Below are 56,709 nucleotides of genomic sequence, written 5' to 3' on the forward strand. Positions count from 1 at the left end.
TTACCTTGCTCTTATTTGTGCAGGCATTTCCATTTGTCCGTTGTTTGCTGTCCGTTGCCCGCTTTTGGGCAAATAAAAATCGCCCCGCATTTCTGCGGGGCGAAAATATTATCAGCTGTTTTTCGGTATTAGTACATACCGCCCATGCCGCCCATTCCTGCGCCTGCGGGAGCAGCGGGGGTCTCTTCCTTGATATCAGCAACGAGAGACTCGGTTGTGAGTACCATTGCTGCTACGGAAGCTGCATTCTGGAGTGCGGAACGTGTTACCTTGGTAGGATCAACGATACCGGCGGGGATCATATCAACATAAGTCTCATTGTAAGCATCAAAGCCGTAGCCGACCTTTCTGGAACGAATGATCTTGTCGATGATAACGGAGCCTTCAAGACCTGCGTTCTTAGCGATCTGACGAACAGGCTCTTCAAGTGCCTTGAGTACGATCTGAGCACCTGTCTTTTCATCACCCTGGAGAGAAGAAGTGAGCTTGGAAACTGCGGGCATTGCGTTGATAAGTGCTGTTCCGCCGCCTGCTACGATACCCTCTTCAACTGCTGCCTTGGTAGCTGCAAGAGCGTCCTCGATACGGAGCTTCTTTTCCTTCATCTCGACCTCGGTAGCTGCGCCGACCTTGATAACTGCTACGCCGCCGGAGAGCTTTGCAAGTCTTTCCTGGAGCTTTTCCTTATCAAATTCGGAAGTAGTGCCCTCGATCTGAGCCTTGATCTGGTTGATTCTGTCCTTGATATCGTCCTTGTTGCCCTGACCGTCAACGATGATGGTGTTTTCCTTGGTGATCTTTACCTGCTTAGCACGGCCGAGCTGTGCTACCTGAGTATCCTTAAGCTCAAGACCGATCTCCTCGGAGATTACCTGACCGCCGGTAAGGATTGCGATATCCTGGAGCATTTCCTTTCTTCTGTCGCCGAAGCCGGGAGCCTTTACTGCAACGCAGGTGAATGTGCCTCTGAGCTTATTGACGATAAGTGTGGAGAGAGCCTCGCCCTCGATATCCTCAGCGATGATAACGAGCTTCTTGCCGCTCTGAACGATCTGCTCGAGGAGGGGAAGAATTTCCTGGATAGAAGAGATCTTCTTATCTGTGATAAGAAGGTATGCGTCGTCGATAACTGCTTCCATCTTATCGGTATCTGTTACCATGTAAGGAGTGATATAGCCTCTGTCGAACTGCATACCTTCAACAACGTCGGAGTATGTCTCGGCAGTCTTGGATTCTTCAATGGTGATAACGCCGTCGGAAGTAACCTTCTCCATAGCCTCAGCAATGAGCTTGCCAACTTCCTCATCAGCGGAAGAAACGGTAGCAACTCTTGCGATATCAGCGGAGCCTTCAACCTCCTTGGAGTTTGCCTTGATAGCATCAACAGCAGCTGCAACAGCCTTGCTCATGCCCTTCTTTACTACCATGGGGTTAGCGCCTGCTGCGATGTTCTTCATACCCTCTCTGATAAGAGCCTGAGCAAGAAGAGTAGCGGTTGTGGTACCGTCGCCTGCTGCATCATTGGTCTTGGTAGCAACTTCCTTAACGAGCTGTGCGCCCATGTTCTCGAAAGCGTTGTCAAGCTCGATCTCCTTGGCGATTGTAACACCGTCGTTTGTGATAAGGGGAGCGCCGAACTTTCTGTCCAGAACTACGTTTCTGCCCTTAGGGCCGAGTGTGATCTTAACTGTATCGGCAAGCTTATCAATACCTGCCTGTAAAGACTTGCGGGCTTCTTCGCCGTAAATAATATCCTTAGCCATTATAATTACCTCCAAAAATTGAAATGGGATTTGTTCAGATCATGCCGATTACTCAACAACTGCGAGAATATCGGACTGACGGAGAATAGTGTACTCCTGACCATCGAGCTTGACCTCGGTGCCTGCGTACTTGGAAGCGAGAACCTTCTGACCAACCTTAAGAGTCATCTTGACCTCATTGCCGTCAACCATTCCGCCGGGGCCAACCTCGACGATTTCAGCGATCTGGGGCTTTTCCTTGGCATTGCCTGTAAGGATGATACCGCTCTTTGTGGTTTCCTCAGCCTCAACCATCTTAATAACAACTCTGTCTGCAAGTGGCTTGATTTTCATTATAAAAAACTCCTTCCTATAATAGCCGCCTACCTTTTTATCGGTTAGCAGTCAATCAATTCATGTGTTAGCACTCTTATTTCTTGAGTGCTAAATATATTTTACCATGTTCTGCGAAAAAATCAAGTGTTTTTATGCAATTACCTGCATTTTCGTCACTATGCACAATCAATGTAGAATAATTCAAAAACTGATTATGCAATTTACATCTGCCCGCAGCTCATGGGGATCTTTTCAGAAAACATGAGGCTGCGCAGAACTGACTGTGCAGCCTCATGCAAAACAAGGTTATCCAACTGTAAGACGCCGTGTCTCAGGCTTGGTTGTCTGAGTCTTGGGGAGGATCATTTCGAGAACGCCGTTCTTATATTCGGCGGAGATATGGTCAGCGTCCACGTCCGAGATGTCAAAGGAACGGCTGAATGAACCGTAGGAGCGTTCACGGCGGATATAATTGCCCTTGTCGTCCTTCTCCTCGTTCTCGGTGCTGTGCTCGGCGCTGACGGTCATATAGCCGTCGGAGATATCAACGGAGATATCCTCTTTATTGAATCCGGGAAGCTCAGACTCAATAATATATCTGTCACCCTCGTCCCTTATATCGGTGCGGCAGCTGTTTTCGGACATATCATCGGAAAAAAGTCCGCCGAAGAAATCCTTGAAGGGGTTGAAGATACTGTTTTCATTGTTTCTGTAATTTGTTAAGCCATACATATAAATTCCTCCATTCGTAGTATATTGCTGTGTGACCTGCTTTAACGGGTCACTGTCATTATATCTACAGCTTAAACATGGAAGTGTCCTCCGTGATGATATATATGATATCAGTTAATGGTAAGCTTCTTGGAAGCGGGAGCCTCAGGCTGCTTCTTGGGGAGCACCATTATCAGGATACCGTTCTTGTAGTCGGCAGTGATCTTGTCGCTGTCGATGCCTGTGATATCAAAGGAACGCTCATATGAGCCGTAAGAACGCTCACGGCGGATATACTTGCCCTCCTTTTTCTCCTCGTTCTCAGCCTTGTGCTCGGCTTTGAGGGTAAGAGAATTGCCGCTGATATCAACTGAGATATCCTCTTTGTTGAAACCGGGAAGCTCGGACTCCATTATGAAGCGGTCTCCCTCGTCCCTGATGTCCGTGCGGCAAGGGTCAGCGGACATATTGTCGAAAAATCCCTTGAAGGGGTCAAAGATATCAAAATCGCCTTTTCTGTAATTAGTTAAACCGTACATATAGATTCCTCCGATCGTTATATATTGTAAGCTGATGTTTATGTTATCAGTTTATTGTAAGCTTTCTTGAAGCGGGAGCCTGAGGCTTCTTCTTGGGAAGCACCATGGTAAGGATACCGTTCTTGTAATCTGCTGTGATGTTTTCGGTATCAATGCCCGCAATATCGAATGTTCTTTCGTAAGAGCCATAGGAGCGCTCACGGCGGATATACTTGCCTTTCTTGCTCTCCTCGGTCTCGGCCTTGTGCTCTGCTTTCAGTGTAAGTGAGTTGCCGTTGAGGTCAACGGTGATATCTTCCTTGTCAAAGCCGGGAAGCTCGGACTCCATGATGAACTTGTCATCGTCCTCTCTGATATCTGTGCGGCAGGCACGAACGCCGCTCTTTGCAAATGCCTTGTCAAAGTCATTGACTGAATCAAAGAAATTTCTTTCAAAAGGTGTTAATCCGTACATATAAAACGCTCCTTTAAAATCTAATTATTATCATTGAGATAAGCATTGCATAGGAACCATCTTCTTTCATCTTTCCTTTGCTCTCTTTCTTATCTCCTTTTGATGTCTATATAATACAGCCCTATTATGATAGAAAAATCACGCTTTTGTGATAGAATGATGAAACTTAGCACTCACGCAAAAAGAGTGCTAACAGATGAGACGTCAGAGTGCTAACAGCAGACAAAAAAATTCCTCGGATCACAGACCCGAGGAAAATATCAGTCGTGGAATTTATGTTCAGCGGTAAATTCTTTCAGCTTCTGATAGCTTTCATCGCTGATAATGTGTTCTATCTTGCAGGCATCGTGAGCGGCTATCTCATGATCTACGCCCAGCACCTTTTCAAAGAACTCGGTTATGATAACATGGCGCTCGTAAATGGATTCAGCCTTTGCCTTGCCCTTTTCGGTAAGCATTATCTGACCGCCTGATTCAACGGTGATGAAGCCATCGTCCTTGAGGATATTCATAGCACGGCTGATGCTTGGCTTTGAGTAATTGAGCTCAGCGGCAATATCCACCGAACGGACAAAGCCTGTTTTTCTGTGAAGGAGAAGTATAGTCTCCAGATAATCTTCGCCCGATTCGTAAATTGGCATATGATCGCTCCCTTAAAAATATAAATTATTTATATTGTAGCATATATTTTCGGGCTTGGCAAGGGGTTTGGAAAAGTTTTGCGGAAATTCGGTGCAGGCGCATATGATATGACGGTTTATATCTGTATCTGTCATAAAATTTTCCCGTTCTTTTCCGCACCTGCTTTTCATATTATTATATGTGAATAATACTAATCACCAATAAAACTATAGACAAAAAAATCATCGCATAATCCATATATGCAAGATTATGCTCGATTTTTGTATAGCTTTTAATTGGTGCTTAGTATAACAAGAAAAAATCGGTCAAGAATAAAACCGTGTCAGAAAATTCTGTAATACTAATCTTCAATCGCTCTATAGGCAAAGCCGAGGATTTGTCTGTAGGTTGATTGAAGATTAGTATAAATGTGAAAGGAATGTAACCTATGAAAAAGATGACCGCTGCCGTATTATCCGCCGCACTGCTGGCTGCCGTGGGTTCGAATGCCTGCGCATATGACAAGTCCCTGCCACTGCCCGATGTGAACACCGAGTTCAAAACATATATGGATTACCGCACCATAACCGATACATCGTCCGCTCAGTACGACCTCCAGCAGCACGCATACACCGACAGTCAAGGCATAAGGCGTGTTGACGGAGATGTGTGCGTTGCCCTTGGCACAGCCTATGCCGACAGCTGCGGGGAGCGGTTTGAGATAACCCTTGATTCGGGCAACTCCTTTACCGCCGTTGTGGGAGACATCAAGGCAGACTGCCACACCGACCCCTCAAACCGCTATGTTGAGCTGTGGGAGGGGCACGGAGACATGGTGGAGTTTATCGTCGAGACCGAAGAGCTTGACGATGACATCAGGCTCATGGGCAGCATCGGCGAATATGATGACTACAGCGGCAGCGTTGTGTCTATTGTAAGGCTTGAGGAATGATATGATGCTCTGCACCGTTTTTGCGGTGCAGGGCTTTATTATTTGTTTCTCGGCTTCACATTACAAAAAATCTCCCTGCACCTTTGTGATGCAGGGAGATCATATTACATATTAAACTTTTCGTATTGCATTGAATATTGCAAATATCGCCACAAATATCAGGTTGTACAGCAGAATATTTGTTACCGTAAGCTCTGCCATTGAATGGAGAAGCACCAGCGTCAGCGTCAGCAGAATACCCAGCAGTATTTCTGCCGCCTGCATTGCTATTCCTGCGGAGATCGTTCCTCTCAGTCGGTTTGCTCCGATTATCAGCTGAGCAAAGGAAGCAAATCTTCCCGAGCAGGCAAGTGTTGCGGGACGCTTTGCTGCATACTCGGTGGTCTGCTCGAAATCTGTGTGAAGTCTGAAAGGTATCAGCCTGAACAGTGCGGGTGTTACTTCAAAAAGCTCTGACAGCCTGTGCACCGAAAGCATGGAATCCACTGAGCGGAGCATTACTGCAATTCCGCTGCGCTCCAGCTCTTTAAGTGCGTTCTTTATCTGGTGCGATGGCATAAGCTCGATTATGAACATTGCCGACAGTTGACCCGATATTGAAAGGTAAACGGCGATCTTGTCCTCGCCCGTATATTCCTTTTCCTTTGCCACTGAGGGGAGACCCTCGATGCTGTGGTTCTGCATAAGCTCTCTGTTTCCGAGGAGCACACGCTTGTTGTTTATCCAGCCGCACAGACCCATTGAATCCTCGTAAATGTAGCTTTCAACGGGGTTGAGCATTTCAGTCTTGCCCACGATTATGTCGTAGAACATATTTTTCAGCACGCTGCCTGCCTGGCTTGTAAGGCTTGCCGCCTCGACAATGGCTTCGTCAATGCTTGTGTCGGGGAAGGACTTTATGTTCCTGAGGATAATGCTTCCGGGAGGGAACAGCTGTGAAGCATCTATCATAATGCTGTTGGTATCGGCAAATTCGTCGATGCTGTCAAAGCCGATGATAGCGCCCTGCTTTGCGTTATACTTTACAGATGCCTTTTCCATCGGCATATTTACCACCAGCATCATTGAGAAGCATGAGCAGATAGATGCGCAGGCTGAGAATGTGGAAAGACCCATGCAGACAGCGCCTATCGTTCCGTGCTCGCTTATGCCCAGCAGTGCCGAGATCATGCCCAGCAGCAGACCTGCGCCTGCGATTATGGGGGAAACTATACGGCAGAACCTGTCGGTGCTGTCGTTGGCGTATGATGTTTTAAGGAAATCGGTGATGACCTCTGTTTTCTGCATTCCCGCAAGAATGGGGAAGTCGGTGAGAGCGCCTCTTGTGAAGTTCTGCGCCTTGTCCTCGTCCTCCACGATAAAGAGGGCATAGCGGTCATTGTCTCCCGAAATGTAGGAGAAGCTGCGCTGTGTTCTGCTGATGATTAGCAGCTTGCCTATGGTGTTGAAGATAAGTGCGCCCACCGCAACGGGGATATAGATGTAAACGAAGCTGCCACGAACCATATTGGAATCCGCCAGGGATACCATTGAGGTCAGCAGTCCCGAAATAAGCGCCATTGCCGAAAGGGTGTCGCAGTCGGCTTTCATGGAAAAGAGCTTTGAAATGCCGCTGGATATGGTCTGCGATGCTACAAATCCCGCAACAACGCCGATAACGCTGTTGATGAACAGGAAAACGTCGGGCTGGCTTCGCTTGTTTATCAGTGTGAATGTTTCAAGTACGGGGAGGTTGAAGTCGTTTGCTATCGCCATATAGGTAGAGGCTATGAAGCAGATGAACAGCACAACCAGTCTGCCTGCCAGACGGCCTTTCTGCTCGGCGATATGCTTTTCAATATCGGGAGCATCTTCAAGGCTCTTGAAGTCGTCTATCTCTTCATTTTCCTTTTCCTCGGCTACCTCCGCCTCGGTGTTTTCCTCTTCGTCGCCCACAAGGACGAAATCCTTTATCTTCTTGCTTCTGCGCTCTTTAAGGGCGCTCATTTTTTCCAGCTCGGTGTCAGCCTTGCTGCGGCTTATCTGGGCTGTGTCCTGAATGAGCTTGTCCGAAAGGTCAAGGTCGATATCGGATATCTTCTTTCTTTCAATAGCTGAGGGATTGTTCTGATGCTTTATCTTCTTGCTCTCTTCCAGCAGCTCGGAGCCTTCGCCGTCCGACTCTTCCTTGGCAAGGAGCTTGTTGAAGATGTCGGTAAAGCCCTTGAGATGCGATGTATCGCTTCGTGCCAGCGTCTTGGGACGCTCGGGCTTTTCGTACTGGCTCAGGATACTGTCAAGGCCGTTATCATCGGCATATTTGTCGAATGGGTCACGCTCACGGACAGCCTTCTTGGGAGTTACCTTTTCGGGCTTGACCTTATTGTGTTCACGCTTTGGCTCGGCAGAGGCATATTTTTCCTCGTACTCGTCCTGACGCTCCATCTTTTCCGAAAGGCTCATGCCCTCGGGCTGTTCGATCTCAAAGGGGATCTCACGCTTTTCACGTTTGGGGATAAGGTCGGTGTCCGTCAGCAGAGGAGAAGAACCGTATTTCTTGTCAAAATCATCCTCTTCCTCGTCGTAGATATCCCTCAGGCCCTTTATGCCCTCTGTGATATCAACGTCAAAACGCTTTTTGACGGGCTTTACCTTGGTTTTCTTCGTCTTTTTCTCGGCAGCTTCCTTTTCCTCACGCTCCGCCCGCAGCTCTGCGTCGGTTTTCAGCTCATCGGGCATATACTTGCGGTCATAGTCGCCGCTCATTATCTCATATTTTATCTGCTTGTCCTTTTTGATGCGTTCCTCTTCGGTAAGCTGATCCTCGGGAATGTCATGCACCGACTTGGGACGGCTGTTGCGTATCTCCTCGGGAGAGGGATAATCCTGCTCCAGCGAGATATTTATGCCGCTGAGACTGATATCGTTAGTGGGGTTTCTGCTGTCAAATATCTCCGCAAGACCCGAATCCTCGTAATTCTTTGTGGCGGGATAGCTGCTCAGAATATCGTCCAGAGCGGCTTCATCGGGAGATTCACCGTCTGACGGATATTCGCTCAGTATATCTTCAAGAGAAAATTTATTTTCAGCCAATATCTATTTCCTCCTTGCATACAATTTCAAGACTTATCACTTTACAGCCGCTCTCTGTCTTACAGCCTCATACATGAATATGCCTGCTGCAACGGAAGCGTTGAGGGAGGTGATCTTTCCGTACATGGGGAGCTTTACAAGGAAATCGCATTTGTCACGGATAAGCCTGCCCATGCCGAAGCCCTCGGAGCCTATTACCAGACCGATAGGTCCTGTAAAGGAGGTGTCGGAGTAGTTTTCGCCGCTGGCATCTGTGCCGTATATCCAAATGCCGTTCTTTTTCAGCTCGTCAATGGCAGCGCCAAGATTTGCCACCCTTGCAACGGGGAGCCAGCTTGCCGCACCTGCGGAGGTCTTGAAAACAGTGGCATTCAGCGATGCGCTTCTGCGCTTGGGGATTATGATGCCGTCAGCGCCTGCAGCCTCGGCTGTACGGATTATTGCGCCAAGATTGTGGGGGTCTTCTATCTCATCGCATATGATGATGAAAGGCGCAGTGCCTTTCTTTTTTGAAATAGCCAGAATATCCTCTACGGAAACATATTCCGCACAGGCACCCGAAGCGATTATTCCCTGATGGGAAGCGCCGCCGCACATCTGAGTAAGCTTCTGATCGCTTACGTTCTTGATGACGATGCCACGCTCACGGGCAATTCTGGTAATGGCACCGATGCTGCCTCCTGCATTTTCGTTTACATAAATAGTATCGAGCGCCTTGCCTGATTTAAGTGCTTCCATAACGGGATTTCTGCCGACGATGAGACCTGTTACCTCGTCGCTGTCAGCAAAATCCGCAGGTCTTTCATCACGGTCATAGTCGCTGCGCTCGTTGCGGGGAGAACCGCCGTAGGGACGCTTATGATCGCCCTTGGGCTTTCCGTATCCGCCGAAGCTCTTTTTCCTGTCTTTATCAAAACGCTGCTGCGCCATAATTATCTCCAATCCGTCCTTATCCTGCGTGTGCGGTAAGGACAAGTAATTTCATTTGAGCATAAATAGCTATACTAATATATTATACAACATAATATCCGCTTTTGCAATAGCTATATCTACAAAATTCGATATGTTTTAACAAATGAATATCTATATCAGCGAAAACGTGATATGAAAAAATTTTCGTTTGACCTTGCAAAATCCTTCCGATATGGTATAATAAAGTAAATGTTTATTTTGTGAGGATAATTTTATGGATAATAACTTTAAAGCATCTACCGCATTCGGCACGGCGGATATTTTGCTTCCTGCCGAAAATACGGATATGTCCAAGTGGGCAGTTGTTGCCTGCGACCAGTTCACCTCCCAGCCCGAATACTGGAAGGACGCTGCACGCATTGCAGAGGGCGCTCCCTCCGCCCTTGACCTTATTCTTCCCGAAGCATATCTTGAAAGCCCCGATTCGGAGCAGATGATATCCGATATCAGAAAGAATATGGAAAAATACATCTCCGACGGCATTTTCAAAGAGTATAAGAACGCAATGATATACATTGAGCGCACCGACAGCACAGGCAAGGTTCGCTGCGGTATCGTAGGAGCTGTTGACCTGGAGCAGTACGATTACCGCAAGGGCAGCGGCTCTGCCGTGAGAGCTACCGAAGCTACAGTTGCGGAGAGGATTCCTCCCCGTCTTAAAGTCCGCAGAGGTGCGCCCCTGGAGCTTCCCCACATTATGATACTTATTGACGATCCCCAAAAGACCGTCATTGAAAAGGTGAGCGCAAAGAAAGCTTCCCTCAAAAAGCTTTATGACTTTACGCTTATGAAAAACGGCGGCAGCATAAAGGGCTATCTTATGGACGGTGAAACTGTTGCCGAGACAGATTCTGCTCTTGCGGCTCTGGGGAACAGCGAGGAGTTCGAGAAAAAGTACGGCAAGGGCACTCCCGTTCTGCTGTATGCAATGGGCGACGGAAACCATTCCCTTGCCACTGCCAAGGAATATTACGAGGAGCTGAAGCGAGAAAATCCCGATAAGGACTTTTCAAACCACCCTGCCCGCTATGCACTGGCGGAGATAGTAAATCTCCACAGCGACGCTCTGGAGTTTGAGGCTATCCACCGCATTATCGAGGGTGTTGACACCGATGATATGCTTGCTGAGATGACTGACGAACTGGGTCTTTCCGAAAACGGAACGGCTTCTCAGAGCTTTGTATGGGTATGCGGAAGCACCGAAAAGAAATATTACATCACCAAGCCCACTTCTAACCTTACCGTTGGCAGCGTGCAGAATTTCATAGACAAGTACCTTTCCGCAAAGGGCGGCAAGGTAGATTATATCCACGGCGCCGATATTGTAAGGCAGCTTGCCTTCAAAAAGGGCTGCGCAGGCGTGCTGCTCCCCGATATGGGCAAGGACGAGCTTTTCCCCACAGTCATCAAGGACGGCGCACTGCGCAGAAAGACCTTCTCCATGGGTCATGCGGAGGATAAGCGCTATTATGTGGAAGCAAGAAAGATAAAATAAGAGGGTAATGAAATGATTAACTACAGAAAAGCAAAGCCCGCAGATATCCCTACTCTTATTCAGATGAGACTGGGATATATGCACGAGACCCACACCGACCTTGAAGAGCCTGTTTTTGAAACCATTGCCGATAAGACCAAGGGCTATTTTCAGGAGCATCTTAACCGTGACTGTGTGGTATATCTTGCGGAGGAGGACGGCAAAGCCGCAGGCTGCGTGTTCTTCCTGCTGATAAACAAGCCTGCCAGTCCGCTGTTCATCACAGGCAAGACAGGTACGCTGATGAACGTTTACACTCTCCCCGAATACAGGAGACGTGGCATAGGCAAGAAGCTTGTGAGCATGGCAATAGAGGACGGCAAGGCGTGGGATCTTTCCTACATCGAGCTGAGAGCCACAAAGTGCGGATATCCCTTGTACAAGCAGCTTGACTTTATTGAGGACAAGTCAATTTATATGTCCATGAAGCTGAGCTTTACGGAAGAATAACAAAACGGGAACCTTTTCAGCAAAAGGTTCCCGTTTTGTTTGTTAAGGAGAAGATTGAAGATATATAAAGATGTATGGGATAAGCGGTATTTTAAACGGCTGCACGCTCCATTTTGTAGCCCACGCCGAAAACTACCTTGATGTAGCTGGGATTGTGGGGGTCAGGCTCTATCTTGCTGCGTATGCGCCTGATGTGCTCCACTACGGTCTTGCGGACTGAGTAGGGATTTTCACGCCATACACGGCGGTAGATATCGTCAACTGTGCATACATCGCCGCAGTTTTCCATAAGGTACTCGACGATGCCGTACTCAATGGCTGTGAGCTTGACGGGATTTCCGCCCGAGAACACCTCACGTCTCCTGCGGTCAACGGATATTGCGCCGTTTACGAGGGTGTCTGTGCCGCCTGCCGCAAGAAAGCTCCTGCTCTCGGCGGATTCGCCCAGATATCTTCTGAGCATGGATATAACACGGGCTTTGAACTCGTACTTGCCGAAATCATCTGCGTCCATGCAGGCATCTGCGCCCTTGGCGAGAGCCATTGTCCTGTATATCTCGTCGCAGCTGTCGGAAACGGTGAGCAGCGGGATATCGGAAATTTTTCTCACATTGCCTATAATATCAAAAGAGGGGGCGGCAAGTCCGCCGTCACGCACTATCATCATGTGCCAGCTGCCGTTGGGGCAAAGCTCTCTGAGCTTTTTGTCGCCGCAGTCTGTGGTGTAAACGTTGATCTCCTCTCTCATAAGGAGCTTTGCGATATCATCAGTTTCGGAAGCGTTTGCTCCCGTGTATGTAAGGATAACATTTGGGCGGCTTTCGATATTCGTAATGCCGCTTTTTGCTGCCAGTATGTTGTTAAGTGACATAAGCTTTCCTCCTGTTCGTTTTATCAGAAATTTTGAGAATGATCTTCCTGCGCTTTTCATGCGCTTCTGATATATAAACGATTCAGAGGGGCAAAAAATTTCACTGATTTCTTTAGATTTACAAAAAGTTCATATATGCTGTATGAATCAACATATATGAACCTGATATAATGTGTGTGATTTGTGCATATTTACAATAAAAGCCTTTGCGCTGCATGAGCACAAAGGCTTGGTTTATTCGTCCTTATCCTGCACGGCGTTTATCTCGTCCTCGCACTGCTTTACCTGATTGAAAAGCGATGAGGCGTGTTCGGGATATGTTCCTGTGAGGGTGTTTGTGGTGATAGGCGTGCTTTGCATCTCGCCGCTTACGGCAATAGCTTCGGCACGGGCTTTTTTCAGTTCCATTGCGGAGAGGGTGAAACCGTCTGCGGCAGGTGAGCTGAGGGTAAAGAACCTGCGGTCGTTCTTGGGATTGGCGGAGAATATCACACGGAATATCCTATATACCGCAAGGCTCAGATAGCTGCGGACAGCCTTTTCCAGTTTTCCTCCGTCCTTTTCGGACACCATGGAGAATATGAGCTTCTGGGAATCCAGCAGCATTTTCTGCTCCTCGGTGAGCTTGTCCTTATCCTCTCCCGAAGCAGCGGGAGCTTCCTTTGCGGCCTTGCCCATAGGCTCGGCACATCTTCCGAGAAGATAATCGCAGGATACATTATAATAATCGGCAGTCTTGACCAGAAAATCAAGTCCGCACTCTCTTATACCCTTTTCATAATGGGAAAGCAGAGCCTGAGAAACGCCCAGATCGGTAGCGGCCTGCTTTTGACTTATGTTGCGCTCTTTGCGCAAAAGGGTAATTATACGGGGAAAATCCGTATTCACAAAAGCACCTCCGACCGTTATAGTTTACACAGATGTGTCTATAGGCATACTCTACATACTGTAAATTATATAACATAACGTACAATTTGTAAAGAGCTATTTCGGCAAAATGCCATAGAAAAATGTAACTTTTTTATGAATTGCTGTAATTGCTGAAAATCTGCGCAAAAAAATGAAAAATTTCCCTGTTATGAGTTGTTTTATTATCAGAGAATGATTTCTGATCAGTTGCCTTTGGCAGAAAGGAATGTACTATATGAAAAGACATACTGTTATTGGAGCAATAGCTCTTATAATTGTTTTGACCGCTTGCGGAGCATTTACCGCCTGCGGTACAAATGACATGGCAGTTTCCGGGCAGGGCGTTACGGAGCAGACAGCCGAGGCTTCCGATATCACTCAGGCGGAGACTGTCGCAAGCGACGCTGCCGAAACATCAGCCGCTGTTTCAGCGCCTGATGAGGAAGAAAATGCCGGCGAAATCGCTGACAGCGCCGGTACCACTGACATCGCTGAAACCGAATTGGCGGAGGAGGCTGAAAATGAAGAAGCCTCTCCCGAAGCTGCGGAAGAGGCTGACGGTGAAGTTCAGAAGGCTGACGGCGGCTATATCGGTATCCCCGCAGACAGCACCGCAGATGGGGATATCATTTCCATATCCGTGGGCAGCGATTACCTTGACTGCTCAGTAAAGTACGGAAATGTTAAATTCCTTGAAGATGAATCCACCTCCGACACCCTTTATTTTCAGGGCGTAAGCGCAGGCAAGGACAACATCGTCATTTCCGAAAACGGCAGCGACGGAGTTATCTTCCGTGAGTATGCGGTCATCGTCAATGACGACCTTACCGTAGATCTGTACCCCGAAAGCAACGGTATCGCACTGCTTGACGGCGGATACGGCATCAACTACTAATCGCCGTCGTAGAATACCCTGTATTTCTTTTCCGAGTGGGAATAGGTGCTCATTACCAGCCCTATGCCGATGTACATGGTGAGGACTGAGGTCCCGCCCTGGCTCAGCAGGGGCAGGGGAACGCCTATAACTGGTGTAAGTCCGAAAACCATTCCCAGATTTAGAATGCAGTGGGTGGAGAACATGGCGTATATTCCCACGCAGATGTATTTGCCCAGATCGTCCTTGGCAATTTTCGAGTCTGCCATTATTTTAAGGCACACATAGGTCAGCACGGCGATAACGGCGATACAGCCTATAAACCCGAAGCACTGACCCACGTAGGTGAAGATAAAGTCGTTGGCGGCCTCGGGCACTTTAAGATAGTCGCCGCCGAAAAGCCCCTTGCCGAATATCTGACCCGAGCCGAGAGCGGTCTTGCTCACACGCTGGTGATAGCCAATGCCCTGAGGGTCAAGCTCGTCATCGAAAAGAACAAGAAAGCGCATTTTCTGATAGGGCTGCATCACCTTTACCCACACGAACCACAGTGCAAAGGGCAGAGCCACAATGCAGGGCAGGATATATTTCCATGAGATGCCTGCGGAAAACATCATTATCACGAATATCATGGCAAAAACGCAGGCTGTTCCGTCGTCTCCCTGCAAAATTACCAGCAGAATGGGTATGGAGACGTGTGCGCACAGCAGGAGAACATTGGAGAACCTGTTTATTTTGTCTCCCACCTTGGAAAGGTGCAGGGCAAAAGTGGTTATAAAGGCGACTTTGAGCAGCTCCGAGGGCTGCAGGGTCATAAAGCCGAGGTCGAGCCACGCCCTGTTCCCCGAGACCTCGATGCCCATGCCCGTGAATACCAGCATGGTCAGTATTATTGCCAGCGGGGCATATATCACCCACAGCTTGATTATCTTGTTGTAGTCCACGGCGGAAAGTATAAGGGCTGCGATCCAGCCGGCTATGACTGCGGCTGCCTGAGTCTTGTAGAGCGATGAGCTTACGCTGATGGTGGCAGCTCCGTTCACTACTATTGAATAAAGAAGCACAAGGCTGAAAACGGACAGCGCCGCAACAGTGATGAACAGCAGCTTATCCAGCTTCCTGAAATACTGCCAGATGTATTTGAAAACGGTTTTCATATTCTGATTTCCTTATGTTGATATGATTTTTACGATATTACTATTATAACACGCCGCAGGTGCATATTTCAACAAAAATTTCCGTGTCAATTTGACTACAGATTTATTACACTGCTGCGGCCGCTTATATATGACGTGCGTTCACAAAAAATTTATTTTTATAATCAGCTCCGACCCCTTGACAAAAGAGTGCGGGGCTGATATAATGTAAAGGTCGTGAACTTTACAAAGGCTTGCGCCTTTACAGCTTATAGTGAGGTGTGTGCTTTGAACAGCGGAAAAAATCTTAAAGTGGCATTGCTGCTGGATTATTATTCTGCCATGCTTACCGATAAGCAGAGAGATCTCATTGATCTTTATTATAATGAGGACCTTTCTCTGGCGGAGATAGCCGAGCACGAAAGCATCACAAGGCAGGGCGTAAGGGACGGCATAAAGCGTGGAGAGCAGACCTTGTTCGAGCTGGAAGAGGCTCTGGGCCTTGCTGAAAAATCGGAAAAGCTTATGAAAATTGCGGAGGAGCTTGAAAGTAAAGCCGATGAATACGGCGTTCCCGAGCTGAAAAACACCGCAGATAAGATAAAAAACATTCTATAACTTGCAACAGGAGGGTTTGCCGTGGCGTTCGAGGGACTTTCTGAAAAATTAAACGCAGTATTCAAACGCCTGAAGGGCAGGGGCGTTCTCACCGAGGCTGACGTTAAGGAAGCTATGCGTGAGGTCAAAATGGCTCTGCTTGAGGCTGACGTAAGCTACAAGGTCGTTAAGGACTTTATCGGTAAGGTTACCGAAAGAGCTGTGGGAACTGATGTTCTTGCAAGTCTCACACCTGCACAGCAGGTAATAAAAATAGTTAACGAAGAGCTTATCGCTCTCATGGGCAACGAAAATGCCCGCATAAATTACCCCAGCAAGCCTCCCTGCATCATTATGATGGTAGGTCTCCAGGGCTCGGGTAAAACAACTCATGCCGCAAAGCTTGCCAAGTATTTCAAGGATCAGGGCAAGCGTCCATTGCTTGCAGCCTGCGACGTTTACCGTCCCGCAGCTATCAATCAGCTGCAGGTTGTGGGAGAAAAGGCTGGAGTAAAGGTCTTTGAGATGGGTCAGATAAATCCTGTGACCATCGCAAAGGAAGCTGTAAAGCACGCAGCTGACCACGGCAACGAGGTGGTTATCCTCGATACCGCAGGTCGTCTCCATATAGACGAGCAGCTCATGGATGAGCTGAAAAGCATCAAGGAGGAGACGAATCCTCACGAGATAATGCTGGTAGTCGATGCGATGACAGGTCAGGACGCTGTAAATGTTGCAAAGGCGTTTGATGATGCTTTGGGCATCACAGGCGTGCTTATGTCCAAGCTTGATTCGGATACCAGAGGCGGTGCGGCGCTTTCCGTACTGGCTGTAACAGGTAAGCCTATCAAGTTCGTAGGTACAGGCGAAAAGCTTGACGATTTCGAGCAGTTCCACCCTCAGAGAATGGCTTCACGTATCCTGGGAATGGGCGATATGCTCACACTTATAGAAAGAGCTCAGAGCACCATTGATGAGGACGAGGCTCAGAGACTTGCCAACAAGCTGAAAGAGGAAAAGGGCTTCGATATGAACGACCTCCTCGAGCAGATGAAGCAGATCAAGAAGATGGGCCCCATCAAGCAGATCGTGGGAATGCTCCCCGGTGTGGGCGATAAGCTCAAAGATGTGGATATCGACGACAGGCAGCTCCTCAGAATAGAGGCTATGATAACCTCCATGACCCCTGCGGAGAGGGCAAAGCCCTCCATCATCAACCCCAACCGCAAGAAGCGTATCGCAGCAGGAAGCGGAAATACCGTTGCCGATGTGAACAGGCTTCTCAGGCAGTTTGAGGAAATGCAGAAGATGATGAAGCAGCTGGGCGTTATGGGCAAAAACGGCAAGGGCAAGAAGAACAGACTGAGAATGCCCGGAATGTTCCGCTAAGCTTTCAATGTGTTTTTAACACTTTGATATAAAAACTTTTTAAATTTTTCGAGAGGTGAAAGAAATGGCAGTTAAAATCAGACTCAGAAGAATGGGCGCTACCAAGAACCCTTTCTACAGAATCGTTGTTGCTGACTCCAGATATCCCAGAGACGGCAGATTCATCGAAGAGATCGGTTACTATGATTCCACAACCGAGCCCAGCACCGTAAAGGTTGATGCTGAAAAGGCTAAGCAGTGGATGGCAAACGGCGCACAGCCTACCGAGACCGTTAAGAAGCTTTTTGAGAAGAACGGTATCACCAAGTAATTGCGCTCTTAAAGTCAGATAATCGTGACACCTCGGCGAGAGGTGTCCGAATATACTGATGCTAAAATGAAAATTATTCTATTTGATATATAATGTTTTGTTTATACGAGCAAATATTGTCTGATAAGTCAGACATGAGAAAGGATGAGCTTGCTGATGGAAAAGCTTCTTATTGCTATTGCGTCAGGTCTGGTCGAGGATAAGTCTGCCGTTAAGGTTGACCGTGACGAGCCCAATGACGAAGGCGTAGTTGTTTATCATCTCCATGTTGCTCCCGATGATATGGGCAGAGTGATCGGTAAGCAGGGAAAGATCGCCAAGGCGATCAGAACTGTAATGCGTGCAGGCGCAGGCAGGATCAACGAAAAGATCATGGTTGAGATAGACTGACATTTGCTTTATGGAAATGTGTTCATTATCGGCATAACTAATATAGTTCTGCCGATTTTTTTATGAAAGGATGTAAAGGTTGAAAAGATATCTTGAAATAGGCAAGATAGTTGCCGTTCAGGGACTTAAGGGCGAAGTGAGAGTGGAGCCGTGGTGCGATAGTCCCGAATTTCTCTGCGAGTTTGATACCTTGTATTTCGGCAAGGAGAAAACTCCCGTTGAAATTGTCCGTTCACGTCCGCATAAAAATATCGTGCTTATGAAGATCGAGGGTATAGATACTCCCGAACAGGCGCAAACTCTCAGAGGAAGAGTGCTTTACATGGACAGGAACGATGTGGAGCTTGAAGAGGGCACATATTTCGTTCAGGACCTTATCGGACTGGAAGTGTCCGACGCTGACAGCGGAGAGGTCTATGGCACTCTTACAAACGTCACCGCCACAGGCGCAAACGACGTTTACCAGATAAAGAACGGGGACAAGGAATATCTTATCCCTGCAATTCCCGATGTAGTCGTAAAGACCGATATCGAGGGCGGAAAAATGCTTATCCGTCCCATTGAGGGACTTTTCGACTGATCGGATATCCCTTTGAGGGAGAAGGACAGGTCATATGATTGATTTTCCCGCTTGTGCCGTGGGCACATGGGCTTGGGGCAGAGGAATGCTTGGCTCAAAAATGATTTTCGGACAGAAAAATGACAGCGAGACCTTGAGACAGACTTTCAGGACTGCGTGTGATCTGGGCTTTACCCTCTGGGATACTGCCGAGGTCTATGGCATGGGAGAATCGGAAAAAATACTGTCCCGATGCGTTGCCGAGGCAAGGGCTGAGGGCAGAGACATAATGATATCCACAAAGCATATGCCCAAAAAGAAATATACCGACGGTTCAGTTAGGAAAGCACTGGAGGGAAGTTTATCCCGTATGGGCATCGACTGCGCAGATATTTACTGGCTCCATCTGCCAAACAATACCGAGCAGAATATGCGTGAATTTGCGCAGCTCATGCGTGAGGGAAAAATAAGGGCGGCAGGCGTTTCAAATCATGAGCCGGAGCAGATAAAGCTTGCCGACAGGGTGCTCCGTGAGGAGGGCTTTGAGCTGGCTGCCGTGCAGAACCATTTCAGTCTGATACGCAACGATGCGGAGCAGCAGCGTATAATAGAATGGTGCCATGAAAATAACAAGACGTACTTTTCCTATATGGTGCTGGAGCAGGGGGCTCTGGGCGGCAAATATGACGATGAGCACAAATTCCCCGTCATGTCATTGCGTGGCATCGAATATAACGGCAAGCTGAAAAAGCTCCGTCCGCTTATTGACCTGCTGAGGGAGCTTGGCAAAAAATACGGCGTTGCTCCTGCGCAGATATCCGTTGCATGGGCGGTGTCCAAGGGTACGGTGCCTATAGTCGGACTTACAAAGCCAAAGTATGCCGAGGAGCTTGCCGGAGGCGCAGTGCTGAAGCTTGCCGATGATGAGATATCACAGCTTGAAAGGCTTGCCGACAGCTTCGGCATCGTAAGCAAGGGCGTATGGGAACCCAAAGTTGAAAGGAAATGATCTTTTGCGAATTGATATTGCCACGCTTTTTCCCGATATGTGCGAGGCTGTGCTGGGGGAGAGCATTATCGGCAGGGCACGCAAGGCGGGTAAGATAGAGCTGCACTGCCACCAGATACGTGACTATACCCTTGATAAGCACAACCGTGTAGATGATTCACCCTACGGCGGCGGAATGGGCATGGTAATGCAGGCGGAGCCTATCTACAGGTGCTTCAATATAGTTACCGAGGGCTTTACCGAGAGACCGCATGTTATATATATGTCCCCAAAGGGAAGCGTTTTTACCCAGCAGAAAGCAGTGGAGCTTTCAAAGCGGGAGAATATTTTCGTTATCTGCGGGCATTATGAGGGTGTGGACCAGCGGCTGCTCGACAAGATAGTCGATGAGGAGATATCCATAGGCGACTATGTGCTTACAGGCGGCGAGCTGCCTGCCATGGTAATGTGCGACGCTATTGCCAGAATGTGCCCCGGAGTGCTTGCTTCCGACGAGTGCTTTACCGAGGAGAGCCACTTTGACGGCCTGCTGGAATATCCCCACTACACCCGTCCCGAGGTGTGGGAGGGAATGGAAGTTCCCCCCGTTCTGCTTACGGGTCACCACAAGAATATTGCGGCGTGGAGGCATGAGCAGGCGCTTAAAATAACTGCCGAAAGGCGTCCCGATATGCTGGAAAAGCTTGGAAAATAATGTGAAGATGTTCTTAAAAAGTTAATATATAAATATACTGTTATAATACGCAGGAAATTCAGTGAACAAATTCCTGTTGATTTGCATATAAAACACTGTTGAAAATTGTACATCACTCATAAAATTAGTGAAAAGTAACAAATTGGAAACCTAAAAAATAGGCTATGTAATTCAAAAAGCAGAATTTACACCTATGAGAACATTTAATCATAAATTTGTGTTGACTAAGCTCCGATTGCATTGTATAATTTAATTATTAGCTAAATCTCAAAACTGTATTGATAAAGCTACTTACGAATAGGAGAGAGTATTATGTTTGTTAAAGATGTAATGGTTCAGAATCAGGTTGGTTTGCATGCACGCCCCGCTACATTTTTTATCCAGAAAGCAAACGAATTCAAGTCCTCTATCTGGATCGAAAAGGAAGAGAGAAGAGTAAATGCAAAGAGCCTTCTCGGTATCCTCTCACTTGGTATTGTCGGCGGTACACAGATCAGAATTATTGCTGACGGCGCTGACGAGCAGGAAGCTGTAACAGCACTTACCGAGCTCGTTGACAGCGGTTTTGCTGAGGAATCCAGATAATCGAAGCTTTTGTAATTTTAGGAGTGTGTTCGCTGAACATGCTCCTTTTGTTTTTCTGCCCGTTTTATTCTTTTGTGCAATATTTTACAGTGAATATGACAAACTACATTTTTTTTGTGATTTTCACCAAAGTTCATAAAAAATTAACACAAAAAGCCGCACAGTATGATAAAATTAAACTATATAAGATTGTTTCAGCGGCAGGAGCTGTCTTCCAAGCCTGCGTAATGTCTGCCGAATAGATCTTCGTATCGGATCCTGCGCATGGCTCATGGCGAAACATGGGTTTGCAGGCGTTTATTCGGCGTATTATAGGATCAGGATTTCATGTGAAAGGATGACCAAACTAATGTCAAACAGACTTTTTCAGGGTTTAATACATCAGATGAGAGATACTATGGACTGTGTTATCGGCGTTGTTGATTCCACAGCTACCATTATCGCCTGCAGCGAGCTTACAAAGATCGGCACAACAAACGAGTTCGTTTCTCTTGACCTCAGCGATTCCCATGATATATTTGTAAGGGACGGTTACACCTACAAGCCTTTCGGCTCACATATAAAGCCCGATTATGCTGTTTTTGTTGAGGGCACCGATGATAATGCGGCAAAGTACGCAAATATCATGGCTATCACCCTTTCAAGCATCAAGCAGTATTACGATGAAAAGTATGACAGGAACAATTTTATAAAGAATGTTGTCCTCGATAACGTGCTTCCCGGAGATATCGTTGTCAAGGCAAGAGAGCTTCACTTCAATTCCGACGTGAGCAGAGTTGTTTTTCTTATCAGGATCATCTCCGCAAACGACGTTTCCGCTTACGATGTTATCCAGAACCTGTTCCCCGACAAGACCAAGGATTTCGTTTTCAACATTACCGAGAGCGATATCGTGCTTGTCAAGGAAATAAAGAACAATGTTGAGTCCAAGGATCTGGAAAAGCTGGCACGTTCCATCTCCGATACACTTTCGGGCGAGTTCTATACAAGAGTAAATGTGGGCATCGGTACTGCTGTTGTTGGCATCAAGGATCTGGCACGTTCCTTTAAGGAAGCTCAGATAGCTCTTGAAGTCGGCAAGGTGTTCGATACCGATAAGGTCATCGTTTCCTATGATAACCTTGGTATCGCAAGACTTATCTATCACCTTCCCACTACCCTCTGCGAGACATTTTTACAGGAAGTGTTCAAGAAGGGCTCTATCGAGTCTCTCGACCACGAAACACTCTTCACCATTCAGAAGTTCTTTGAGAACAACCTGAACGTTTCCGAGACCTCACGTAAGCTGTTCGTTCACAGGAATACTCTGGTTTACCGTCTCGAAAAGATCAAGAAGCTCACAGGTCTGGATCTTCGTGAATTTGACCACGCTATCATCTTCAAGATAGCTCTTATGGTAAAGAAATACCTTTCTGCCAACCCCACAAAGTTCTGATAAGGGTGCGGCGAACAAAGCGGCAAAAAGATAAATATAAGCTGCTGAGGGAAAAAGAGATAAAAGCGGATAATCCGCATAAGGGGCAGTGGGAACACTACTGCCCTTTTGATGTCTGTATTATTTAGGCGGTGAAAAGTACATTGGTTGAACTTAAGAACGTATCGGTGACATATGATAACGGAGTTTCGGCTCTTAAAGACGTGTCCCTTAAAATAAATGACGGCGAGTTTGTTTTCTTCGTGGGAAAAAACGGTGCAGGAAAAAGTACCCTTATCAAGCTGCTTATCAGAGACGTAAAGGCTGACGAGCGTGCAGATCTGGTGCCTGTGGTGCGTGTAAACGGTTTCGACCTGATGAAAATGAAGCAGAGAGAAGTCCCCAAGCTCAGGCAGACCATCGGCTTCGTGTTTCAGGATTACAAGCTTATCGGCAATATGAATGTGTATGACAATATTGCGTTCGTGCTCAGAAGCATTGACGCTCCTACAAGATATATCCGCAAGAGAGTTCCTCAGGTAATAGGTCTGATGGGTCTCCAGAAAAAGGCTAAGTGCTTTCCCAACGAGCTTTCGGGCGGCGAGCAGCAGCGTGTTGCCATTGCAAGAGCGCTGGTGAACAACCCCCAGCTCATTATCGCCGACGAGCCTACAGGAAACCTTGACCCCCGTACCTCCGAGGAGATCGTCAGGATCCTTCACGAGATAAACGAGAGGGGCACCACTGTGCTTATGGTAACTCACCAGCTGGAGCTTGTAAAGGACTTCGGCGGAAGAGTGGTAAAGATCAGTGGCGGCGTTATCGACTACGATGACCATGTGTAATGAAAGGACAGTTCTTCGGGTATGAGAGTAAGCAGCGCAGCCTATCTGTTCAAGCAGGGGCTTAAAAATATGTGGAGCAACAGGATAATGTCCTTTGCCTCCTTTTGTATAATGACGGTGTCGTTGCTGATGGTGGGCTTTGCGGTGATATTTTCCGCAAACATCAACTCCTTTATCAACGATATCGAGGGCAAGAACGAGGTCGTTATCTTCCTTACAGACGATGCTGACGATGACTATATCCAGCAGCTGGGAGATAAGCTCAGAAGTACGCCCAACATTTCAGACGTGACATTTTATTCCAAGGAACAGGCGTTCGAGGATATCAAAAAGGATACTCCGAATGCGGAGGAGATCTTCAGCTACATTGAAACAAGTCCTCTTCCCGATTCCTACAGGATAAAGATAAAAGATATCAGCCAGATGAGCGCAACTCTTATGGCGATAAACAGCTTTGAGCATATCGAAAAGGTAAAGGCTCCATATGACTTTGTAAATGTGCTTACGGGTCTTAAAGCTATAATCACAGTGGTATCTATCATAATAATCGCAGCGCTTATCATAGTAAGCTTCGTTATTATCTCCAATACAACAAGAGCCAGCGTTGACATACGCAAGCGTGAGATATCCATCATGCGCTTCGTTGGTGCAACGAACCTCTTTATCAAGGTACCTTTCTTTGTAGAGGGCCTTACAGTGGGAACACTTGCAGGCATTGTGGCTTCCGTCCTTACATGGGTGGGCTACGACAGCCTTGTAAACCTGCTTTCCTCTGAAACGACACTTTTTGCCGCAATGGGTACAACAGGCTTTATTCCTCTTAACAGATTTATGGTGTATGCAGTGATTGCGTACATTGCCGCAGGCGCACTCATAAGCGCTGTGGGAACAGTCATCAGCACAAGAAAATACGTTAAGGTATAATACTGATCTCAAATCAACAACTACAGAACGATCCGGAATCAGTATAAGATAAAAAGATCACCTTATCGTGGCAGATGTCAGGAAAGGAAATGCAGTAAAAATGAAGAAAAAAACACTCAAGCTGATATTCAATAAGTTCAGCGCATTTGTAACTGCGGGCGTAATGTCGTTTTCCGCAATGGCGGGCTTTACAGCTACAGCCGATTACGAAAGCGATATTGCCGAGCTACAGAGAAAGCAGGAAGCTCTTGCGGAGGAGCGCAAGCAGGTAGAGGCTTCACTCAAGGAGTACGAGGCAAATGCCAATGAGCATGAAAAGTATCTGGAAATATACGACGAGAAAATGAAGATACAGGAGCAGGAGATAGCAAACATCAAGGAGCAGATAAGCATTCTTGATAATGATATCGCCGACCTTGAAGTGAAGATCGCCGACAAGCAGAAGGAAGTAGATGCAGGCATCGAGCAGTTCAAGCAGCGCCTGAGAGTTATGTATATGACAGGCAATGACAGTATTGCTTCCATGCTGGTAGGCTCTACCGATTTCTATGATATCCTTGCACGTACCGAGCTGGTACAGAGGGTATCACGTCACGATAATGACATGATAGATGAGCTTAACAACAAGATATCCGCTCTCAATGCCGATAAGGCAGAGCTGGAGCAGTCAAAGCTTGATGCCGAAAACAAGAAGGCTGAGGCCGAGGGTGTTCTGGCAGACCTCCAGGAGACCTACAAGAACCATGAGGAGACCAAGGCATGGTATGAGGCTCAGGCTGAGGCTGACAGGCAGCGTACCGCAGAGATGGACGCTGAACAGGCTGATTACGAGGAACAGCTCCAGGACTTTATCCGCAAGCAGCAGGAGGAGTTGGAGCGCAAGCGTGAAGAAGAGCGTAAGCGCAAGGAAGAGGAAGAAAGAAAGCGCAGAGAAGAGGAAGAGCGCAAGCGTCAGGAGGAAGAGGAACGCAGACGTCAGGAAGAAGAGCAGAAGCGCCTTGAGGCAGAAGCCAACGGCGAGGAGTATGTCCCCGAAGAGACTGCCGATACTGCCCAGACCGAATCCGTTTCAAGCTCTTATGACGACAGCAGCGAGGACTACGCTCCCGGTACTTCTCAGGGCTTTATCTGGCCCTGCCCCACTGTCCTTAACATGACAGACGGCTATGGCAACAGAACCATTGATGAAGAGGGCGGATCCAGCGATTTCCATAAGGGCATCGACATCACAAAGCCCGGCTGCGCTGGCGAGCCTATCGTTGCAGCTGCATCGGGAACGGTCATCACTGCTTCCAACACAGGCAACGGCTACGGTATCCACGTTGTTATCGACCACGGTGACAAGATCGCCACACTTTACGGACATATGTCCAGCTGCTGCGTTAACGTAGGCGATGAAGTAAAGCAGGGTCAGACCATCGGATACATAGGCTGCACAGGCTACGCATACGGAAACCACTGCCACTTTGAGGTCAGAGTAAACGGACAGCACACAAATCCCCTCAACTATGTAAGCATGAACTGATAGCAGCGTTAAGTGACAAAACTAAAGTTATCCAATAAAACAAACCTGCTCCGGATCTGCTCTTTTCGCAGGTTCGGGGCATTATTATTCTTCGCAGGAAATTATCATAAAGGAATTTTAACAATGAGTATTAAAGTATCCCTGGGAGCAGCGGTAGGTCTTATGGCGATAACTGCTGCTGTGACTTTCATCATCACAAGCAACGTCACTCTGGACAGATTCAACCAGAAGATAAAGAGCGTCAGCGAGAAGCAGGAGTTCTACAGCAAGCTTTCCGAGATAGATACCTACAGCCGTACCCATTACATCAGCGAGATAGACGAAAGCAAGCTGATAGAGGGCATGGTAAGCGGATATATCAGCGGCATAGGCGACAGCTACGCAGAATATCTCACAGCAGAGCAGTATGCTCAGGAGCTGAATGAGGAAAGCGGAGTTTCCGTCGGACTGGGATTCAACTACGAAAAGGAAAACGGTGGATATATCAAGATAACCGAAGTCGTCCCCGCAAGCTCTGCAGATGATGCGGGACTTATGGCAGGGGATATCATCACTGCCGTGAACAATACGGACGTTATCGCCTTTGCAGGGGGATATGACGAGGCAATATCTCTTTTTGCCTGCGAAGAGGGCACCCGTGTGAAGCTGTACATCAAGCGCACCGAGGAGGACGGTTCCACTGACTTCATCACCTATGACGTGACCGCCCAGCGCACCGAAAAGGTCACTGTAACAGGCAGACTTCTGACCCCCACTCAGGGATATATCAGGATAGCTTCCTTTACAGATAAGACCGAGGCTCAGCTGAAAGCAAAGCTTGACGAGCTTATCTCAGCAGGCGCAGAGGGACTTATATTCGATCTGAGAAACAACGAGGGCGGAACCATGTCCATGCTTCAAAGCTGCCTTGACCATATAATCGGGGCAGGGGATATCGTTACCGCTCAGTATATAAGCGGCAGCACCGAGCCTGTGGTGGTATGCACCGAGGCTGAGAAGCTTAATATGCCCATGTCCGTTATCGTAAACAGGAACACCGCAGGCACGGCGGAGCTTTTCGCATTCGCCCTTGCGGACAACTGCGGCGCTCACACTATCGGCAAGAACACTGCGGGCAAGGGATATTCCCAGTCCGTATATACCTGCTCCGACGGCTCTGTTGTGAAGCTTTCCACAGCCATTGTCACCACTGCAAACAGCGGCGACTTCAACGGCGTGGGACTTAAACCCGAGTTCGATGTGTCGATTCCTGAGGATATGGATATCACTCAGCTTTCGGACGAGGCGGCAGTCCTCACCGATACTCAGCTCATAAAGGCAATGGAGGTAACTATTCCCCAGCCTGAGGCAGCTGTTCCTGACGAAACGGCTTCTGACGAAAATGCTGCCGAGGAAGCTGCTTCATCGGAAGGCGCTGCGGAGTAAAAAATCGTAAGGGTGGTCATAAAAATGTTCTTTGCGGAAAAAATAGATGTGCTGGGCTTCGGCTGGATGTACGAGGCAATTCTGGTAATGCTTTTCCTTGTGTCCGCAGTTGATGCGGTGAGCATAGTTAAAAGCCTGAAAAGCGGTGGGGAAGAGCTGAAAGAATATGCCCAGCTCTGCATAAAATATCTTAAAATACTTATGTGCATTTTTGCAGGGGGCTTTTTCCTCCTGATAGCAGCCACATACACGGAGTATGACACTGCCACAAGGGCGATACACGGCGTTCTCGGCGTACTTCTCCTGCTGGACGCAGCCGTAAGCCTGTGGCTCAAGCTCAAATACCGCAGAAAGGCTGAAAAGTAATGGGCATAAAGGACACTTTAAAGGGATTTCTTAAAATGTCGGGTCATTACAGCGATTCGGCAGTGTATCTGGCGGAGCATGGCTATAACAATACCTACCTTGAAATGCTGTCCACCGAGCGTGAGACGGCAAAGAAAAAGTCGGAGATAGCCGAGGGTCAGGCGCTTTATGCTCAGGCACTGATGTTTATGGGCAGGCTGAAAGACGCTCAGACCGAGTATGAAAATACCTATATTCCCCATCTGGCAAAGCATCTGAATTCAGTTTTTGTGAATAACTATATCCTGTGCCTGTTCTTGCTCAACAAGGGCAGCAAGGTGCGGGAGATATATGAGCAGTACAATTCCATAGCTCTGGCGGAAAATACTCTTGTAATGCGCCGCTCGGTGGGCATAAACGAGTATGTGTGCAGGCGATATGAGAATGCGGTCACCGTATTCATAAAGCTGCTCAGCGAGCCTGACCCCAGAACTACCCTTATGGCGGATATCTGCCTTGTGCGTGCAATGCTTGCCCTTGATATGAACGACAGGGCAAAGGAGATAGCCGATATGGGCTTTGGCAGATATGTTGGCATGGGCGACATTACGGCAGAGGTCAACCGCCTGAGACTTAAAATGAACAGTGCGGGCAAGCCGCAGAGATCGGGCGGCAAAAAGAAGAAAAAGTAAGGCGGTGCGGTATGGATAAGAAAAAGAAAGCCTCCAAGGCAAACGGTGACGCTGATAAAATATATAAAAAGCGTTGTGCTGTTTATGAGCGTGTAGCCATAACTCTTTTTATCTCGGCGATATTTTTTGTGGGACTTTGTCTTGTTTTCTTAAAGCGTCCCGAATTTTCCGAGATAGAAAAGCGTAAGCTTGCCGAAAAGCCTGAGCTTACGGCTGAAAGCTATTTTGACGGCAGCTTTGCCAGCGGATTTACCAAGTATTTCTCCGACACGGTGCCGTACCGTGAAAAGCTGGTGGAGCTTTCTTCATCGCTGAACGGTCTCAAGGGCATAAGCGCTCCCAAGTTTTATGGCAGCGTAAACGTGGTGGCAGATGATGAGGGCAACACCGTGGAAGTTACCGAAACAACTCCCGTGCAGATAATCCCCGAGGAAGCTGTTACCGAAGCTCCCGCAGATGAGGGCAGCGAGCCTGAAGTTACAACAGCTCCCGCAGTTACCGAGGAGGTAACGACCACCACCGAGGAAGAGGAAGAGCCGATAGAAAATATCGGCGAGTTCTCCAACAACGGCATCATAGTTGACAGCGTAAAGATGTACGGCGAGAATGCGGGCGTTATGCTTTTCGGCGGCAGCACCGCCATGGGCACACGCTATGCGGATATCATCAGCAAGTACAAGGAAGCCATGGGCGAGGACGTTAACGTTTATAACATCGTTGTGCCCACCTCCGTTGAGTTCTATCTGCCAAAGAAGTTCCGCAAGTACAGCTCTTCCGAAAAGGCGGCTATCGAGCACATCTACGACAGCTACACCGCCGATGTTATTCCCGTTGACGCATATTCCGAGCTGGCGGCTCACACAGATGAATATATCTACCTGAGGACTGACCACCACTGGTCACACAGGGGCGCATATTATGCTTATGTGGCTCTCTGCAAGGCAATGGGTCAGACACCTCCCGACATCGACAAGGATTACGAGGTCAAGGAGATAGACGGATACGTTGGCTCCCTTTACGGCTACACCAACGATCCCATTCTTAAAAACAGCCCCGAGCTGTTCACCTATTATAAGCCCAAGTCCGATTACAAGACCTATTACTATGCTTATGACACCCTTGCACCCAAGGGCGAAGGCTCCCTTTTCTATGACGGAGTAGGCTCGGGCTACGCATACGGCGTGTTCTTAGGTTCGGACGCTATCCACACAAAGATCGTTACCGAGCTTGATACGGGAAGAAAGGCCTGCGTTTTCAAGGAATCCTACGGAAATGCTTTTGTGCCTTATCTTGTTGACAGCTTTGACGAGATATATGTCATTGATATCCGATATTTCGGAATGAACGCTGTGGAGTATATGAAGCAGCAGGGCATTACAGATGTTATCTTCATCAACAATGCCTTTGCGGCAAACACAGGCTCGCTTATCGAGGGCATCGAAAATCTTTACAACTATCCCTATGGTACTCTTACTGCGGACGAGATACCCGCAGTGGAGGCATACCGCTCAACATCGGCAACACAGGCTGCTGAGACTGAGGCTGCCGATGACAAGGCGGAGGATTGACAGAAAGGCGGTAATATATGTACGCTGACCAGCACCTGCACACAAGCTTTTCAGGGGACAGCGAAACTCCCCCCGAGGAGCAGGCGGAAAAGGCTATAGCTCTGGGAATGGAGCGGATATGCTTTACCGATCATCACGATCATGACGTTGTGTCCGATATTGATTTTGAGCTGGATATACCACGGTATATGGCTGCGATGTCGGAGCTTAAAAAGAAATATTCGGGCAGGCTGGATATCCGCACAGGCATTGAGCTTGGGCTGCAAAGCCATATTGCGGATTATCTTTACAAGCTGACGGAGGAATATCCCTTTGATTTTGTCATAGGCTCCGTTCATTTCATAGACGGGCTTGACCCATATTATCCGGAGTATTTCGAGAAGCACGGCAAAAATTCCTACAGGCTGTATTTCGAGACCCTGCTCAGGCGGATAAGAAAGGTAAAGTGCTATGATTCACTGGGGCATCTGGATTATATCGTGCGCTACGGCGCTCCCCACGGGCTGACCTACTCTTATTCGGAGTACGGCGACTACATCGACGAAATTCTCAGGCAGATAATCTCGGACGGCAAAGCACTTGAATGCAACACGGGGGGACTTTCACGGGGGCTTACCGAGCCTAACCCCTGCCGTGACGTGTTCGTGCGTTATCGTGAGCTTGGGGGAGAGCTTATAACTCTCGGCTCGGACGCTCACTCGCCCGAAACACTCGGCTGCTGTTTTGACAGATGCGGAGCAATGCTCAGAGACTGCGAATTCAAATATTACGCAGTTTATGAAAAGTGCCGCCCCGAAATGCTTTCTTTGTGACATGGGAGGTATTACATATGGCTGATACAAAATACGGAAAATTTGTGCTTGGTTCAATATTAAAGCTTGCAGTGTTTATTGTGCTGTGCGCAGGAGCATACATAGCATCACGCTTCCTCGGTTCACCTGCGGATAAGCTGCTGCCGTCTGTTATGGCGGTCATATTCACATTCATATTCCTTGCAGCGGTGGAGGGCGGAAAGCGCTCTTTCTTCTCAAAGGGATATGTTCTTGAAAATATCGTCCCCGGAGCGGTTTATGCGATCGTCATATATGGACTGTCCTTCTTTGTGCTTTTCGTGCTGGGGGAGACGCATATCACAGGCATAACATCGGGCTTTGACCTGACCGAGATATTTTTGCAGATAGTCAAGTTCTGGCTCTTTGCGGGTATTGCGGTCTATGGCTATTTTTTCCACATCTTGCAGAAGGATTTCGGCAGCATTACGGCGGTGCTCCTTTCAGCGCTGCTGTTCTTGATCTTTGCAGTGTCGCAGACAGCCGGTCTGTCATCATATTTTGACGGCATATCATCGGAGGAAGCTATCATTGCCATCGACTTTTTCCTTATCGGCATAATCGCAGGACTGCTTATCGTCCGCTGCGGAGATATGCGCTCTGCGGCATCGTTCCTGTTCTTTTACGGTCTGTGCACAGCCACTGCCGAGGGAATAGGCGGAGCGCAGCCAATACTGGAGGTAAGCACTCACGGCATAGGCATCGGAATAGTTTCCACCGTAATAATGGTGGGAGCTGTAATAAGCGTTATAACGGCTATTAAAAAGGACAACAGCTGATCTACATATCAAGGGGTCATAAGGAAAGAAAAAAGAGAAAAGGGTAGAGATTAAAATGTCATTGTCTATCATCTGCGTAAAGCAGATACTTATTATGTTTATCCTTGTTGCGCTGGGCTTTTTATGCGGAAAGATAAATCTCATCGACAAGGAGACCAATTCAAAGCTTTCGGGCTTTGTGCTTGAAGTAGTAAACCCCGTGCTGATATTTATGTCATATCAGCAAAGCTTCAATAATGAGCTGCTTATCGGGCTGGGAATGTCACTGGTGCTGGGATTTATTTCATACGGTGTGATGATATTCCTGCTGAAATTCCTGTACCGCAAGAACAAGACCAACGAGGGTATTGTGGAGCAGTTCGCCGCCATATATTCCAACTGCGCATTTATGGGAATACCGCTTATAAACGGTCTTTTCGGCGAGGAGGGCGTGTTCTTTCTCACAGGCTACGTTACAGTGTTCAACATAATGGTCTGGACACACGGCGTGGTGTTCTTCGGCGGCAAGGAAGCGCAGACTTCCGTTAAAAAGGTGCTTACATCACCTGCCATAATCGCAACATTTCTGGGACTTATCGCATTCCTTACAGGCTTCAGACTTCCCGAGCTGGTGTCATCCGCAGCAAGCTACGTCAGCGGAATGAACACTCCTCTTGCAATGATATGTGCAGGCGTTACCATCAGCGGAACAGTCATCGGCACACATCTGAAAAATATCGGAGTTTACCGTGCAACATTTCTCAGACTTATATTGTGCCCCGTGCTTTTCTGGCTGATGTTCAGGTGGTTTGATTTTATCCCCGATACGGTGTTCATGGTGGTGCTGGTAGCGGCAGGCTGTCCTGCAGCGGCAACGGGAACGATGTTTGCGCTGAGATATAAGAAATGCCCCGAGATATCGGCGGTGATATTTGCAGTGACAACATTGCTTTCGGCGATAACTCTGCCGCTTATGGTAATGCTCGGCGGAGTATGATCAGGAGCAGTAATTGTAATTAAGCTATATAAAAATCCCTTTGATAAAAGCATCAAAGGGATTTTTTGCGTCAGAAGCACATAATAAAAGGTTTGTGCAAATAATACTAATCCTCAATCAACCTATAGACAAATCCTCGGCTGAAATAAGCCAGCTCCCTTGCCGGGCGACAAGCCCGCCTTCGCTCCGTTCTTTATTTGCTGTTCTTTGGTTTGTTTGGGGGCAATTTTATAAGAATGTCATTTACATTGTGTTAGCGGATTTTTCGGGTTATATCAAGTATCTGCTGTTCGTTTTGCTTAACTCTACAGTTGAACAGTTATAGAAAACACCCTTTGATGAAAACATCAAAGGGTGTCGTTGTATCATATCATGCCTCGGGGCTTGTCCTGAAAGGTGCGGCGGGGAGACCGTTCTTTCCGAAGAGGGTAACATCACCATAGTTTACCCATCTGAAACGTGCAAACTTTGGCTCCTTAACGTTGGGGCAGGTAAGACGTATCTTTCCGCCGCTGAGTATCTGAGCCGCTGCGGGGTGGTATTCCTTGTCATCGCCTGCAAGCTCAAAGCCGCTTGGGGTGTCCTCATTTCTAAGGTCAAAGCCGCTCTTTGCGTGCTTGAACTCGATGATGAAGCAGTCCTCCTCGGGGAATGAGCGGTAATATGTGGGGCCGTAAGCCTCGTCCTCGGCGATCTTGCCGTAGGTGTGGTACATTGCCTGCAGCTCCAGACGCTCGCCTACGGGTATCTTGTCAACAGGGTGGATATTGCCGTATTCGCCACAGTCCAGAATTACCGCAATGCCTGTGTTTGAGGTGGTCAGGTGAGTGTTCATCTGAGCTTCTCTGATAAGGCACCAGTTCTTGCGGTCAATGTCGTCACGGTTGAGGAACATGGGGAGCTGGACTATCATAAATGGCATTTCGGGGTCGTTCCAGTCGTATCTCCACTGGGCGATAAGCATTTTCAGAAGCTTTTCATACATCTGGGGCTTGTGGTCGTCCGACTCGCCCTGATAATAGATAAAGCCCTTTGCACCGTAGGGAGCGATGCGCTTGAGCATGGTCTCGTAAAGTCCGCCTGCTCTGAACGGGGACTTGGGGCCAAGAGGCTCGGGCCAGCGGGATTTGCTTCCCGCATATTCCTGTGCTTCGTCCCAGCTGCCCTCGGGATTTTTCTCATAGAACTCGTTTATCTTGGGCTGCCACTCAGCCTCCCACTCACGGTATTCACGGAGATCTTTCAGGTAATCCTCAAAAGTCTTGCCCTCCATTGCCTTGTCGTACTCGTCAACATAGGTCTTGGTGTCGATATCACGGACAAGATTTTTCTTATCAATCCAGTTTGAAGCAGATGTGCCGCCCCAGTTGCAGCCGATGATTCCCACGGTAACGCCCAGATCGGCAGCAAGCTTTTTGCCGAAGTAATAGCCCACAGCTGACCAGCATCTTGCAGATTCGGGGGAGGGGAGAGCCCAGCCGCCGTTTCTCTCGTCGATGTAGAAGAACTCATCTATGTAAGGATTTTTCTTGGTGTAATAGAAGCGGACGTTGGAATCAGCGACCTTTTCCAGCTCCTCGGCGCCGTGCTTTTCGTTCTGAAGCTCCAGCTCCATGTTGGACTGACCGCCTGCTATCCATACCTCGCCCACCATTATGTCGGAAAATACGATAGTCTCATCGCCGTCGGTAAGAGTCATTTCATAAGGTCCCCCGTAGGTGTTCACAGGGGGAAGGGTTATCTTCCAGCAGTTGTCGATACAAAGGGTATCGGCGGTATATCCGCAGAAGGTGGCGGTTATTTTTCTACCGCTGTAGTCATGCCCCCAGAGTATGATGGGCTTGCCCATCTGAACGACCATATGATCTGTAAAAATTGCAGCAGCTTTAAGCGCTCCCATTTTTATACGCTCCCTTTCAATAGCAATACTTTGTATTTATTTTACAATAGCTGACAGTAAAAATCAATAGATTTTATGAAAATTTTCGGGACATTTCATATAATTGTCCATTTGCCTGCGATTTTTTAACAAATTACACGAATGTCAAAATATCAGAGCCATATGAGCATATATGCACATTTTCATATGTAAAAATGCACCGATTTATTTTATCGGGCGGAAAAAGTTATTATTAAAAATGCAGATTTTAGTTAGTCTTTGCTAATTAACGTTGACAAGACAGAAAAGTCAATGATATAATTTAGAAAATCAGTTAGCGAAAGCTAATCAAGACGAAAAGGAGTAAACATGAGAAAGATCGCTATATACGGAAAGGGCGGAATAGGCAAGTCAACAACCACATCGAACATTGCCGCTGCATTTTCCGAAAAGGGACTGAGCGTGCTACAGATAGGCTGTGACCCCAAGTCCGACTCGACAAAGAACCTTACGGGCGGAAAGAAGATCAAATCCGTTCTTGACGCTATCAGAGAAAAGGAAAAAATCACTGCCGATGATGTGCTTTTCAGAGGCTACAACGGCATCTGGTGCGTTGAGGCAGGAGGCCCCACCCCAGGTATCGGCTGCGCAGGCAGAGGAATAATCACCGCTTTCGAGAAGCTTGAAGAGCTGGGCGCTTACGAGATATGCAAGCCCGATATAGTCCTCTACGACGTTCTGGGCGATGTTGTATGCGGCGGCTTTGCAATGCCTATAAGAGGCGGATATGCACGCAACGTTTTTATTGTTACCTCTGGTGAGATGATGTCCCTTTATGCAGCATCAAACATTGCAAGCGCAGTTAAGAATTTCGGCAAAAGAGGATATGCTCAGTATTCGGGAGTTATCCTTAATTCCAGAAATCTTGAAAATGAAGAAGAGATAGTCCGCACCGCTCTCAAGGAGATAGGCGGAGACATCGTTTCGGTAGTTCCCCGATGTCCTGTAGTTCAGGAAGCTGAAAATCAGGGAAAGACGGTCATAGAAGCCTTCCCAGACAGTGAGATGGCAGACTGCTACCGCAGACTGGCGGACAATATGCTGAGCATTACGGAAGGAGATGAAGCCTGATGTCACAGTGCGGCTGCTTTGAGCAGACACTGCATTATGTTTCCCCCTCCCACGGCGGCTGGGGCGTTGTAAGAATTGCGGCGCTTGTTCCCGAGAGCCATCATCTTTTTGTGTGTCCCTTTGCCTGCGGCCGTCATACGGCGCTGGGCGGCGAGATGAACGGCATAAAGGAGCAGGTCTCGTACCTTTTCATCGACGAGGCGGATATCATTTCGGGCGACTATGAGCAGATGATAATAAACGGCGTTGATGACCTTTTTGAGGGCCTTGACAAGATACCCAAGGTGCTTTTCATCTTCACCGCTTGTCTGGACGATCTGCTTGGCACTGACCATGAGCCTATCCTTGCGGAGCTTTCGGAGAAGTACCCCGATGTGCAGTTCAGGCACTGCAAGATGAATCCTATTTCGCTGGACAGCAAGCTCCCTCCGGGAGTTACTCTCCAGATGAATATGTACAGCCTGCTTGAAAAGAGCACGGAGCAGAAAAATACCGTGAACCTTATCGGCATAAACACCGTTGCCAAAAACGGCGACCTGCGTGATATTCTGGCGCAGAAGGGCTATCGGCTGCTCCACATATCCGAGTACGACGGGTTTGAGGATTTCAGGGAAATGTCCTCCTCAAAGCTGGATATACTTGCGGGGCCTGCGGCGAAAATGGCTTCAAAGGATATGGAGAAAAATCTGGGTATCCCGACTGTTGAGGGCTATGTTACCTACAGGGAGCAGGATATCGACGCATTTTACACACGCCTTTCCGAAGCTTTGGGCGAAAATCTTCTTCCTCTTACAGCGCCCTACCGTGACAAGGCAAGGCAGAAGATAGCCGAAGCGAAGGCTGTTATAGGGGATTACCCCATAGCAGTGGATTATCAGGCGGTGCTTAGACCCTTTTCGCTGGCGCTTATGCTGGCTGAAAACGGCTTCAGGGTCGCAATGGTGGCATCGGACGGTATTCCCGCTTTTGAGCAGGAAAACTATGAAAGGCTTATGGAGCTTGTGTCCGACCTGCTGCTTGTGAACCCGCTCCACCACGATTTGGTGAAGTTCGGGCTTACGGACAAGGATTTCCTCTGCATCGGCTTTGACTGCGGCTACATCACAGCCTCCGACAAGGTGGCAAACCTTATGGAGGACGATTATATGTACGGCTATGACGGCGTTTGCCGCCTTATGGATATGCTTATAGCTGCCTTCAATGAAAAGGCTGACGTAAGCGAGATGATAGAGAAAGCGGGGCTGATAATATGAGCAGACTTTCGATCACACTGCCTCCTCTGGCGCCTGATTATTCGGGAGCGGCATCTGCTTTCTTTGACCTTGGCGGCATAGTTGTTATGCACGACGCATCAGGCTGCACGGGAAATTACACTGGCTATGATGAACCACGCTGGCTCAATTCCCGCTCGGCGGTATATTGCTCGGGACTGCGCCGCATGGACGCCGTTCTGGGAAATGACGACAAGTTCATTCAGATGGCGCTCAATGCTGCCGAGAGCCTTGATCCCACGCTTATCGCATTCCTTGGAAGTCCCGTTCCCATGATAATAGGCACCGACCTTGAGGGAATGGCTGCCGAGGCGGAGGCTGCCAGCGGAATACCCTCCTTCGGAATAAACTCCACGGGAGAAAGGTATTATCACAAGGGCGCTTCCGAGGTGTTCATCAAGCTGATAAAGCGTTTCGCAAAGCCCTTTGAGGGGGAAAGAAGCAAGGACGTGAAAAGGGTTAACGTTCTTGGCATGATTCCCCTTGACGTAGGCGGCGAGATGAATTATCACGCTGTAACAAAGTTCATTACCGACAGCGGCTATGAGCTGGTGGCAGATTTTGCAATGGGACTTTCGATAGCTCAGATAGAGCGCTGCCCAAGTGCCGATATGAACATTGTGGTATCTCTTTCAGGGCTGGACACAGCGGAATATATGCAGCAAAAGTACGGTATTCCCTTTGTGTGCGTAATGCCCCTCGGCAGCGGACAGAATCTTAAAGACAATATAAACGGCACAGAAAAGCTCACAGCTGTCCATGACGGCAAAAAGGTGCTTATCATACATGAGCAGGTCTTTTCCAACTCCCTCAGGGAATGTGCGGAGGAGATCGGCAGCTCGCAGATAACAGTGGGCAGTATGCTTGACCTTGACAGCAGACTTTCAAGAGACGGCGACCTTGACCTTCCCGATGAAAAATCGGTGAGAAATGCAGTAAACAGCGGAGAATATTCCCTTGTGTGCGGCGACCCCGAGATAAAGAAGCTGATAAAGCGTGATGATGTTGATTTTCTCCCGCTTCCTCATGCGGCTGTATCCAGCAAGCTTCACTGGAATGAGTATCCCTGTTACATAGGCGGAGAAATGGAGAACATTATCCGCAGGATAGCAAACCCATAACGAAAGGACTTTTGAGATGAAACTGAAAAAAATTATTGCGTGCGCAGCGGCTTTTGCGATGACAGCTACCTGCTTTGCAGGCTGCGGAAGCACATCTGACTCGGCTGCCGATACATTGGCTGAGACCTCTGCTGTTGCAGAAAACGACAGTGCTGCCGATACTTCCGAGGAAACTTCGGGCGAGGAGACCTCCGACAGCACTGACGGCGAAGCTGACCACGAAACAAGAACTATCGTTGACCACACAGGCGCAGAGGTGACACTTCCTGCCAATATCGACAGAGTTGTTATTTCCTCTATCCTCCCTCTTCCCTCCGTTTACTGCCTGTTCAGAGAATCTGCTGATGATATCATCGGTATTCACCCCAGCTCAATGGCTGCGGCTGAAAATTCCTATCTTATAAATGTTTTCCCCGAGATTGCAAATGCCGATACAAGCTTTGTTGAAAACGGTGCGGTAAATATCGAGCAGCTGCTTTCTATGGAGCCTGATGTTGTGTTCTACTCCGCTGCAAATACCGAGGAGCGTGACCTTTACGACAACGCAGGCATTCCCGCAGTAGGCTTCTCCACCACAATGGCAGGCTACGACTGCATCGAGACCTATGCTGACTGGATAGAGCTTCTTGGCGATATCTACGGCGATTCCGAGTCCGCTGACAAGATCATCGAGTTCGGCAGAAACACAGCTTCCGAAATAAAGGCTGTTACCGATAACATTGCCGATGAGGATAAGCCCAAGGTTCTTATTCTCTTCAATTATGCCAACGGCGTTATCACAGCAGGCGGCTCTGACTTCTTCAGCAAGTACTGGATCGAGACCGCAGGCGGAATAAACGTTGCTGCCGATCTTTCAGGCTCTGCCGAGATCAACATGGAGCAGGTGTATGAGTGGGATCCCGATATTATTCTTATCACAAACTTCAGCCCCTATCTCCCAGAGGACCTTTACAACAACACCATCGAGGGTCATGACTGGAGCACCGTATCTGCTGTAAACAACGGCAAGGTATATAAGTTCCCCCTGGGTATGTACCGTTGGTTCCCTCCCTGCTCCGATACTCCTCTGGTACTCAAGTGGCTTGCAAAGACTATTCAGCCCGAGAAGTTCGCAGACATAGATATGGACAGCGAGATAAAGAGCTACTACAAGGAATTCTACGGTGTAGAGCTTACCGATGATGATGTTCAGAACATCTATAATCCCGTAAGCGAAGCTTCAGGAAAGACAAAGTAAATAACTATAAACGGAGCCTGCGTTTCCGCACTTACGGAGGACGCAGGCTCATACAGCAACCCTCAGGAAAGGTATGGTCGCATAAATGGAAAATAAAGCAAAGAACGGCAAAGCGGGAGTTTTATTTTATCTGATAATGATATTGCTTCCCCTGCTTGCTGCGCTGATATGCCTTGGTATCGGACGATATTCCCTTACGCCCTCCGAGACCGTAAAGGTGCTCTTTTCAAAGCTGACAGGAGCAGATGTTGACAAGACAGCGGCAACGGTAATTTATAACGTCCGTCTGCCGAGAATACTTCTTGCCGCTGCGGTGGGCGCAGGACTTTCCTGTGCGGGAGCGGCATTTCAGGGACTTTTCTCAAACCCTCTTGCGACCCCCGATACTCTGGGCGTAGCAAGCGGAGCGTCCTTCGGTGCGGTGCTTGCCATGCTTTTCGGAGGAAATCTTGTGGCAATACAGCTTACAGCACTGGTTTTCGGACTTTTATCCTGCTTTGTGACCTATTCCATAGGAAAGACAAAGGGCAGGAGCAACATCATTATGATAGTCCTTGCAGGTATCGTTATATCTGCCGTGTTCGAGGCGCTGGTATCACTGCTCAAATATCTTGCCGACCCTGAGGATCAGCTGCCACAGATAACCTACTGGCTCATGGGAAGCATGTCAAGGGCGACATACGGCAACCTTGCGCTGGGAATACCTTTTATAGCTATCGGCGTGCTTATCATCTTCTTGCTGAGATGGCGCCTTAATATCCTTTCCCTTAACGAGGACGAAGCACATTCGCTGGGAATGAACACTCAGCTTATGAGAGTGGCATTCATCGCCGCTTCATCAATGATAACCGCCTCCTGCGTTTCAATGTGCGGTCAGGTAGGCTGGGTCGGACTGCTTATCCCTCACATCGCCCGCATGATGAAGGGCAACAATAACTGCACCGTTGTCCCCATAAGCATCTGCCTCGGCGCATTTTTCATGATAGTGATGGACACCTTCGCAAGAAGCGCCACCGCCGCCGAGATACCCATTTCCATACTTACGGCGATAATAGGCGCACCTGTATTCATTATTCTGCTGAAAAAAACAGGAGGTGCATGGTCATGAATTTTGAGGTCAAAAACGGCTGCTTCGGATATAAGAAAAAGCAGATCCTCAATGATATCAGCTTTTCCGTAAATGACGGAGAGGTCATGTCGGTGCTGGGTTCAAACGGCGTGGGCAAGACCACTCTCATCAAGTGCATGATAGGTCTGCTCAAGTGGAAAAGCGGCTGCTCCGAGCTGGACGGAACCAATATCTCACATCTGCGCCACAGGGAGCTGTGGCAGAAGATAGCATATGTGCCACAGGCAAAGGGTTCGGCATTTTCCTACAGCGCAATCGACATGGTAACTCTTGGCAGAAGCGCACATCTGGGCACATTTTCCCAGCCCGGCAAAGAGGACAGGGCTGCCGCCGAAAGGGCAATGGAGGACATGGGCATAACATATCTTCACGACAAGCTCTGCAACGAAATGAGCGGCGGTGAGCTTCAGATGGTGCTTATCGCAAGGGCGCTGACCATTGACCCCTGTATGCTGGTGCTTGACGAGCCCGAGTCCAATCTGGACTTTAAAAACCAGCTCATAATCCTTGATACCATTAAAAATCTTTCGGAAAAGCGTGGCATATCTGCCATAGTGAACACCCATTATCCCGAGCACGCACTGAAAATATCCGACAAGGCGCTGATACTCAACCGTGACGGCACCAGTGAATACGGTGCGGCGGAAGAGGTCATCAATGAGGAAAATATGCGCAGGTCGTTTTCCGTGCAGGTCTATATCGACAACTTTGAATATGAGGGTGTCCGCCATAAAAGCGTAGTGCCTTTGTATCTTGTGTAACAAAATATAGTCTGGTAACATAGTCGGATATTGGTGATCAGCATAACATATCCGACTATATTTTTTTCATATTAAAAGCGCCGTCTTGTATTTTCCCGCCGCATATGATATAATCATATTATCATAATATATGGGGGCGCTTATATGAATACGGACGAGAAAAAGAAAATTGCCGAGCTTGAAAAGGATATAAAAAAGATGCAGAAGGATCACCGCCGCACCTTTGCTGAGTTTGAACATAAAAAAAGCCTGTCCGAGCGTGTAACGGACAGGCTTAAAAAGATATTTACTCGATAATTACTGTGAAAGGACCGTCGTTTAACAGCGAGACCTTCATATCCGCTCCGAAAATGCCACGCTCTGTGTGAGCGTATTTTTCCAGCTCCTTGCAGAAAAATTCGTACAGCGGTTCTGCCAGATCGGGGCGTGCCGCATTTGTAAAGCTTGGGCGGTTGCCGTGGGAGCAGTCCGCATATAATGTGAACTGGGACACACAAAGTATATCGCCCTCAACGTCTTTGAGCGAAAGATTTATCTTGTCGTTTTCATCGGAAAATATTCTCAGTCCCGATATTTTCTTTGCTACCCTTATACAGTCGGCTTCTGTGTCGCCGTGGGTAAAGCCCACCAGCACCAGGAAGCCTTTTTTTATTTCTCCCGTTACTTTTCCGTCAACCTCGACCTTTGCCTGGGTGACTCTCTGAACTACTGCTCTCATACATTACCTTTCCTTTTATGATTCCACCACACGGTTCTTGCCAGAGCGCTTGCCCTTGTACAGCCTTTCGTCCGCCAGGGCGATTATATCATCGGTGGATTTGCCCTCCGACCTTTCGGCAACGCCTATGGTAAGGGTGCATTTTATTGCCTGACCGTCGCTGTCAACGGACATTTTCTCAACCTGTGAGCGTATTCTCTCCGCTGCCATAGCTGCGGGATTAAGGGAAGTTCCGCTTATAAGGATAAGTATTTCCTCGCCGCCCCATCTGCATACAAAATCGTCTTCACGGAGGCTTGAAACGATTATCTTTGATATCGCCTGAAGCACCTTGTCGCCGCTCTTATGTCCATATGTGTCGTTGACCTTTTTAAAATCGTCGATATCGCACATAATAATGGAGAAATCGTTGGGACATGACATTGCAGCGGCAAGAAACTTATCCATGCTGCGGCGGTTGTAAAGCCCTGTGAGGGCGTCAATGCCTGCAATTCGGTCAAGCTGTGCGTTCTGATTTTCAAGCTTTGTGTGGGCTGATTTTATCTCACGCAGGAATATGAGCGAGAACAGCACCAGCATCGCAAAGGTACACAGTGAGTTGAAAATGTATATCCAGAATGAAGGCTCATCGGGGATAGTGTAAAGCGGCTCGGTCTTGTAGGAGATGAACTTGCAGCTAACAAAGGTTGCAAGGGAGCAAAGACCGATAAGCAGCGTTTCATACAAAGTGGAATTTTCGCTCAGCGAGAAGTGCATATAGAATATTATGGGCGTTATTCCGATTATGTACATGGGGAAGCCTGTTTCCCACCCCACAAGTATCGTTGCGATATAAGAGTGAAGGCTTATCTCCACAAAGGTTATGTAGTAAAGGGGGATATAAAGCTCCTTTTTTACCAGTATGCCGCAGCTGAGGTAACATATGGTGCTGAAAATATTGAAAATGACCATTGGGTACACGCCGAACGCCGCAAAGATGAAGATAAGCATCAGATGGACGAATGCGCAGCACATCTGGAGTATGGTGTATTTTACTTTATTTGTGATCTTCATATCCGACTGGAGCAGCTCGGACGAGAAAAATTTATCCTTGGTAATGTTCATGAGCGGGATCCTTTCCTGAATGCCGGCTTTGGGTCAGAGCCAAAGCACCTGAGAGTGACAGTATGTTCAAATATTATATTCGGGAAGATAAAAAAATGTTCCCGACATAAATCAACAAAATCCTCTGCCTATATTATCGGCAGATAATTTAAAAACTTTAGCGCAAAATAAATATTTATTTTAAATTTTTACCGCTGTTTTTGTGAGTTTTGGCATTTATGTTTATTTTCAGGCTCATAATTGTTCAAGGTGAATATTTTTCATACCGATGCAGATAATATCAGTGAGGTATATGCAGTGTGATACGTTTTGTTGAAAACAGTTTTATACTTCATCGGGTTTGCATTTACAGAAGGAGACTTCTGAAAGTAATAGTCTGAAAGGAGACTTACCTATGTTTGACAAGATCGCACTTGTTCTGCTCATTATCGGCGGACTGAACTGGGGACTGGTTGGTATTTTCAGCTTTGACCTTGTTGCGTGGCTTTTCGGCGGTACAGGCGCTATCCTCAGCAGGATAGTGTATATCCTTGTGGCACTGGCTGCGGTGTGGTGTATTACTCTGCTGTTCAGAGAGCCTGCGGGCGCTGAAGCTCACAGCCACTGATAGACCCATAATAAAAAATAACCCCTGACTTTTGCGGTCAGGGGTTATTTTATACTGATCACCAATTAAAAACTATACAAAAAATCGATCATAATCTTGCGTATATGGATTATGCGATGATTTTTTGTCTATAGTTTTATTGGGGATTAGTATTATATTATGCGTTCATTCTGCTTTTACCATCATTTTCAGCCGCTTTGCATCGTTATAATCAAAGCCGAACTTTTCATAAAAAGGTATCTTGTCGGGAACAGCGCAAAGCTCTACAAAAATATCAGTGCCGCTTACACCGTTTTGCCTGATGAATTTAAGCAGCTCATCTATAAGCAGCCGTCCGATGCCATTTTTCTGATATTCGGGCTTTACAGCCACGTCCTTTATGTAGTAATTAAGCCCCATGTCGCCAAGAAGCCTTGCCATGGCAACAGGCTTGTCGCCGTCATAGACCGATACCCTGAAAAGCGTGTGCTCCATTGCAAGGGCTGTCTGCCGACTGTCGGGGGCGTCGCCCCATACCGACTGCCATATCTCGGTAAATTCATCGGCGGTAAGTTCGTTGTATTTTACTGTTAATCCGTCCATATTATCACTCCTGTTCGGTAGCTGTGTCCTTATAAAATCTGTAGGTGTATGCGTGTCCCTTTTTGCCTGTGCGGACTGCAACGCCGCCCCTTTGCAGGGCGCTGAGAGCCAGCTGTGCGGTCTGCCTTGGGATATTTGCCGCTGCCGCCAGATCTGCCGTGGTGTAATCCTCGTCCATAAGGCAGGGGATAAGCTTTTGCCAGTCCTCGGGGCAGGTGATGTTCACTTCATCAATAAGCGCTGTGGGGATACGGTCGCAGACGGAAAGCCTGCCTCTCCTGTTCTTTTTCCGACCGATGCTTTCGGGTGGGATACGAAGCTCGTCCGCTTCAAGCAGCATGATAGTGAAGCTGAGATTTTCATGCAGCAGAAATTCCGATATGGGGAAAAGCTCCGTGAAAATATCATATGCCGAGCCTTTCAGGGGAGATGTGCGGCGGCTCTTTACCTCGCCCGTGTCGCCGTCCAGCGTTACGATGACCTTTTTTACATAAACGGGATAGACCACCGTTACCCGTGATATGGGCAGAAACTCAGCAAGCTTTCCCCTTAGATGGGAAAAGCTTGCTGTCTGTATCTCGATAATTCCGCTTTCGCCCACAATGTCGGCGATATAGCTGCCTACCTTCTGCTCCTGTGAATCGTGGTATGGCTCAAAGTAATTTTTCAGCACCGCATGAACGGAGCGTTCGCTTTTGGTGCCAATGCCCTTTTGCAGCCTTCCACCCGATGTCACCGTGCGGCAGGCAGTCTCGAACCTGAGTCTGTCTATCATTCCGCAGAGCTTTCGGCAGAAGTGTTTGATGTGCTTCCCGATGCGCCGCAGCTTTCCATTATAGCGCTTACGATCTCGGGGAATCTCCACTCAAAGCTTGTTCTGTTGAAGAGGCCGAAGTTCTCGCCGTTTCCGGTGAAAGCGTTGTTGTCCCACCAGATGCAGGGAATGCCTGCCTCAGTTGCCTTGGATACATAGTAGCGTGCGCATTCCGCTCTCGGCTCGGTGTTGAAGCTGCGGTTTCTTGTGCCGTATTCGCCGATAATAACTGCCTGGCCTTTGTCGATGTATCTCTTCTTGAGATTTGCGATAAGGCTGTCGATGTCCTTGGTATCGGCAAAGTTGTCAGCGCTCCATTCAGATGTGCCGGAGGCATTGTCCGCAAGAGCAAAGGTGTAGGGGAGATATGCGTGAACGGAAACAATCACCTTGTCGTCATTGGGGATAACAAAGTCGTTCAGAACGCTGTCCATAGTGGAAGCAGCGTAGGTGGGTATCATAAGGTGACGCTTTTCATTGTTGCCGCCGCTTGCACGTACAGTCTCAACAAAAGCGGCATTGAGCTGGTTGATGACCTCTCTTGCCTCCTGATTTCCGCCGTTCCATTCCATGGGAGTTCCCTTGAGACGGGGTTCGTTCATGCCCTCGAATATGAGCTTTTCATCATAGTCCTTGAAGTAATCGGCGATCTGAGCCCAGAGAGCACGGAGAATTTTCTCGGCGCTTTCCTCATTGTCCGCAGTGGGCATATGCCATTCCTCGTGGTGCATATTGAGGATAACGAACATATCATTGTCAATGCCGTAATCCACAACTTCCTTGACTCTTGCAAGCCAGTCAGCCTTGATAGTGTAATCTGGAGCCTCGCCGAACTTGCCCTCCCAGGTCACAGGTACACGCAGAACGTTGAAGCCCTGAGCCTTTACGCTGTCTATCATTGCCTTTGTGGTAACAGGCTGACCCCATGCAGTTTCCCAGTCAGTGGGAGTTTCGCTGCCTGTGGGGTTGGTGATCGTGGAATCCAGAGTATTTCCCAGATTCCAGCCCGTTTTCATCTCGCCGATAAGCTCCATTGAGGTGATATCACGGATAGTCTTTGCGTCAGCTGCGTCAGCTGCGTCCGATGCGCTTTCGTCGCCCTTGCCGCAGGCGGTGAACATTCCCACTGACATTACAGCTGCCAGCAGTAAAGCGGTAAGCTTTGATTTTTTCATATTTCAGTCCTCCATAATGTTTGGGTGTTTTTAACAACATCTTATTATATCACATTGCACAAAGGATTTCAACAGGTTTGGAATATTTTAGCACGAATAATTATTTGTCCTATTTTTCGCCCGGGTAATGTGATATTATAGTATCAAAGAAGCAGAAACAATGAGACCCAAGGAGGAAATATGTTCGATTTTTTTAATAACAGGCTTTTTGATCTTAACCGTGACGGCAAAGTGGATATTTTTGAAAAGGCTTTTGTTTATCACACTCTCTTTGAAGATGATGATAAAAATGTCAGCCGCAATGATGATTACGACGATGACGATTGCGATGAATGTGATTGCGATGACTGCGATGATGACGATTATGATGACGAATGTGATTGTGATGATTGCGATGATGATTTTTACGACTTCTGATTTTGCATCTCACCCCGAATAAAATGCAGCTTGCCGCAAAAGCCTTGATTTGCAAAGTCCCTTCTGGTATCATAATATCAGAACACGACACAGAAAGGACCGATGATATGAACATCATACGTGCAGATAAGCTTACAAAGCAGTACGGCGATTTCAAGGCTGTAAACGGCATATCCTTTACCGTTGAAAAGGGCGAGCTTCTGGGCTTTCTCGGAGTAAACGGAGCGGGAAAATCCACCACCATAAATATGCTTTCCACCCTTATCCCGCTCACCTCGGGCAGTGCCGAGATATGTGGCTTTGACGTGATGAAAAACGCCCCCGAGATACGAAGGCGCATAGGCATTGTATATCAGCAGAACTGCCTTGACGATATGCTCACCGTAAAAGAAAACCTTATATGCAGGGGAGTGCTCCACGGTGCTTCATCTTCGGAAGCCAAAAAGCGGCTCACGGAGCTGGCGGACATTCTTTCGCTCAGCGAATTTATAGGCAAGCGCTACAAGACCCTTTCGGGCGGTCAGAAGCGCAGATGTGAGATAGCTGCCGCCCTTATGCACACCCCCGATATCCTTTTCCTTGACGAGCCTACCACAGGTCTCGACCCCGCCTCGAGAAAAGATGTGTGGAAGACCGTGGAGCAGCTCCGCTCAGGCACGGGAATGACCGTTTTCCTTACCACTCATTACATGGAGGAAGCTGCAGGCGCAAACCGCATCATCATCATCGACAAGGGCGCAGTCCGTGCGGAGGGCACTCCCTTTGAGCTGAAAGAGCGATATGCCTACGATTCCTGCAGGCTCTACTGCTCTGCCGAGAAGCTCTCTGTGTTGGACGGCGTGCTCAGGGCAATGGACATTTCACCTCGCCCGGAGGATTACGGAGTGTCATTCAGAGTAAGATCCACTGTAGATGCGCTTCCTGCCATTGAAAAGGTAAAGTCCATGATAAGCGGCTTTGAGGTTATACAGGGAAATATGGACGATGTTTTCCTGAACGCAGTGGGCAGCACAGCTGAGGAGGGAAAGTAAATGGGAAAGCTTACCGAATTTGTTAAAAGAAATATGAAAATATATCTGCGGGACCGTTCTGCGGTGTTTTTCTCGCTGATGACCATGATAATAGTTATCGGACTTATGCTGCTGTTTCTGGGGGATATGAACGTGGAAGCGGTCACGAAAATGCTGTCCGCCCTGCCGGGCAGAGACGCACAGGCTGACGAAGCCAATGCAAAGCTCCTTGTGCTTATGTGGACCTGCGCAGGCATTATCCCCATAAATGCCGTTACCGTTGCCATCTCCGCCCTTTCACCTATGATAAAGGACAGAGCTGAGGGCAGGATAAATTCCATCTACACCGCCCCTGTCAGCAGGCTTACGGTTTCAGCGGGATATATCTGCTCCACTTGCTTTTCCGCAATAGTCATCTGTATCCTTACCCTTGTGATCTCCGAGATATACTGCGTGACCCAGGGAGCGGAAGCCTTTTCCTTTGCCGCTCACATGAAGCTGCTGGGAATGATCGCCGCAAACTCCTTTACATATTCGTCACTGGTGTATCTGCTTTCCGCAGCCGCCAAGACCGAGGGCGCATGGAGCAGCTTAGGTACAGTTATCGGCACCCTTGTGGGATTTATCGGCGGCATATATATTCCCATAGGCACTCTTTCCGACGGAATCGCCGCAGTGCTCAAATGCACTCCCGTTATCTACGGCACATCAATGTTCAGGCAGATAATGACCGCTGATATTATGGAAAAGACCTTTGAGGGCGCTCCCGCAGAAATGGCAGCGGAATATTCCAAAGTCATGGGAATTTCCCTTGAAGTCTTTGACAAGGACGTTTCCATTGCCGCAGGCGTGCTTATAGTCCTCGGAGCGGGAGTTCTGTCCCTTGCCCTTGGGGCGCTGGCAACAAAATACGCACGCAGAACAGACAGATAAGAGAGGTTTGCATGAGAGTTATTATAGAAAAGCCTGCTGACGGCGATGAGGACGAGATAATCGTCAGGTGCAGGGAGCCGGACGATGAGATAATGTCGCTCATATATTCCATAGCGGCAGGCAGGAGCAAGCTCACCGCCTATTCCGAGGACGGCATAGTAAAGCTTTCACCCAAGGAGATATTCTACTTTGAAGCGGTGGATAACAAGGTCTTTGCCTACTGCGAAAAGCAGGTCTATGAGATACGCCGAAAGCTTTACGAGCTGGAGGAGACCTTTGAAAACTCCGATTTTCTGCGCATATCAAAATCCACCATAGTAAATGTTTCAAAGATAGTAAAGCTTGTGCCCTATTTTAACAGCAGGCTGGAGGCTGTGCTTGAAAACGGCGAGAGGACTATAATTTCAAGGCAGTATGTGCCTGACCTTAAAAGGAAGCTGCGTGTGGAGGAGGACAGAAGATGAGATTTTTAAAAGAGCTTTGCCGCTTTTTTGTGCAGATAACCACAGGAATACTTATCATCTGCGCCATAAATTATTCCGTATGGGGCAGCGGTGAGCTTCCCGCAAACATTCTCTGGCAGATAGTTCTGTCGGGAGCGGTAACGGCGGTCATTACCGAAATAGTAATGTCCCTGCCCGAGCCTGAGACGAAAAAAAGGTTCGTTTTATACACCGCTCTGCACTATGTTGTGCTCTGCATAGTAATGTCGGTGATAGGAATGCTGTTCGACTGGGTATCAAAAACAGTTCTGGGAGTGCTTCTGATGTGCCTGAGCGTGGCGGCGGTATATGCCTTTACCATGGCGGTGACATATTTTACAAGCAAGCGTGATGCCGATGACCTTACAAAGCTGATAAGGTCAAAATACAGAAAAAAGTAAAAAAGTCCTCCGATATCACATTTAACTGATATCGGAGGACTTTTTATACTAATCTTTAATCGTTCTATAGACAAAGCCGACAGATGAAATAAGACCAGTCTAGGAAAGCGACTGCAGGCGGGCTTGTCGCCCGGCAAGGGAGCTTGACGAAGAATGGGCTTATTTCAGCCGAGGATTTGTCTATAGGTTGATTGAGGATTAGTATTATATGCTTATTACCAATCACTGTCCCAGTCGGAATCGTTATAATCCCAGCTGTCGTTGCTGTCCCAATCCCAGTCGTTATCGTCCCAGCTGTCGTTTTCCCAACTGGAATCGTTGGCATACCGGCTGTTCTCGAAAGGTTCAATGCCGTAGTCTGCGGAATATCCGCTGTCGCTGTAGTCGCTGTAATGGCTTGAAAGCTCATTGTCAACATACGATGCAGGTGCCCATGAGCTGCTGTTATCATCGTAGTAATACCAGTTGTCCGAGTAGTAGTAATGGGTATCATTATATGTATAGTAGCCCTCGCCCGGGGTGGAGCTTACTTTATATGCAGTTATTGCGAAAATGCTGATGATAATTATTATCAGCACCAAATAATCCGAGATTTTCAGGGAGTCTTTCTTGCGGGGCCCGGCACTTCCGCCTGAGGACGGCTGAGATGAGGGCTTGTTGGCTGTCTTTTGCGCTTTGCGCATACTTACTTCCGACTTCATCTTCTGGTAGATCTCGTTTACCGCATATGCCTCGTCAGTGCCCTGATATCTTACGGTGCGGCTGCCGTCCGCCTTGTTTTTATAGACGATGAAGTTGCCCTCATCGTCCTTGTATATGCCGAATGCCTTAGGCTCGGTGAAGTTCTCACCGATGAAAAAGCGCATCTGCTTCAGCGGCAGATTATGCTTTTGGCAGAAGGCTTTAAGCTCCTCAATGGTTTTGGGTATGCCGTCTGCGCTGCGCATCAGATGTTCGTTGACCGCACCGCAGTTGGGGCATTTTTCGTCGGTATCCTTTATAAAGCTGCCGCAGTAGTTGCATTTTAGCTTCATATTCTGCTCCTTTCAAAGTTATATATCGGTTTCTTCCATTCCGTCAAAAATGCTGCCTGTAATGTTGTAAACATCGTCAATGGGGATATGCTTTCCGCTTTCAAACACCAGCTGTCGGTCATATTCGTCTATCACACGGATATTTCCCGCAAAGTCCTCCATGCGTCCCCCTGGCTTTTTGCCGTCGGGGATAAAATAGTTCACGGTTATCTCGGGACGGTCGGAGAGAATTGTTTTAAGGAACGAAAGCTTGGTGTTAAGCTCGTTTATCTTATCCTCGTCAGGCTCGGGGCGGCTGTCCGTAAGTCTGGCGGCTTCCTTTACCGCTTCCTCATAGCCCGTGAGAGCCGCAAAGGGGGAGAACTGCGCCGCACGCTCGTGAAGCGTCATTTTTCTGCGCTGAGACTGAGGGCGGGGCATATTTATGATATCGTCATATTTGTGGCTTTCCATATTATCTCCTGAACCTTTCCCCGGCAAGCTCTATGAACTGCCTGCGTGTTATGCCGCCGAACTTTTCCGCAAAGCTGTCGCATGGGTCTGCGCAGTCGGATAGCCCCAGATGCTCCGCAAGAGCCGCTTTAAGCTCTGTTTCTTTGGGACTGTAGGGTATGATGCCCGCCTTGTATCCGTTGCGGTCAACATTTATCCCCAGCGCAACTCCGCCGTAATGCTTCCCTGTGCCGTACTCTTTTATGATATCCTCAGTCTCATTGTCATAATCCCAGACCGTAAGGTTCCAGATGATCTGCCTGCGGTAAGTGTTTACGGAAAATCCCAGGTCAATGTCATTTTCCGCAAGCTTTTTGGAGCAGACTATGGGATAGGTCTCCCACAAGATCTCATTGTCCTGAGCTATTCTCATTTCCATAAGCGGGATATTTTCCAGCTCGTCTGCTGTCATATTGCCGTTTTCCGTTACAATGGCATACTGGCGGAAGATTATTGGCTGGGTCATAAGGCTGCGGAGAGGGTGAGCCTGGGGAAGCTCTGCCCATTTTTCCAGCCGGCGTACCTTGCATATTATCAGCCCATAGGTGTAAAGCGATGACGTGAGCTGTACACGGAAGATATCTCCCGCAGTGAATTTCACCGTAACACGCTTTTTGCTGCGGAAATTTTCGAGCAGAGCATCATAGCCGCAGGAACTGTCGCACATGGCAATGTACCGCTGGGAAAAGCTGAAAAAGTCCTCTTTTCGGGGCAAAGATTCAAAAGGTATCGGAAGCTGTTGGTCGTTGGAGCTGTTATAGGAGCTGACTCCGTGGGAGTTTTGTCCTATGCCTGTCACCAGATGCCCCAGCATATATGTGGGCGTTTGCAGCAAAGATGGAGTAAGCGGCTGTTCCCGTCCCCGTGAGGTCTTGGGGAGCACTGTCCGCCTGCCGTTGGTGGCGGCGTTCATATCCGACTCCAGATAATATATGCCTCTGTCCGTGCTGCTTTCAACGATAAGCTTTTTTATAACATCGCCCTCGAACCATATTTCGGTGCGCTCTTTTACAGTGTCATTCACCTTGTAAAAAGCAAGCTTATCCCACTTTTGCTCAAAGGGAGCAAGCCCGTAGTAATGGCGGAGCCTGTCATCAAGGACGATCACATTGTCATTGCCGCTGTAATACTGCTCCTCTGAAGCGCCTTTTCTGCGCTTTGGCTCCTTTCGCTGAACGGAGCCTTTTTCGGGAATGAGCCTTTTGGCAATGTCACTGCCGAATTTCTCAGCCGCAGAGAAGCTTATGCCGTACTTTCCACGCCACAGGTGCAGGGGATAATATATGTCGGTCTCATAAACAAACTCACGCTTGCTGCAGGGCACAAAGCCCTCGGCATAGCTTTTATGCTCGGGAGTATCGAAAAATCCGCAGGAGGACAGCACCCCAAGCACGGAATATGCGTCGGGTACGGTAAGAGGAAGGCTATCTTCCGCTGTGATAAGCTTTAAAAGTGCGTTGACCTTGTTGGCGGAGGATATTTCTTCCGCCAGCCCCAAAATGCGGTTCAGTATCCTGATATCCTCATCGCAGAAATTAACATCGGGGAGCTTTGCAAATTCCCGCAGGTCATTATACACATAGCCTGCGCAGCAGATGTCCATAAAATTCTTCTGCGGAGCCAGTCTGTTTCGGCAATGCTCTTTCATATCCTCAAAGCTCAGGTCATTGCCCTCGCTGAACTCCCCGCCGCATATTCCGCAGATATATCTGCCGTTGTAAGCGGAGACTTTTTCACAGCTGTGCTCAGGCAAAGCTTCTGCCCAGATAAGGCTGGAAAGCGCAGTCCTGTAGCGGAAGTCCCCTGTGGAAATGCTGTACAGAAAGCCCTTTACAGCTTTTTCATGGGTAACAGCTCCCGCAGCTTCCTTTATTTTTCTGATAAATGTGTCGTGCTCCATAGGCTCAATAGCCGTAAGCACGCCCTTTTCGGTGCAGTAGGCTTCTTCCTCGGGTGAAAGCTCACCCCTTTTGCACAGCAGCTTCAGCGCCTTTTTGTCCATATTTTTCCCCGTTACATTGCCATTCCTGCGGCATGACCCGTAGAAAAGGCTATCTGCAAATTAAATCCGCCTGTGTATGCGTCAACGTCAATGACCTCTCCCGCAAAATACAGCCCCTTAACAAGCTTCGATTCCATTGTTTTCGGGTTTATTTCGGAGATGCACACTCCGCCGCCCGTCACTATGGCTTCATCAATGGGGCGGAAGTCCTTTACGGTCACTGTCAGGTCTTTGAGCAGCTGCATAAGGGTGATGCGCTCTTTGCGGCTTATCTGATTTACCTTTTTGCCGCCGTCAATGCCCGAAAGCTTTACGATAACAGGGATAAGCTTTGCAGGCAGCAGCTTGCCCAGGCTGTTTATGAAATCACGGTTGGAATTGTCCGCAAAATCACGCTGTAAACGTGCGTCAAGAGTTTTTTCGTCCAGCGCAGGCTTCAGGTCGATGTGAACGGAATATCTGTCCCGCTGCATTTTGGAGATATGCCCCGATGCGGAAAGCACCAGAGGGCCTGATATGCCGAAGTGGGTGAAGAGCATTTCGCCCAGCTCGGAGTAAAGCATCTTTTCGCTCTCGTTGTCTTTCAGGGTGAGGGTCACATTTTTGAGCGACAGCCCCATTGCGTCCCTGCACCAGTCCTCCTCGCTTACCAGAGGAACGAGAGACGGTCTCAGGGGAGTTACCTTGTGACCCAGCTCCTTGGCAAAGCGGAAGCCGTCGCCGTCCGAGCCTGTCTTGGGGTATGACCTGCCGCCGCAGGCTATAAGCACCGACGGAGCGTGATATGCTATGCCGTCTGCCACAACTCCCGTAACGGCATTATCCTCGGTAAGTATCTTTGTGACCTTGGCATTTTTCACGGTTATAAGCTCACTGCGGTATTTTATAGCCCGCTCAAAGGCGATAACAATGTCCTCCGCCCTGTCGCTTACGGGGAATACCCTGTTTCCACGCTCGGTTTTAAGGGGAACGTCCAGACATTCAAAGAAGCTCATAACGTCCTCGCAGTCATAGCCCGAGTAGGCGGAGTACAAAAAGCGGCTGTTGGTGGGGATATTCTCAAAAAATTCCTCACGGGTGCAGTTGTTGGTCACGTTGCAGCGGCCCTTTCCCGTAATAAGGAGCTTTTTGCCCACACGCTGATTTTTTTCAAATATAATGACCGATTTGCCGCAGTCGGCAGCCGTTACGGCAGCCATAAGCCCTGCGGCGCCTCCGCCGATGATGATGCAGTCAGGCATAATATCTATCCTTTATTTATTTTCATAATCCTGGTCGTCGGATTTTTCAAATACCTCGTACTTGTCCCAGATGTATTCCAGACGCTCGAAGTTGTGGGAAACATATTCCTGCTTCCTCATTCCCACAGCGGAGATAAGGGCGTTGATAAGGCTCATGGGAGCTACCAGAGAATCCGCAAAGGAAGCCATGTCGCTGTGAGCCAGCAGCAGATGATCCGCATACTTTGCCAGGGGAGATGCCTTGCTGTCGGTGATTCCGATTACCTTTGCACCGTTCTCGTGAGCGTATCTGAACGCCTTGACCGTGTGCTTGGAATATCTGGGGAAGCTTACGCCTATCATGATATCACCCTCGCCCACGTTAAGTATCTGCTCGAACATTTCGCTTGTACTGGTGGTGTGGATTATCTTAACATTATCGAACATGATGTTGAAGTAGAAAACGATGAAACGTGCCAGAACCGATGCGGAGCGAGCGCCGATAACGTAGATGTTCTTTGCCTGAACGAGAGCGTCAACGGTGGTGTAGAACTCTTCCTTGTCGATCTCGTCAAGGGTCTTGCGTATCTGCTCGATATCGAAGTTAAGGACCCTGCTGAGAACGTCCTCGCCTGCCAGCTGGTCGTTCATAACGTTCATACGCTGAACTGTGGTGAGCTTGTTGCTGGTAAATTCCTTTAGCGCCTTCTGCATTTCGGGATAGCCCTCAAAGCCCAGCTCCGTTGCAAAACGAACAACGGTGGATTCGCTTACCCCTACGATATTGCCGAGCTTTGAAGCCGTCATAAATGCCGCCTTGTCATAGTGGTTGAGTATATACTCGGCAATTTTCTTGTGGCCCTTTGATAATTTCGGGAGTCTTTCGCTGAGAAGCGCAGGCAGACTGTTCTCCATAATGATCCTTCTTTCATTTTTATAGCTATAAATCCGCTGGGGTCATTCCCACAGTGAGTTTTGCAGACTGATTATATCACGCCGCCTTTTGGCGGTGGCAATGCTGTCGGTGATGTAAAAGCCGTCCTTTATGACAAGCACATCTCCCTCCTTGCAGCCTTTCAGCTGCGAAAGGGGAACGGTGAGCCTGTCATCGCCGTCATATATCACCGCACAGTCGGGTGTTATCCTGTCAAGTATCAGCATAGTTTATTTTCCTTTTGATACATATAGTTTTTCACCGTCCGAATAAACGGATACGGTGGAGGAAAGGTCGGTGCGGTAGATGCTGCTTGTATATTGCTCCAGCCGCTTCATGGTGCTGTCGGCAGGGTGACCGTAGGAGTTGCCCTCGCCGCAGGAAATAACGCATAGCTTCGGAGTTATCTCTTTTAAGAAAGCAGCCGATGATGATGTGGCGGAACCGTGATGACCTACCTTGTAGGCGGTGACATCAATGTCCTGACCGCTGTTTATCAGGTCCTTTTCGCCGTCCTTGGACAGGTCGCCCGTAAGGAGCCATGATATTTTCCCCATATCTATCCTTGCGCATACGGAGTAGTCGTTCAGGTCATCATACTCAGCGCCCTTGACGGGAGCAAGAATAGTCATCTTCACGTTCTTTCCGTTGGCAGTGCCCAGATCATACACCGTTCCCTCCTTTGCTGCGGTGAGCTTGCAGCCCTTGTTTTTTACCGCATTAAGGAAGTTTTCGTAGGTCTTTGTGGTGGGCACCATATTGTCGGGGAGCTTCGGCACGATTATTTTGTCCGCACCGAATTCATTTATAACGTCCGCCATTCCGCCGATGTGGTCGGAGTGGGGGTGGGTGGCAATTATATAGTCAAGCCTTATTATCCCTTTTGAGCGGATAAACTCTGTGACTGCCGCTGCGCTTTCCTTTTCCCCTGCGTCTATGAGAACGCTTTTTGTGGGGGTGGTTATCAGAATGGAATCACCCTGACCCACGTCAATGACGAACACTCCGAAATCCTTTGCGCTGTCGGGGATATTCCCCCCGCTGCTTTGGGAGGGCTTGTCAAATACGGTGAAGCCCAGAGCGTTCTGCACGTCGGAAAGCTTGATAACGCCTGTTTCCACCAGCGCTCCGAAGCATATCCCCACGCATATTATGAGGATTATCACGGAGGCGGGAAGCATTTTCAGCAGCCGTTTCAGTGCTTTTTCTTCCGCTGATCTTCTTTTTGCCATCTGTCATTCCTGCCTTTTGAAGCGAGAGGCGAGCCTGAGGCGTAAAGTGTACCTCTTACGCTGTTATTCGCCTGATGACGGTTTGCGGAATTATTATTGTGAGCCTTGCCGTGGGCGGGCTTGTTATGCGCCTGACTGCCCTTTCCTGACTGCTGCTTTGCAGCCTTTTCACGCAGATATGCGCTGTACTGCTCATCGGGCTTTACAAGGCAGTCCTTGCCCATGCCGATAAGATCGGTGCGGTGAGCCTTGATAAGAGCTTCTATGCACCTGCGGCGGTTTTCGGGCTTGAAATACTGGAGCAGCGCTCGCTGCATTCCCTTTTCCTCGGCAGTTTTGGGGACATACACCTTTTTCATGGTGTATGGGTCAAGCTCGGTGTAGAACATACAGGTGGATATGGTTCCCGGGGTAGGATAAAAGTCCTGCACCTGCTCGGGGCGCATTTTCAGGCTTTTTAAGAACTGCGCCAGCTCCACAGCTTCTTTCAATGTGCTTCCGGGGTGAGAGGACATAAGGTAGGGCACAAGATACTGCTCCTTGCCTATCTGACCTGTCATTTTATAGAACTTGTCCTGGAATTTCCTGTAAGCTTCAATATGGGGCTTGCCCATCATATCAAGCACAGCAGCGGAGCAGTGCTCGGGAGCGACTTTCAGCTGACCGCTTACGTGGTATTCGATAAGCTCACGCATAAACTCGTCGTTCTCGTCCTCGATAAGATAATCGTATCTTATGCCGCTGCGGATAAAAACTCTCTTTACACCTTTAATTTTACGTATCTCACGGAGAATGTCAAGATATTCCTCATGATTTACCTCAAGATTTTTGCATGGCTCAGGCGCAAGGCACTTTCTGCCCTTGCACAGACCGTATTTCAGCTGATGTGTGCAGGAGGGGGCACGGAAGTTTGCGGTGGGACCGCCCACGTCGTGGATATAGCCCTTGAAATTGGGGAGCGTGGTGAGGAGCTTTGCTTCTCTCAGAATGCTCT

General features: G+C 48.3%; 61 protein-coding genes (1 of these 61 only partly in view). 36 read left to right on the forward strand and 25 right to left on the reverse strand.

All coding sequences use genetic code 11. The annotated features are described in order from the left end of the window. Positions 1-128: 128 nt before the first annotated feature. The 6 genes from groL to OCV68_RS00270 all read right to left on the reverse strand — a co-directional run bounded on the left by groL (position 129) and on the right by OCV68_RS00270 (position 4,417). Entirely contained in the window at positions 129-1,763 is a 1,635-nt protein-coding gene (gene groL, locus OCV68_RS00245) for a chaperonin GroEL (protein ID WP_262570034.1), read from the reverse strand. 48 nt (positions 1,764-1,811) lie between these two features. Further along, positions 1,812-2,096 carry a co-chaperone GroES gene (locus OCV68_RS00250; protein ID WP_022475574.1) on the reverse strand — a complete coding sequence of 95 codons (285 nt, stop codon included), beginning with the start codon at positions 2,094-2,096 and terminating at the stop codon, positions 1,812-1,814. A gap of 288 nt (positions 2,097-2,384) precedes the next feature. Then, positions 2,385-2,810, reverse strand: coding sequence for an Hsp20/alpha crystallin family protein (locus tag OCV68_RS00255; RefSeq protein ID WP_262570036.1), 426 nt, complete (start codon positions 2,808-2,810; stop codon positions 2,385-2,387). A 110-nt stretch (positions 2,811-2,920) separates the two neighbouring features. Further along, on the reverse strand, positions 2,921-3,328 hold the full coding sequence (locus OCV68_RS00260; protein WP_022475576.1) for an Hsp20/alpha crystallin family protein: 408 nt from the start codon (positions 3,326-3,328) through the stop codon (positions 2,921-2,923). 46 nt (positions 3,329-3,374) lie between these two features. Beyond that, positions 3,375-3,782: an Hsp20/alpha crystallin family protein gene (locus OCV68_RS00265; protein WP_022475577.1), complete on the reverse strand. Its 408-nt coding sequence runs from the start codon at positions 3,780-3,782 to the stop codon at positions 3,375-3,377. A 260-nt stretch (positions 3,783-4,042) separates the two neighbouring features. Further along, positions 4,043-4,417 carry a metal-dependent transcriptional regulator gene (locus OCV68_RS00270; protein WP_147622519.1) on the reverse strand — a complete coding sequence of 125 codons (375 nt, stop codon included), beginning with the start codon at positions 4,415-4,417 and terminating at the stop codon, positions 4,043-4,045. A gap of 434 nt (positions 4,418-4,851) precedes the next feature. Here OCV68_RS00270 and OCV68_RS00275 point away from each other — a divergent pair, with 434 nt between their 5' ends. Further along, complete coding sequence (locus OCV68_RS00275; RefSeq protein ID WP_147622439.1) at positions 4,852-5,355, forward strand: hypothetical protein; 504 nt, start codon at positions 4,852-4,854, stop codon at positions 5,353-5,355. Positions 5,356-5,466: 111 nt separating this feature from the next. On the opposite strand, the gene OCV68_RS00280 is transcribed toward OCV68_RS00275, so the two are convergent. Together OCV68_RS00280 and rlmB are read right to left on the reverse strand one after the other, a co-directional pair. Further along, positions 5,467-8,427, reverse strand: coding sequence for a hypothetical protein (locus tag OCV68_RS00280; RefSeq protein ID WP_262570038.1), 2,961 nt, complete (start codon positions 8,425-8,427; stop codon positions 5,467-5,469). 36 nt (positions 8,428-8,463) lie between these two features. Then, entirely contained in the window at positions 8,464-9,357 is an 894-nt protein-coding gene (gene rlmB / locus OCV68_RS00285) for a 23S rRNA (guanosine(2251)-2'-O)-methyltransferase RlmB (RefSeq protein WP_262570041.1), read from the reverse strand. 256 nt (positions 9,358-9,613) lie between these two features. Here rlmB and OCV68_RS00290 point away from each other — a divergent pair, with 256 nt between their 5' ends. Together OCV68_RS00290 and OCV68_RS00295 are read left to right on the forward strand one after the other, a co-directional pair. Continuing rightward, positions 9,614-10,894, forward strand: coding sequence for a DUF1015 domain-containing protein (locus tag OCV68_RS00290; RefSeq protein WP_262570042.1), 1,281 nt, complete (start codon positions 9,614-9,616; stop codon positions 10,892-10,894). 12 nt (positions 10,895-10,906) lie between these two features. Further along, a complete protein-coding gene (locus tag OCV68_RS00295) occupies positions 10,907-11,383 on the forward strand; it encodes a GNAT family N-acetyltransferase (RefSeq protein ID WP_022475584.1) in 477 nt (158 codons plus the stop codon). Positions 11,384-11,474: 91 nt separating this feature from the next. Here the strand turns inward: OCV68_RS00295 and OCV68_RS00300 are convergent, their stop codons facing one another. Next, positions 11,475-12,254, reverse strand: coding sequence for a winged helix-turn-helix transcriptional regulator (locus OCV68_RS00300; RefSeq protein ID WP_262570046.1), 780 nt, complete (start codon positions 12,252-12,254; stop codon positions 11,475-11,477). Positions 12,255-12,488: 234 nt separating this feature from the next. After that, on the reverse strand, positions 12,489-13,142 hold the full coding sequence (locus tag OCV68_RS00305; protein ID WP_262570047.1) for a helix-turn-helix domain-containing protein: 654 nt from the start codon (positions 13,140-13,142) through the stop codon (positions 12,489-12,491). A 256-nt stretch (positions 13,143-13,398) separates the two neighbouring features. On the opposite strand from OCV68_RS00305, the gene OCV68_RS00310 reads away from it, so the two are divergent. Then, positions 13,399-14,058: a hypothetical protein gene (locus OCV68_RS00310; protein WP_262570048.1), complete on the forward strand. Its 660-nt coding sequence runs from the start codon at positions 13,399-13,401 to the stop codon at positions 14,056-14,058. On the opposite strand, the gene OCV68_RS00315 is transcribed toward OCV68_RS00310, so the two are convergent. Then, positions 14,055-15,194, reverse strand: a complete 1,140-nt coding sequence (locus OCV68_RS00315) for an FtsW/RodA/SpoVE family cell cycle protein (protein ID WP_262570049.1) — start codon at positions 15,192-15,194, stop codon at positions 14,055-14,057. The two genes, OCV68_RS00310 and OCV68_RS00315, sit on opposite strands and share 4 nt — an antisense overlap. A gap of 267 nt (positions 15,195-15,461) precedes the next feature. Between OCV68_RS00315 and ylxM the strand changes: the two genes are divergently transcribed. The 19 genes from ylxM to OCV68_RS00410 all read left to right on the forward strand — a co-directional run bounded on the left by ylxM (position 15,462) and on the right by OCV68_RS00410 (position 32,029). Next, positions 15,462-15,791: a YlxM family DNA-binding protein gene (gene ylxM, locus OCV68_RS00320; RefSeq protein ID WP_022475589.1), complete on the forward strand. Its 330-nt coding sequence runs from the start codon at positions 15,462-15,464 to the stop codon at positions 15,789-15,791. A gap of 21 nt (positions 15,792-15,812) precedes the next feature. Continuing rightward, positions 15,813-17,159 carry a signal recognition particle protein gene (ffh, locus tag OCV68_RS00325; RefSeq protein ID WP_022475590.1) on the forward strand — a complete coding sequence of 449 codons (1,347 nt, stop codon included), beginning with the start codon at positions 15,813-15,815 and terminating at the stop codon, positions 17,157-17,159. A 64-nt stretch (positions 17,160-17,223) separates the two neighbouring features. After that, positions 17,224-17,469, forward strand: a complete 246-nt coding sequence (gene rpsP, locus OCV68_RS00330; protein WP_022475591.1) for a 30S ribosomal protein S16 — start codon at positions 17,224-17,226, stop codon at positions 17,467-17,469. Between the two features lie 156 nt (positions 17,470-17,625). Beyond that, positions 17,626-17,859: a KH domain-containing protein gene (locus OCV68_RS00335; RefSeq protein ID WP_147622431.1), complete on the forward strand. Its 234-nt coding sequence runs from the start codon at positions 17,626-17,628 to the stop codon at positions 17,857-17,859. A gap of 79 nt (positions 17,860-17,938) precedes the next feature. Further along, a complete protein-coding gene (rimM, locus tag OCV68_RS00340; protein ID WP_022475593.1) occupies positions 17,939-18,439 on the forward strand; it encodes a ribosome maturation factor RimM in 501 nt (166 codons plus the stop codon). Between the two features lie 34 nt (positions 18,440-18,473). Then, on the forward strand, positions 18,474-19,427 hold the full coding sequence (locus OCV68_RS00345; protein ID WP_262570053.1) for an aldo/keto reductase: 954 nt from the start codon (positions 18,474-18,476) through the stop codon (positions 19,425-19,427). A gap of 4 nt (positions 19,428-19,431) precedes the next feature. Further along, positions 19,432-20,121, forward strand: coding sequence for a tRNA (guanosine(37)-N1)-methyltransferase TrmD (gene trmD, locus OCV68_RS00350; RefSeq protein WP_022475595.1), 690 nt, complete (start codon positions 19,432-19,434; stop codon positions 20,119-20,121). Between the two features lie 312 nt (positions 20,122-20,433). After that, a complete protein-coding gene (locus tag OCV68_RS00355) occupies positions 20,434-20,706 on the forward strand; it encodes an HPr family phosphocarrier protein (protein WP_022475596.1) in 273 nt (90 codons plus the stop codon). A gap of 349 nt (positions 20,707-21,055) precedes the next feature. Further along, positions 21,056-22,141 (forward strand): PucR family transcriptional regulator, encoded by a 1,086-nt coding sequence (locus tag OCV68_RS00360; protein ID WP_022475597.1) that lies wholly within the window; start codon positions 21,056-21,058, stop codon positions 22,139-22,141. A 143-nt stretch (positions 22,142-22,284) separates the two neighbouring features. Continuing rightward, entirely contained in the window at positions 22,285-22,965 is a 681-nt protein-coding gene (locus OCV68_RS00365; RefSeq protein ID WP_022475598.1) for a cell division ATP-binding protein FtsE, read from the forward strand. Positions 22,966-22,986: 21 nt separating this feature from the next. Then, complete coding sequence (gene ftsX, locus OCV68_RS00370; protein ID WP_022475599.1) at positions 22,987-23,889, forward strand: permease-like cell division protein FtsX; 903 nt, start codon at positions 22,987-22,989, stop codon at positions 23,887-23,889. 100 nt (positions 23,890-23,989) lie between these two features. Continuing rightward, complete coding sequence (locus OCV68_RS00375) at positions 23,990-25,414, forward strand: murein hydrolase activator EnvC family protein (RefSeq protein WP_022475600.1); 1,425 nt, start codon at positions 23,990-23,992, stop codon at positions 25,412-25,414. A 123-nt stretch (positions 25,415-25,537) separates the two neighbouring features. Continuing rightward, positions 25,538-26,839 (forward strand): S41 family peptidase, encoded by a 1,302-nt coding sequence (locus tag OCV68_RS00380; protein ID WP_262570057.1) that lies wholly within the window; start codon positions 25,538-25,540, stop codon positions 26,837-26,839. A 24-nt stretch (positions 26,840-26,863) separates the two neighbouring features. Then, positions 26,864-27,205, forward strand: a complete 342-nt coding sequence (locus OCV68_RS00385) for a hypothetical protein (protein ID WP_022475602.1) — start codon at positions 26,864-26,866, stop codon at positions 27,203-27,205. After that, on the forward strand, positions 27,205-27,876 hold the full coding sequence (locus OCV68_RS00390) for a hypothetical protein (protein WP_262570060.1): 672 nt from the start codon (positions 27,205-27,207) through the stop codon (positions 27,874-27,876). The genes OCV68_RS00385 and OCV68_RS00390 overlap by 1 nt, the downstream gene beginning before the upstream one ends. Positions 27,877-27,887: 11 nt before the next feature. After that, positions 27,888-29,444: a DHHW family protein gene (locus OCV68_RS00395; RefSeq protein WP_262570063.1), complete on the forward strand. Its 1,557-nt coding sequence runs from the start codon at positions 27,888-27,890 to the stop codon at positions 29,442-29,444. Positions 29,445-29,461: 17 nt separating this feature from the next. Continuing rightward, positions 29,462-30,256, forward strand: a complete 795-nt coding sequence (locus OCV68_RS00400; protein WP_262570065.1) for a histidinol-phosphatase HisJ family protein — start codon at positions 29,462-29,464, stop codon at positions 30,254-30,256. Positions 30,257-30,273: 17 nt separating this feature from the next. Beyond that, positions 30,274-31,053 (forward strand): hypothetical protein, encoded by a 780-nt coding sequence (locus OCV68_RS00405; RefSeq protein WP_022475606.1) that lies wholly within the window; start codon positions 30,274-30,276, stop codon positions 31,051-31,053. Positions 31,054-31,108: 55 nt separating this feature from the next. Next, complete coding sequence (locus OCV68_RS00410; RefSeq protein WP_022475607.1) at positions 31,109-32,029, forward strand: AEC family transporter; 921 nt, start codon at positions 31,109-31,111, stop codon at positions 32,027-32,029. Between the two features lie 370 nt (positions 32,030-32,399). Here the strand turns inward: OCV68_RS00410 and OCV68_RS00415 are convergent, their stop codons facing one another. Next, complete coding sequence (locus OCV68_RS00415; RefSeq protein ID WP_262570067.1) at positions 32,400-33,929, reverse strand: sialate O-acetylesterase; 1,530 nt, start codon at positions 33,927-33,929, stop codon at positions 32,400-32,402. A 348-nt stretch (positions 33,930-34,277) separates the two neighbouring features. On the opposite strand from OCV68_RS00415, the gene OCV68_RS00420 reads away from it, so the two are divergent. From OCV68_RS00420 to OCV68_RS00450, 7 genes are all read left to right on the forward strand, one after another. After that, a complete protein-coding gene (locus tag OCV68_RS00420; RefSeq protein ID WP_022475609.1) occupies positions 34,278-35,039 on the forward strand; it encodes a nucleotide-binding protein in 762 nt (253 codons plus the stop codon). Then, positions 35,039-36,292, forward strand: coding sequence for a nitrogenase component 1 (locus OCV68_RS00425; protein WP_262570069.1), 1,254 nt, complete (start codon positions 35,039-35,041; stop codon positions 36,290-36,292). The genes OCV68_RS00420 and OCV68_RS00425 overlap by 1 nt, the downstream gene beginning before the upstream one ends. Then, on the forward strand, positions 36,289-37,431 hold the full coding sequence (locus tag OCV68_RS00430) for a nitrogenase component 1 (RefSeq protein WP_262570070.1): 1,143 nt from the start codon (positions 36,289-36,291) through the stop codon (positions 37,429-37,431). Before OCV68_RS00425 ends, OCV68_RS00430 begins: the two co-directional genes overlap by 4 nt. 16 nt (positions 37,432-37,447) lie before the next feature. After that, positions 37,448-38,668: an ABC transporter substrate-binding protein gene (locus tag OCV68_RS00435; RefSeq protein WP_262570071.1), complete on the forward strand. Its 1,221-nt coding sequence runs from the start codon at positions 37,448-37,450 to the stop codon at positions 38,666-38,668. Between the two features lie 85 nt (positions 38,669-38,753). Continuing rightward, complete coding sequence (locus OCV68_RS00440; protein WP_262570072.1) at positions 38,754-39,776, forward strand: FecCD family ABC transporter permease; 1,023 nt, start codon at positions 38,754-38,756, stop codon at positions 39,774-39,776. Further along, positions 39,773-40,558, forward strand: coding sequence for an ABC transporter ATP-binding protein (locus OCV68_RS00445; protein WP_262570074.1), 786 nt, complete (start codon positions 39,773-39,775; stop codon positions 40,556-40,558). The genes OCV68_RS00440 and OCV68_RS00445 overlap by 4 nt, the downstream gene beginning before the upstream one ends. Before the next feature lie 144 nt (positions 40,559-40,702). After that, positions 40,703-40,855, forward strand: a complete 153-nt coding sequence (locus OCV68_RS00450; RefSeq protein WP_022475615.1) for a hypothetical protein — start codon at positions 40,703-40,705, stop codon at positions 40,853-40,855. Here the strand turns inward: OCV68_RS00450 and dtd are convergent. Then, positions 40,845-41,276: a D-aminoacyl-tRNA deacylase gene (dtd, locus tag OCV68_RS00455; RefSeq protein ID WP_022475616.1), complete on the reverse strand. Its 432-nt coding sequence runs from the start codon at positions 41,274-41,276 to the stop codon at positions 40,845-40,847. The genes OCV68_RS00450 and dtd overlap by 11 nt on opposite strands. A 15-nt stretch (positions 41,277-41,291) precedes the next feature. After that, on the reverse strand, positions 41,292-42,380 hold the full coding sequence (locus tag OCV68_RS00460) for a GGDEF domain-containing protein (protein WP_147622417.1): 1,089 nt from the start codon (positions 42,378-42,380) through the stop codon (positions 41,292-41,294). Between the two features lie 394 nt (positions 42,381-42,774). Between OCV68_RS00460 and OCV68_RS00465 the strand changes: the two genes are divergently transcribed. Next, positions 42,775-42,987, forward strand: a complete 213-nt coding sequence (locus tag OCV68_RS00465; protein ID WP_022475618.1) for a DUF378 domain-containing protein — start codon at positions 42,775-42,777, stop codon at positions 42,985-42,987. Positions 42,988-43,152: 165 nt separating this feature from the next. Here OCV68_RS00465 and OCV68_RS00470 read toward each other — a convergent pair whose 3' ends face one another. From OCV68_RS00470 to OCV68_RS00480, 3 genes are read right to left on the reverse strand one after another with little or no spacing between them, the layout of a single operon-like run. Then, positions 43,153-43,569: a GNAT family N-acetyltransferase gene (locus OCV68_RS00470; RefSeq protein ID WP_262570076.1), complete on the reverse strand. Its 417-nt coding sequence runs from the start codon at positions 43,567-43,569 to the stop codon at positions 43,153-43,155. A 4-nt stretch (positions 43,570-43,573) separates the two neighbouring features. Then, a complete protein-coding gene (locus tag OCV68_RS00475) occupies positions 43,574-44,344 on the reverse strand; it encodes a hypothetical protein (protein ID WP_262570077.1) in 771 nt (256 codons plus the stop codon). Beyond that, positions 44,341-45,558: a glycoside hydrolase family 5 protein gene (locus OCV68_RS00480; protein ID WP_262570079.1), complete on the reverse strand. Its 1,218-nt coding sequence runs from the start codon at positions 45,556-45,558 to the stop codon at positions 44,341-44,343. The genes OCV68_RS00475 and OCV68_RS00480 overlap by 4 nt, the downstream gene beginning before the upstream one ends. Before the next feature lie 180 nt (positions 45,559-45,738). Between OCV68_RS00480 and OCV68_RS00485 the strand changes: the two genes are divergently transcribed. The 5 genes from OCV68_RS00485 (at position 45,739) to OCV68_RS00505 (ending at position 48,801) form a co-directional block, all read left to right on the forward strand. Continuing rightward, positions 45,739-45,975 (forward strand): hypothetical protein, encoded by a 237-nt coding sequence (locus OCV68_RS00485; RefSeq protein WP_262570081.1) that lies wholly within the window; start codon positions 45,739-45,741, stop codon positions 45,973-45,975. Positions 45,976-46,082: 107 nt separating this feature from the next. Next, a complete protein-coding gene (locus OCV68_RS00490; protein WP_262570082.1) occupies positions 46,083-47,006 on the forward strand; it encodes an ABC transporter ATP-binding protein in 924 nt (307 codons plus the stop codon). After that, the gene (locus tag OCV68_RS00495) at positions 47,007-47,918 is read left to right on the forward strand and encodes an ABC transporter permease (protein WP_262570083.1); all 912 of its coding nucleotides are present in this window, start codon (positions 47,007-47,009) and stop codon (positions 47,916-47,918) included. Positions 47,919-47,929: 11 nt separating this feature from the next. Further along, the gene (locus tag OCV68_RS00500; protein WP_022475625.1) at positions 47,930-48,382 is read left to right on the forward strand and encodes a LytTR family DNA-binding domain-containing protein; all 453 of its coding nucleotides are present in this window, start codon (positions 47,930-47,932) and stop codon (positions 48,380-48,382) included. Continuing rightward, positions 48,379-48,801 (forward strand): DUF3021 family protein, encoded by a 423-nt coding sequence (locus OCV68_RS00505; protein WP_022475626.1) that lies wholly within the window; start codon positions 48,379-48,381, stop codon positions 48,799-48,801. The genes OCV68_RS00500 and OCV68_RS00505 overlap by 4 nt, the downstream gene beginning before the upstream one ends. A gap of 215 nt (positions 48,802-49,016) precedes the next feature. Here OCV68_RS00505 and OCV68_RS00510 read toward each other — a convergent pair whose 3' ends face one another. The 8 genes in view from OCV68_RS00510 to OCV68_RS00545 are tightly spaced (at most 42 nt apart) and all read right to left on the reverse strand, a layout consistent with a single transcriptional unit that may run on beyond the window. Beyond that, positions 49,017-49,835, reverse strand: a complete 819-nt coding sequence (locus OCV68_RS00510; protein WP_262570085.1) for a zinc ribbon domain-containing protein — start codon at positions 49,833-49,835, stop codon at positions 49,017-49,019. An 18-nt stretch (positions 49,836-49,853) separates the two neighbouring features. Continuing rightward, the gene (locus OCV68_RS00515; protein WP_262570087.1) at positions 49,854-50,288 is read right to left on the reverse strand and encodes a YolD-like family protein; all 435 of its coding nucleotides are present in this window, start codon (positions 50,286-50,288) and stop codon (positions 49,854-49,856) included. Position 50,289: 1 nt separating this feature from the next. Next, positions 50,290-52,329 (reverse strand): immunity 26/phosphotriesterase HocA family protein, encoded by a 2,040-nt coding sequence (locus OCV68_RS00520; protein ID WP_262570089.1) that lies wholly within the window; start codon positions 52,327-52,329, stop codon positions 50,290-50,292. Positions 52,330-52,340: 11 nt separating this feature from the next. Beyond that, positions 52,341-53,570, reverse strand: coding sequence for a BaiN/RdsA family NAD(P)/FAD-dependent oxidoreductase (locus OCV68_RS00525; protein ID WP_262570092.1), 1,230 nt, complete (start codon positions 53,568-53,570; stop codon positions 52,341-52,343). 12 nt (positions 53,571-53,582) lie between these two features. Then, positions 53,583-54,464: a MurR/RpiR family transcriptional regulator gene (locus tag OCV68_RS00530; RefSeq protein ID WP_147622408.1), complete on the reverse strand. Its 882-nt coding sequence runs from the start codon at positions 54,462-54,464 to the stop codon at positions 53,583-53,585. A gap of 42 nt (positions 54,465-54,506) precedes the next feature. Beyond that, a complete protein-coding gene (locus tag OCV68_RS00535; RefSeq protein ID WP_022475632.1) occupies positions 54,507-54,710 on the reverse strand; it encodes a DUF3006 domain-containing protein in 204 nt (67 codons plus the stop codon). A 3-nt stretch (positions 54,711-54,713) separates the two neighbouring features. Then, a complete protein-coding gene (locus OCV68_RS00540) occupies positions 54,714-55,715 on the reverse strand; it encodes a ComEC/Rec2 family competence protein (RefSeq protein ID WP_262570094.1) in 1,002 nt (333 codons plus the stop codon). After that, a protein-coding gene (locus OCV68_RS00545; RefSeq protein ID WP_262570096.1) for a YgiQ family radical SAM protein crosses the window boundary here: on the reverse strand, positions 55,679-56,709 show its 3' portion. Its footprint extends 988 nt past the window's final position; only the last 1,031 of its 2,019 coding nucleotides appear in the window; the start codon falls outside the window, past its right edge — the gene reads right to left on this strand; its stop codon occupies positions 55,679-55,681. Before OCV68_RS00545 ends, OCV68_RS00540 begins: the two co-directional genes overlap by 37 nt.

The organism is Huintestinicola butyrica, assembly GCF_025567215.1.
Classification (GTDB): domain Bacteria; phylum Bacillota; class Clostridia; order Oscillospirales; family Ruminococcaceae; genus Huintestinicola; species Huintestinicola butyrica.

Excerpts from the sequence above, each read along its gene's own strand:
- OCV68_RS00315 (WP_262570049.1), bottom strand. The coding sequence starts at position 15,194 with ATGAAAACCGTTTTCAAATACATCTGGCAGTATTTCAGGAAGCTGGAT.
- OCV68_RS00400 (WP_262570065.1), top strand. The coding sequence starts at position 29,462 with ATGTACGCTGACCAGCACCTGCACACAAGCTTTTCAGGGGACAGCGAA.
- groL (WP_262570034.1), bottom strand. The coding sequence starts at position 1,763 with ATGGCTAAGGATATTATTTACGGCGAAGAAGCCCGCAAGTCTTTACAG.
- OCV68_RS00515 (WP_262570087.1), bottom strand. The coding sequence starts at position 50,288 with ATGGAAAGCCACAAATATGACGATATCATAAATATGCCCCGCCCTCAG.
- OCV68_RS00375 (WP_022475600.1), top strand. The coding sequence starts at position 23,990 with ATGAAGAAAAAAACACTCAAGCTGATATTCAATAAGTTCAGCGCATTT.
- OCV68_RS00410 (WP_022475607.1), top strand. The coding sequence starts at position 31,109 with ATGTCATTGTCTATCATCTGCGTAAAGCAGATACTTATTATGTTTATC.
- OCV68_RS00465 (WP_022475618.1), top strand. The coding sequence starts at position 42,775 with ATGTTTGACAAGATCGCACTTGTTCTGCTCATTATCGGCGGACTGAAC.
- OCV68_RS00345 (WP_262570053.1), top strand. The coding sequence starts at position 18,474 with ATGATTGATTTTCCCGCTTGTGCCGTGGGCACATGGGCTTGGGGCAGA.
- OCV68_RS00380 (WP_262570057.1), top strand. The coding sequence starts at position 25,538 with ATGAGTATTAAAGTATCCCTGGGAGCAGCGGTAGGTCTTATGGCGATA.
- OCV68_RS00295 (WP_022475584.1), top strand. The coding sequence starts at position 10,907 with ATGATTAACTACAGAAAAGCAAAGCCCGCAGATATCCCTACTCTTATT.
- OCV68_RS00310 (WP_262570048.1), top strand. The coding sequence starts at position 13,399 with ATGAAAAGACATACTGTTATTGGAGCAATAGCTCTTATAATTGTTTTG.
- OCV68_RS00490 (WP_262570082.1), top strand. The coding sequence starts at position 46,083 with ATGAACATCATACGTGCAGATAAGCTTACAAAGCAGTACGGCGATTTC.
- OCV68_RS00430 (WP_262570070.1), top strand. The coding sequence starts at position 36,289 with ATGAGCAGACTTTCGATCACACTGCCTCCTCTGGCGCCTGATTATTCG.
- OCV68_RS00290 (WP_262570042.1), top strand. The coding sequence starts at position 9,614 with ATGGATAATAACTTTAAAGCATCTACCGCATTCGGCACGGCGGATATT.
- OCV68_RS00495 (WP_262570083.1), top strand. The coding sequence starts at position 47,007 with ATGGGAAAGCTTACCGAATTTGTTAAAAGAAATATGAAAATATATCTG.
- OCV68_RS00335 (WP_147622431.1), top strand. The coding sequence starts at position 17,626 with ATGGAAAAGCTTCTTATTGCTATTGCGTCAGGTCTGGTCGAGGATAAG.
- OCV68_RS00470 (WP_262570076.1), bottom strand. The coding sequence starts at position 43,569 with ATGGACGGATTAACAGTAAAATACAACGAACTTACCGCCGATGAATTT.
- OCV68_RS00265 (WP_022475577.1), bottom strand. The coding sequence starts at position 3,782 with ATGTACGGATTAACACCTTTTGAAAGAAATTTCTTTGATTCAGTCAAT.
- OCV68_RS00450 (WP_022475615.1), top strand. The coding sequence starts at position 40,703 with ATGAATACGGACGAGAAAAAGAAAATTGCCGAGCTTGAAAAGGATATA.
- rlmB (WP_262570041.1), bottom strand. The coding sequence starts at position 9,357 with ATGGCGCAGCAGCGTTTTGATAAAGACAGGAAAAAGAGCTTCGGCGGA.
- OCV68_RS00275 (WP_147622439.1), top strand. The coding sequence starts at position 4,852 with ATGAAAAAGATGACCGCTGCCGTATTATCCGCCGCACTGCTGGCTGCC.
- OCV68_RS00505 (WP_022475626.1), top strand. The coding sequence starts at position 48,379 with ATGAGATTTTTAAAAGAGCTTTGCCGCTTTTTTGTGCAGATAACCACA.
- OCV68_RS00475 (WP_262570077.1), bottom strand. The coding sequence starts at position 44,344 with ATGATAGACAGACTCAGGTTCGAGACTGCCTGCCGCACGGTGACATCG.
- OCV68_RS00510 (WP_262570085.1), bottom strand. The coding sequence starts at position 49,835 with ATGAAGCTAAAATGCAACTACTGCGGCAGCTTTATAAAGGATACCGAC.
- ftsX (WP_022475599.1), top strand. The coding sequence starts at position 22,987 with ATGAGAGTAAGCAGCGCAGCCTATCTGTTCAAGCAGGGGCTTAAAAAT.
- OCV68_RS00360 (WP_022475597.1), top strand. The coding sequence starts at position 21,056 with ATGTCAAACAGACTTTTTCAGGGTTTAATACATCAGATGAGAGATACT.
- OCV68_RS00385 (WP_022475602.1), top strand. The coding sequence starts at position 26,864 with ATGTTCTTTGCGGAAAAAATAGATGTGCTGGGCTTCGGCTGGATGTAC.
- OCV68_RS00460 (WP_147622417.1), bottom strand. The coding sequence starts at position 42,380 with ATGAACATTACCAAGGATAAATTTTTCTCGTCCGAGCTGCTCCAGTCG.
- OCV68_RS00525 (WP_262570092.1), bottom strand. The coding sequence starts at position 53,570 with ATGCCTGACTGCATCATCATCGGCGGAGGCGCCGCAGGGCTTATGGCT.
- OCV68_RS00440 (WP_262570072.1), top strand. The coding sequence starts at position 38,754 with ATGGAAAATAAAGCAAAGAACGGCAAAGCGGGAGTTTTATTTTATCTG.
- OCV68_RS00435 (WP_262570071.1), top strand. The coding sequence starts at position 37,448 with ATGAAACTGAAAAAAATTATTGCGTGCGCAGCGGCTTTTGCGATGACA.
- OCV68_RS00300 (WP_262570046.1), bottom strand. The coding sequence starts at position 12,254 with ATGTCACTTAACAACATACTGGCAGCAAAAAGCGGCATTACGAATATC.
- dtd (WP_022475616.1), bottom strand. The coding sequence starts at position 41,276 with ATGAGAGCAGTAGTTCAGAGAGTCACCCAGGCAAAGGTCGAGGTTGAC.
- OCV68_RS00445 (WP_262570074.1), top strand. The coding sequence starts at position 39,773 with ATGAATTTTGAGGTCAAAAACGGCTGCTTCGGATATAAGAAAAAGCAG.
- OCV68_RS00480 (WP_262570079.1), bottom strand. The coding sequence starts at position 45,558 with ATGAAAAAATCAAAGCTTACCGCTTTACTGCTGGCAGCTGTAATGTCA.
- OCV68_RS00250 (WP_022475574.1), bottom strand. The coding sequence starts at position 2,096 with ATGAAAATCAAGCCACTTGCAGACAGAGTTGTTATTAAGATGGTTGAG.
- OCV68_RS00540 (WP_262570094.1), bottom strand. The coding sequence starts at position 55,715 with ATGGCAAAAAGAAGATCAGCGGAAGAAAAAGCACTGAAACGGCTGCTG.
- OCV68_RS00260 (WP_022475576.1), bottom strand. The coding sequence starts at position 3,328 with ATGTACGGTTTAACTAATTACAGAAAAGGCGATTTTGATATCTTTGAC.
- OCV68_RS00395 (WP_262570063.1), top strand. The coding sequence starts at position 27,888 with ATGGATAAGAAAAAGAAAGCCTCCAAGGCAAACGGTGACGCTGATAAA.
- OCV68_RS00390 (WP_262570060.1), top strand. The coding sequence starts at position 27,205 with ATGGGCATAAAGGACACTTTAAAGGGATTTCTTAAAATGTCGGGTCAT.
- OCV68_RS00530 (WP_147622408.1), bottom strand. The coding sequence starts at position 54,464 with ATGGAGAACAGTCTGCCTGCGCTTCTCAGCGAAAGACTCCCGAAATTA.
- OCV68_RS00420 (WP_022475609.1), top strand. The coding sequence starts at position 34,278 with ATGAGAAAGATCGCTATATACGGAAAGGGCGGAATAGGCAAGTCAACA.
- OCV68_RS00535 (WP_022475632.1), bottom strand. The coding sequence starts at position 54,710 with ATGCTGATACTTGACAGGATAACACCCGACTGTGCGGTGATATATGAC.
- OCV68_RS00500 (WP_022475625.1), top strand. The coding sequence starts at position 47,930 with ATGAGAGTTATTATAGAAAAGCCTGCTGACGGCGATGAGGACGAGATA.
- OCV68_RS00255 (WP_262570036.1), bottom strand. The coding sequence starts at position 2,810 with ATGTATGGCTTAACAAATTACAGAAACAATGAAAACAGTATCTTCAAC.
- OCV68_RS00415 (WP_262570067.1), bottom strand. The coding sequence starts at position 33,929 with ATGGGAGCGCTTAAAGCTGCTGCAATTTTTACAGATCATATGGTCGTT.
- OCV68_RS00355 (WP_022475596.1), top strand. The coding sequence starts at position 20,434 with ATGTTTGTTAAAGATGTAATGGTTCAGAATCAGGTTGGTTTGCATGCA.
- OCV68_RS00520 (WP_262570089.1), bottom strand. The coding sequence starts at position 52,329 with ATGGACAAAAAGGCGCTGAAGCTGCTGTGCAAAAGGGGTGAGCTTTCA.
- rpsP (WP_022475591.1), top strand. The coding sequence starts at position 17,224 with ATGGCAGTTAAAATCAGACTCAGAAGAATGGGCGCTACCAAGAACCCT.
- OCV68_RS00425 (WP_262570069.1), top strand. The coding sequence starts at position 35,039 with ATGTCACAGTGCGGCTGCTTTGAGCAGACACTGCATTATGTTTCCCCC.
- OCV68_RS00405 (WP_022475606.1), top strand. The coding sequence starts at position 30,274 with ATGGCTGATACAAAATACGGAAAATTTGTGCTTGGTTCAATATTAAAG.
- OCV68_RS00485 (WP_262570081.1), top strand. The coding sequence starts at position 45,739 with ATGTTCGATTTTTTTAATAACAGGCTTTTTGATCTTAACCGTGACGGC.